This window comes from Pleionea mediterranea (genome assembly GCF_003148745.1).
In the GTDB taxonomy this organism is placed as follows: domain Bacteria; phylum Pseudomonadota; class Gammaproteobacteria; order Enterobacterales; family Kangiellaceae; genus Pleionea; species Pleionea mediterranea.
Genome location: NZ_QGGU01000004.1, coordinates 250,588 through 308,258, shown reverse-complemented (window position 1 = coordinate 308,258; position 57,671 = coordinate 250,588). Strand labels below are relative to the sequence as shown.

The following is a 57,671-nucleotide window of genomic DNA, read 5'->3' as shown; positions in this document are numbered from 1 at the left end:
ACTTGAGTCACTGCAGCAAGAGCTCGATGAAGGGATTGTTGACGCCATTCAATTTGGTTACCTATTTCTTAATTTACAACTCAATAAAACCGAGCAGGCGAAACAGGCGTTTGTGAAAGTGGAGCGATTTGTTGAACAGTACCAGATGAAACACCTTGAGTACCTAGTTGATATTGCCGCAAGTCGTATAGCCGCTCAAGAGAACAATCATCAACTTGCGGTTGAACGACTGGAACAGGCATTAGTTAAATATCAGGCACTTTCTGGTGACGCTGTGACCTCTGCATCCGAAGGCTATATCCATGAGCTACTCATTAAGAATCTCATTGCGCTTAAGCAATACGACAAAGCCAAAAAAGTGGCGAATAACATTTTAAAGCAATGGCCAAAACATCCGAACACTCATTTGCAATTGTCTCAAATTTATAACGAAGAAAATAACAAACAGGCTTCGTTAAAACATCTTTCTATTGCCCAGTCGATTTGGAAAAATGCCGATGAGTTTTGTGACTGGTGCGTTAAAACGAAGAGCGTTGTGAACCTAAAGTAATTATCCGCCAGGGCTGTTAACAAAAACTTTAACAAAACCTGTAAAAGTTTATTTTCCAGCCCTGATCAACCCACCCAATCCTTTTTGCTCCAGTAACTCAAATAAGTAATGATGTATATCCCGCGCTTTCTCCAGGGTTAACGCATGGGACACGGCGTCTTTTGCTTCGGATAATGCAAAACTGCGAATTACTTTTTTTATTTTGGGCAAGCTTCTGGCGTTCATGCTTAATCCATTAAACTCAAGGCCTAACAAGAGTATCGCGGCCATGGGATCGCCGGCCATTTCACCGCAAATATTGACTTCCAGTTGGCATTCATTGGCAATCCGCCGAATATCATTCAATGCAGCCAAAATTGCCGGATGATAGTTACTGAATAAAGATGACACCCGCGTATTGTTGCGATCAACCGCTAGCAGGTATTGCGTTAAATCGTTACTGCCCACCGAAATAAAATCAACCCGTTTTGCAATATGGGGCAATAAATAGATCGCCGAGGGAACCTCTAAAATAATACCTATCGGTGGCATCTTGTTAATCGGCTTGGACGATTCCGATAATTCACTGTTCACTTCATAAAAAGCTTGTTCTAATAGACGAATGCTTTCATCCACTTCTTCCACGCTGGAAATCATTGGTAAGGCTATTTTAAAGCAATCGATATTGGCCGATGCTTTAAATATGGCTCGCGCCTGAATTAAAAATATATCCGGATGATCCAGCGTTACCCGAATACCGCGCCAGCCAAGAAAAGGATTGTCTTCGTGTATCGGAAAATAAGGCAATTGCTTATCGCCACCAATATCCAGCGTGCGAAATGTCACAGACTTGCCGTGAAATGCCTGCAACGCCGAGCGATAAATTTTTACCTGTTCGTCTTCACCAGGAAATTGCTCACGCAATAAAAAAGGAATTTCCGTTCGATACAATCCCACACCATCGGCACCCACATGAACACTTTTTTCAAAGTCAGCCATTAACCCTGTATTCACTAACAGTGGCATCATAAAACCATCGGTGGTTATCGCCGGTTCATTGACGTACTTTTCAAGCTCTCGAGTCAGTTGCTGCTCTTCTTCGATAAGATGAAGATACTGCACTTTAAGCGGTTCCGACGGCGACAAGTACAAACTGCCTTTGTACCCATCAATGATCAGCGTTTGCCCCTGAAATAAATGGATCGGCATTCCATCAAAGCCACAAACCGCCGGAATACCCAGTGCCTTTGCCAGTATGGCAGCATGGGAGCTTGGCGATCCGCGCATTGAGACTAATCCAAGTATTTTTTCTGTCGGTAATTCAGCTAATAAAGCAGGTGTAATATCATCCGCAACAATAATCGCACGGCGGGTCATTTTGGGACGTGTGGCGTGTTCGTTTTCCAGCAGTTGTAGCACCCGCCTTGCCAGATCAATCACATCACTGGCACGCTCCTGAAAATAATGATCGTCCATGGCTTCAAATTGCTTAACATGTTGCTCGGTCACTTGTCGTAAAGCACCCGGTGCCCACTGACCCTCTTCAATCACCTGGATCACTTCTGCCAATAAGCCATTGTGATCGAGTATCGACAGATAAGCATCAAACAAACCCAGTTCTTCTTCGCTGAGCGAGTTTTCCATACGCCGCTTCATCGCCAACACTTCATTCTGTGCCAATCGAAAAGCGCGCTTTATTCGCTTTAACTCGGCAGAAATGCTGTTAGCTATTTTATCAGGAACGGCAAATATATCCGCTGGTGGGTAAAATACGATGGCTTCACCTACAGCCAGACCACTGGCGGCAGGAAAACCTTGCAGTTTGCGTGGGCTCTGCTGCTCAACGGCTCTTGGATGAATGCGATCACGCTTTTCAGACTGCGCAATTAATCGGCCCAGCTGCGCCGAAAGCGTCATTAAAAAGTTAACTTCGTCATCGGAAAATTTACGCGGCTTAAGCTGCTGCACCACCAGCACACCGAGTACCTGACGCTGCTCAAGTATCGGCACCCCTAAAAACGAATGAAAAGCGTCTTCTTTGGCTGCGGGAGAAAAGTGAAAGTTGGGGTGTTCGGGTGCATTGTCGAGATTAATCGGCTCTTCACGTTGCGCAACCAGTCCGACAATGCCTTCCTGAAACCCTAAAGATAGATTGCCGACTGCCTGAGGATTGAGCCCCTGGGTGGCTTTAAGAATAAAACATTGCTCGGAATAGTCAGCAAGATACACCGAACAGACTTGAGTACTGAGCGCCTGACAAACCCGACGAACAATCACATTCAGTGCTTGTTCGGCAGAGTCTGCCCGGTTCACTTCTTGCGTAATGTGACTTAAGCGCTCCTGCATATTCCTCCATTACGACTTTGTAATCACTGTCTAGATCAAACTCGATCGTCTACATCAAACTCACAGTCCACAACCAACTCGACCGCACCCATTCCATTCGACCGCCCACAACTATGGTGATAGGGAACAGGGAGAGGATAGGTTCAGTTATGTTTGCGCTGCTGATGCCTCCGTCTGGCTCGCTTTTGACGCTGATGACGCTGCTGATCATGCATCACCGGCAACAGTTCCAATAACGCCTGCCGATACACATCGCGCTTAAACGCAACCACTTGTCTTAACGGATACCAGTAACCCACCCACATAAAATCATCAAACTCGGGATGATTGGTGGTGGCAAAATCAAGTCGACTTTCGTCGGACATTAATTTCAACAGATACCATTTCTGTTTCTGACCAATACACAGTGGAACACTGTCGTGTCGGATATAACGACTGGGTAAACGATATCGCAACCAGTTTTTGGTTGATCCCAGAACCTTTACATCTTGTCTGGACAGCCCGATCTCTTCGTAGAGTTCTCGAAACATGGTTTCGTCGGGTGTCTCCCCTTCATTCACCCCACCTTGAGGGAATTGCCAGGAATTCTGGCCAGCACGCCGTGTCCAAAGTAATTGACCAGATTCATTACAGACGATTATGCCTACGTTGGCACGAAATCCTTCTGAATCAATCACTTATAATTACCAATTAAATTCTTCTTAAAATCATTCAACCACAAGTTAGCCGTTTCGGCAAACAAAAAATTATAAGGAATGTGCGCTTCAAGTGATTTAAAATGGCCCGCTCTTATTAAGCCACAACCGTTAACTCCGATAATATGCCATTAGCCATTTTTGATCTCGACCATACAATTCTGGAAGGCGACTGCGATCAACTGTGGGGCGATTTTCTGTCGCAACAACGGCTTGTGGATGCCCAACATTATCAGGCAGAAAAAAACCGCTTCTACCAGGACTATCTGGACGGTCAGCTGGATATGTCACAATTTTTGAGGTTTTGCGCTAATACGCTGGCGCAATTTTCCCCGGAACAACTTATACAACTGGCAAAGCAGTTTGAGCGCGAATATTTAAAACCGAATCTGCGCCCGGCTGCCATAGACTGCATCAAGCAACATCAGGCTCGTGGTGATACGCTACTGGTGATCACGGCGACCAATCATTTTTTAGCCTCGACAGCGATTCAGTCTCTGGGTATTCCTCATCTTATCGCCAGTGAGCTTGAGTGCATTGATGGCCGGTTTACCGGTCGTACCCTTGGCACACCGTCGTACCGCGATGGAAAAATCCTTCGTCTTGAGCATTGGTTAGAGCAAATGGATCGGCAACAAGATCTTCAACACGCTCCACCCATAAAGTCAGACGCGCCCGAACAATATCCTTTTGACTTATCTGTAGCCTGTTTTTATTCTGACTCTCACAATGATTTGCCACTATTGCAGCGAGTTGGCAAACCAATAGTAGTTACGCCAGACAACACCTTAAAAAACACCGCCATTAAAAATGGCTGGCCAATTCTCGACTGGAGCATGGATAACTTGAGTATGGACAACTGGAGCATGAATTAATGGAGCATGATTTAATGAAAACCGTGACATTAACAGGCTCTCACGTGGCTTTGGAGCCACTACTGATAGAGCATAAAGACGCCTTGCTTAAAGCCGCCAGCGATGGTGAACTTTGGCAACTCTGGTTTACCGGCGTGCCTTCTGCTCAAACGATTGATGACTACCTGCAAACAGCACTCGAGCAACAGCGTAATAATACCGCTTTGCCGTTTGTGGTACGCCATCTTGCCAGCAATAGCATTATCGGTTGCACCCGATTTTGCAATGCCAGCGAACAAAACAGGCGCATAGAAATTGGCTATACCTGGTACGCAAAATCTTATCAGCGCTCAGCTGTAAATACCGAGTGCAAACTGTTGCTGTTACGCCACGCCTTTGAGCAACTCAATCGCATTGCCGTTGAATTTAGAACCCACTGGATGAATCATGCTTCTCGAAATGCCATTGCACGGCTGGGCGCAAAACAGGACGCCATCCTGCGAAAATTTATTGTAGCCAAAGACGGCAGCACCGCCGATAAAGTGGTATTTTCAATCCTCGATGAGGAATGGCCTATGGTAAAACAACATTTGCAGTTTAAACTGACGCAATCTTCATCCCCGTCGCCCTCAACACGCTAAACAAACAACAATCGGTAGCTAAACATTCGGAATGAGTTTTATAAATCCGCCAACCAGTATTGATGAGTTAATGACGCGGGCAAGGCAGTTGTCGGGTCGAACACTGGGCGATCTGGCAAACCAACACGCTGCCAATATGCCCGATAACCTGCTTATTGAAAAAGGCTGGATTGGTCAGTTTATTGAGCAATTACTTGGCGCAACCGCAGGCTCACTTCCTGAGCCTGATTTTCCACAGCTAGGCGTGGAGCTAAAAACCATTCCCATTGATGAAACAGGTAAACCATTAGAGTCCACCTATGTCAGCGTGGTTCATCTTATGAATACTCACCGTGAACAATGGCACAACAGTCTGGTTCGCAAAAAACTGGCAAAGGTATTGTGGTTTCCAATAGTGTCACTTAAAGGCGTAGCCATACAACAGCGCATGGTAGCCACGCCGGTTCTCTGGTCACCCTCTCCTGAGCAAGAAGCCGTTTTACGTTGCGACTGGGAAGACGCCATGGAAAAAGTGATGCTCGGCCAACTGGGCCAGTTAAACTCAAGATTTGGCGAAGCATTACAAATAAGACCGAAAGCCGCCAATGCATCGGTGCTGACAGAAGCCATCGGGCCCGATGGGGATATCATTAAAACCTTGCCCCGAGGCTTTTATTTACGCTCTAACTTTACCAGGTCAATATTAGAGTCTCTTTGCTATTAGACTGTGTTTATCCAAGCGGAATAAACAGCGCTAACAGAATAATTTGCTTGAATTATTAGTGATTTAATACCACTATCAAGTCAAGTCTTTGTCCCGGTATCTAATCATGTTGAAATTCTGGCTATTGGTATTTTTATCATTAAGTACTCCTTTACTGCTCAGCGAAGAATATTCCGAGCTGAGTGTTCAGTATTTTAAAACTGAAATCCAAAAGCTGGAAAAAGTAACGGTTGATGATTTAAAAGCCTCCCGGTTACACGCACATTATAAAAAGTTGCTTACTTTAAGTGGTGAAATTAAACAGTGTGCAGAAGACTCATCGCAAACTAATTCAGTAAAAAATAAAGCTGAAACAAAAGACAGCGAAACAGGCAGCAGTAACGACAAAACCGGCAATAATAATGACAGCGCAACCCAGCAGCTCTGTAAACAGTTAAAAGCCTCATTAAACCGGTTAAAAAAAGACGCAATACAACAGTTAAATAAAGATTCGTTTTTCCGTTATAAAACTCGCCAGCGCGGTCTTTTAAATGAGCATTCGGATATTGCAGCCGCTAAAAGCGATGTTTCCCTATCGCTGCAACCTGCCATTACGCCATCAGTTTATCAAGCCGTTAACAGTTTGGCGTTTTATTTAAGCATTGCCCTGTTTATGGTTTTCTGGTTTGTATTAAAGCAAGTCAATGCCTCAAGCAATGGACAAAAAGATTTTTCGGAGAATCGAGCAGTCAAACAAAAACAAATCACCTACGCACTGATTTTGTTGTTTGGCTTTATCAGTTTTATCACCCACTGGTTAATGGATAGTAGCGATGTAAACAGTCAGACCGGGTACTGGCAGGGGTTTATTATTACATCGATGTTGTTTCTGGGGTTTGAAAATCGGTTTTCCTGGAAAAGTTTTACACGCCTGATAGTCAGCTATGCCTTCGCCGCCACCAGCTTAATTTATTTATTGAATTTTGAAGTGACTGGCGAACTGCCACAGCCGTTAATTATGGATACCCTGTTTATTATTGCCTGGCTGGTGGTTTTATTAACCCTTACCGCAAACTTAAGCACTAAAGTATGGCTTGGTTTTGTTACTGGAGCCGTTTTAATTTTAACCATCGACAGTATAGGCTTTCATCAACTGGCTCACCAAATATTATTAACGGCGGTGACCATTAATATTATCTGGTTGATTGGCCGACTGATCAAAAAATCCGTACCGTTATTTGTTGAGCAACTCAGTGAGTTTTTACAACAGCTTCGGCAAAAGTTATTAAATGATAATAGCCGCGAGCCACTGCCGGGTTTTCCCTGGGTAAAATGGGGTCTCATAGGTGCAGGCATTTTATTTGTACTGATTTTAATGATCCCTTATCTGGGATTGCCTTTGCATGTGTCCGATCAAATTATTAACGGCATCACTCATGGCTTTGATATTGGCAGTATTTCCTTATCACTGCTGGCAATTGTTTATGGCATCAGCATTTTTGGATTGCTGCTGGTGTTATCAAAGTTTTTACAGATAAAAATTGAAAGCCGGGCGCATAAGTCACTGCAACCCACCAAAGGCAGCAGTGAAGCATTGGCGGCCATTTTTTGGTATTCGGCAGTCGTTACATCGGGACTCATTGGCTTATCCATTGCCGGATTCAGTGTGCAAAATCTGGCACTGATTGCTGGCGCGTTCTCTATTGGCATTGGTTTTGGTTTGCAAAACATCGTCAGCAACTTTGTCTCCGGACTCATTCTATTAATAGAACGCCCCATCAAGCGCGGAGACTGGATTGTTATCGGCAATACCGAAGGGTTTGTTAAAAACGTTAATATTCGCGCTACCGAAATACAAACGTTTGATCGCGCGGATATAATTGTACCCAACTCTGACTTGCTGACGAATCAGGTAACAAACTGGATGTTAAACGACAGTATAGGCCGAATAAAATTAATGGTTGGCGTGGCCTATGGCAGTGACTCCGATAAAGTTGAAAACGTTTTATCGGATATTACTAAACAACACCCTGATTTGATCACCGATGATCCACAGTATCCATGTCAAATTTTGTTCTGGGAGTTTGGTGAGAGCAGTTTAAACTTTGAAATACGCGCATTCTTAAAAGACATCGCCACCATTAATCGGGTGCGCAGTGAATTAAACTTCCAGATTGACGCGGCTTTCCGTCAACATAATATTGAAATTCCATTCCCACAACGTGATTTGCATATACGAAGTGATGCCACACGGAGCCAAAATAATGACAGAGATTAATCCGCCACAATTTGTTCAGCTAAAAGATTCTTCATGGCAAACAGTCGATGGATTCGATGCGCTCGATAAGGATGCACCACAGTGGTTAACTCTGGACTACAAAGATGAAACCTCTGTTGAGCAGGTATTAAGTCAGGTTGATTTGTCACACACACATAAGCAATCACTGCTCGACCCGGACGTTAGACCAAGACTCTGGATAACACGTGAAAATCAAGTTTTGTTATTCATTCGTGGTATTAACCTTAATCCGGACTCCGAACCAGAAGACATGGTCAGTGTGCGAATATATTTTGATGGCACTAAGCTTATTTGCTTCCGCAGTCGTCGCCTGCAAAGTATCACCGAAGTTCGATCGTCAATTACCAGTTCAAACGCTGAAAGCTGCGACATACAAGAACTGTTTATAAAGTTACTGCAAAGTATTTTATTAAAAATAGAATCACAAGTTACCAAACTTGCCAATCGACTGGATGAAATTGAAGATAATATTGATGAAGGGAAAACCATCGACATTGAGTTTATCGAAGAGTCTAGACGAAGCGCAGCCAAGCTATGGCGTTATCTATCACCTCAGCAGGAGGTGCTAAGAAAACTGATGAATATCAAACTGTCATGGCTTGATCAAGAAACTCAGTTCCAACTTCAGGAACTGGATGATGATATGACCCACGAAGTTGAAGAACTGGCACTGGTAAAAGAACGTTGCCAGCTGGTGGAAAACCACGAATCCAATAAACTGTCTCAGCGAGTGAATAAAAATCTTTATTTGATTTCACTGATAACCGCTGTATTTATTCCTGTTTCATTTTTAACCGGCTTACTGGGAATTAATGTTGGCGGTATGCCCGGTGTTGAAAGCAATACCGCGTTTACTATTGTTTGTGTCATTCTGTTGATCATCGCCGCCATAGAAATTATTTATTTAAAATGGAAAAAATGGTTTTAAGCAGGCTTAGCTAGAGCGTGTTTATCTTTCGTTCTAATTAGAGACTGGAAAATCCAATGCAAAATCAGAGTTTAGCCAATCGCCTGTTACACAATGAGTCCACGCCCGCAATTTTGTTGATCGTTTTTGCGCTACTGGCCATGTTACTCAAAAACTCGGTTTATGCAGAACAGTACTCTAACTTTCTGCTATTAGAAGTTGAAGTTCGTGCCGATGCTTTTTCACTGAAAAAACCATTATTGTTATGGGTGAATGATGGCCTGATGGCTATTTTTTTCTTCCTTATCGGTTTGGAATTAAAGCGTGAACTGTTAATAGGTCAACTAAGCCAGCCAAAAAATATTGTGCTGCCCATTATAGGTGCCGCTGGGGGTATTATTGTTCCAGCAGCGGTTTATCTTTTGTTTAATTACCAAAATCAACTGTCGGCTCATGGCTGGGCCATACCCACTGCAACAGACATTGCTTTCTCGCTGGGCATTCTCGCCCTGCTTGGCACCCGTGCCCCCAGTTCATTAAAGTTATTTTTACTGACATTGGCGATTGTCGATGATCTTGTCGGCATTCTGGTGATCGCTGTTTTCTACACCTCAAAGCTGTCGTTATTATCTCTGGCCTTAGCCAGCATCGGATTAATTGGAATGTTTGTGCTTAACCGACTAAAAGTAAAACGCATAGCGCCTTATGTTTTGTTTGGTATTTTGGTGTGGATCTGTTTTTTAAAGTCAGGCGTTCACGCAACACTCGCCGGTGTTATTAACGCGTTATTTATTCCTCTGGTGCGATCAAAAGATGAAGACTTTGGAGCCATCTCTAATCATCGACTAACCAGTAATCTGCACCCTTATGTGTACTTTTTAGTCCTTCCAGTATTTGCTTTTGTAAATGCCGGTGTGGTGCTTGAAAATCTATCACTGGCTAACTTAAGTGCCGATATACCCATTGGAATATTCCTGGGGTTATTTGTGGGCAAACCTTTGGGAGTACTTTTGTTTTGCGGAATGGCTATTCTACTGGGATTAAGTCAACTACCCAAACACAGCAACTGGATGCAATTTTCTGGCGTGGCATTCCTGTGTGGTATCGGCTTTACCATGAGTTTATTTATAGCCTCTCTGGCATTTTCAGAAGGTGGCGCAGGAGAAGCTCGAATAGACCGACTGGCAATTTTGCTCGGCTCTGGCTGCTCGGCTATTGTTGGTGTCCTGTTATTATGGCTTGCTTCACCGTCCGAAAAAACCGAAAACAAGACTGAGACATAATTGCTTTTAACTCATTTAACTCATTTGACTCACTCAACGAACAAGACTTGAAACCAGAATATCTAAATTGCCGGATGAGTATTATTTCATCCGGCCTCTACAATTATCGTCGTTCTGCAGTCGATTCTTTTGCAGAATCTTCTTGTGACGAGCTGCTTTGTAATGATCGAATATAAAGTTGTTCGAACTCTTGTCTAAACCCACTAATGTTATAACGCTTTTGGATCGCATTTAACTCCTGCTGATACCCCTGCAGATCATACTTTTCCTCTAACGCATCCAGTTCAACGTGTATGGGTGTTGTGCCTGTATTGCCACCACCTAAATCGGGTGAAACAATTTGCGGCTCGTGCAGCACCGTGGTTTTTAAGTAGCAGTTTACCTGAGAAACAAATGAGTCACCCGCTGACTGGTGCATACTCTTTTTATCCTGCAGTCGGCTGTTACAAATACCCATGGTACTTCCACTCACGACAGAACCATGCATGCCACTGTGTCCGGTGTAGCCCGATCCATTATAGGTTACTCCTCCTATATAAAGATCATAAGGATTGCCCCAGTCAGGCGTATCAATGGCCAGTGCCGAACCGGCGTATACAGAAAAAACAGACATTACTAAGGATCGTTTAACACTATTCATACATCACTCCAATATTTCTGATAAAAACAAAGCGTCTGGACTTAATGACCATCGCTCAAGCCATTTCAGTATTTATCAGAGCACTGGAGAGTACGAGAAAATTGCCGGGCAAACTCAGCTTGAATGGGTAAAACTGGGTAAAATAAGCGGATAATTGATTGAATTATTTATGTTTTTAATAATAAGAGATGGCTTGAGTAACAATCAATGTTAGAAGACCCCATTTATTTCACCCAAGCCGTTTCAATATCAAAATGTTGATCAATGACAAAAATAATGCGCGTTAAACTTGCCAAAATTGGTATTAATATCCGACTCAGAGATCAGCTTTCCCATCACGTATCCGTCTTTAACCACACTTGACCAGCTCGAGATAGCATCTGAATTCGACACCGATTGTCCGGTTAAAATACAATGCGTCATAGATTTAGGAATAGCGACTTTACAACCTGTTTTCCATGAAATGGAATCTTCGTCATATTTTTTATAGCCACTGTCAGCTACCGCAACACCGTTAACACTGCATACGGGGCCTTTATTAAAACTCAGTGATAATGAGATTTCTGCACTGTCTTTTGCTGCCTGAGCAGGAAAACTAATGCTCATAACCAAACCAACGATTAATCCCCAAAACCTTCCTGAAAAGCGCTTCTTAATGTTCATGAATTACCCTCACTTGTAAATTCAGCAATACATTCAGCTGTCGTTTCTTACCTACCGACATAGGGACTTAAATTAAATCAGTGGATTAAAAAAGTGCCCATTGCGTTGCCCTATTGACGATCACTTATTAAACCTAGCACAGGATCTCGCAGTCCGCCTGATTTCTCCATCAATTGGTGGCGGCTTCCTCGGTTATATTCGCGGTAGGAACAACTTGAATAATATGAGGTTCCACAATAGAGTAGTCCGAATTACTTAAACAAGGGTTCAAAATCATGCGAATAGCCCATTCATTAATAACTATCATTACCTTGCTGTGTGTAAACAGCTTAATAAGTGGTTGCCAATCCACTTACTATGGCGCCCTTGAAAAAGTCGGTATTCATAAGCGCGATGTAATGATCAGTCGGGTCGAAAAAACACGCGACAGCCAACAACAGGCAAAGCAGCAGTTTCAGTCGGCACTGGCACAATTTAAATCGGTTATGGCGTTTGATGGTGGTGATCTCAATGACTATTACCAACAGCTCAATGATGAATATCTGGCAAGCAAAGCCGCTGCCGAAGAAGTATCCGATCGCATAGAAGCCGTGGAAAGTGTTTCCGAAGCGTTATTCGATGAGTGGCAACAGGAACTTGGCCAATACACCAGTCAGTCACTGCGACAGAAAAGCGCCGCACAATTGCAACAAACCCGACAACAATATCGGCAACTTATGCGCAGTATGAAACGGGCAGAAAAATCCATTTACCCGGTACTGAATGTTTTTAAGGATCAAACCTTATTTTTAAAACACAACTTAAATGCTCAGGCGATTGCATCATTAAAAGGCGAGTTAAGCAGTATTGAATTAAGTGTTGATCGACTCATCACGCAAATGAATCGTTCCATCGATAGCGCAAATGCGTTTATTGCAAAAATGGCAACGCCTTAAGAGCGCGCTTTATGTTCTTTAAGCATTCGTTATGGATTCTTTAAGAATTATTTAATAACACCATAATAATCACTTAAAAAGCACGCCAACGGATACTATTGTTACTGAAGTCAGGGTAACTAAAGTCATGTAACTGAAACCAGTGTAATCTTGACGTGCTTTTAATATTTATTAATCAACAGCTCTTAGTGACTTCACTAATTTACTTGCCACATTTTCCAATTACGCGCTGGTAAAGCAAATGTGTAACTGCCCGAAGTGATATAGATTTCGTTATTACCCGAGTTAACATCACGATAATGTCGATACCACTTAAACCGGCTGTGCGTACTGACATTAAAATACTGAGTACTACCGCATTTATTAATACCCACTATTCCATCTTCCGCCCGTCGAAATAATATGGCGCAATTATTGGAAGCCAGAACCTCCATAAACTTACCATTCATCGCGTTATGAAAACCGATCATTTTTTTGATGCTGCTTTTTGTGAAATAATCGTACCAGCGATTACCATCCCGCGAACCACTTTCACCGTGGTCGCTGTAAATCATGGGCGTACCACCGTCTTTTCCCAAAATATACGCATTAGCCAATAATTCATCGGTTGAATTCATAATGTTGTATCGGAATCCATCGTTATTGGGAATATCATGGGTTACGGTAAAGGTCACCGCTTTATTAGCCGGTAACGCCTGACCATAGGCTTGAGGATTTACCAGCGACGACAATCCTCCGCTATACCCAAATGCCTGACGAATGGTTTGAAATAATGGAAAGTCGTAAGCACTGTGTCCGGTGGCATCCAGGTAAGGCTTCAAAAAACGATCGTATTCCACTTCACCCGCACCGCCATTGGTGATCACTTCACCAAACACATGCATATTGTTTTTAATGCTACTGGTAAATATTTGATTAATATGCCAGTTCGTCATATGTTTGGCCGCATCAACCCGAAAGCCTTTCACGCCCATATTCTTTAACGACTGTAAATAATTACGTTGTTGCTGAATAACCCAGTTATTCGGATCGATATCCGGCAAACCTTTATCACCATTTCCGCCGCATAAACGGTTCCATTGCACATCCCCTACGTTGGTATAATCGGAAATGCATTTAGGCGGTTGATGAAAGTCATAACTAGAAAATAAGCCATTAGATAAATTGCCAAACAGTTTTTGATTGTTCCAGTAACCGGCATTACTTTGATAATTATTTAACGCACTACTACCGGGAAAATTTTGGCTATTGTTGCGTTCGTTAGCCATGTGATTCAGCACAATATCGGCGTACACATCAATATTATATTGCCGTAACGTTGCAATCATGGCGGCAAAGGATTGTTTATTGCCTTTGCAATGATCAATCACGCGTATATCTTGAGGCTGATAGCGTTGCCACCAGGCACAGCCACTTTTGGCGGATTTTAGCGGTGGCACAACTAATACTTTTTTATAACCGGCATTGTTAATTTCTGCAGCTCTTTGTTTAACTTCATTATAGTGCCAGTTAAATGCATGCAAAATAACATCCGCCTTAACGGACGACGACAGTAATAGATTAAACGAAACAATAAGAGCTATTGCTCGATACAGATAAGATAACTTAATGGACATAGCGATCACCTGATTAGAATATTATTGGATCACTGAACGGTACGACTCACTCCAACAGTGGACTTATGGCATTGAGGTTATTATTTTTTTAAGCCTCACAAAAACGCCAACTGTTAAAACAGATCTTGAAGATTTGTGTTGAACAACACCTTACCGAGAATACATACGTATGAATACAGATTGCATACGTATGCAATTAAGAAATGGTGATATTACCATCGCGAGGAGGGATAAAAATAAGCGCGATGTTACTTAGTTTTTATTTAAAATGGTGCTCTACTAAATATTTGTTTGTATCTAACACCTGCATAATTTGACCAACCATCGTAGTTATCAACTCACGGATTGGAAAGGAATTTTTCAAAACGAATAAACCTTTCATCTTTTATTGAGTTAAACGACTGCAAGCTTCCAAACCAATAACAAGGCACAATATACTCCCCATTATCGTTCGCATGGATAACATAAAGCCTATTTAAGACAAGTAATGGTGGCCCTAGCTCTTTAGAAAAAATAACTTTCTTTTCTGTGCTCCATGTACCCCTAATCATTTTTATAGGATCAAATTTACCCCACTGATTTATAATATTTCCATAGACGTCTCGCTCATAGCCTTTCATAGTAAGCTTTCCTACGAATCCTATCGGAATACCATATCTTTTATAACTATTTAGGTCGCCGTGCCACGAGCATGCAAATGACATGTTAAAGAAAAGAGCGTTCACGATGATGGTAAAAACAATCTTCATTTTAATAATAATACTTACATAATTTGATCAATACCATAGCACCAAAATGTCTAGGACACCCACAACATTTATGATTTACTTAGACTGATGCTCTAAGAAATACTTGATTATATTTAACGCCGTTGTTAAGCAGTAGCCTTGGCAGAACGAAGCGGCGAGAAGACTGTCCGGTGGAGGGCTGCTAGACCCGGTACGTACTGCAACAATTTGTTAAATGTGCTCACTCCATTTCCCATTGCTCGAGGTCTGCTACCGGATTGGGCAACCTACCCTCTAACCACTTTGCACACGTTCCCGGCTTGAACTCAGGATCGTGACACTCTATAACCCAAGATAGAAACTCCGCTGGACCGCCATTCATGTATGGTGGTGGCGACACAGGATGAAAGGACGTTGGCAGACGTTCATTCACAGACAAATAGTTAAGTACATGCCCAATCTCTTGCACGGTTTGCCACGCCAACTGATGGTCGATGTCAATTGTGAACTTAACCCACCACCGGCCATCATCTGCCCCGTGACCGATAGTGCCCTCAATTGCTGGAACCTGCTGAAGGTACTCGGTCAGTTTTGTAAAAGCTCGATCATCCATAGATACACTTAACGCCCAGCTAACCGCGCAAATAAATATTTGATGGCGGTTTTTTTCGTGTCTTTGCAAAAAATGTGACAGGAAATATTTGTCTGGTTAGCCGTTTGTTATGCCTCATTATTGAACGCCCTATTAATCTTAGGTTGTAAAAACCAAACGCCTATGGGAGCGAACCAAAATAGAAAAAACGGACCGCTGTACTCAAAGAAACTTACTGATTCACCCTTCTGGTGAGTCATAAATTGTTTTGCAGTAAACCATAACCCATAAAACATACCGAACATAGAAGCTAGATGAAGTGGGACAAACCAAGCTGGCATAGTAACTTGACCATCTACGCTTTGCTCAGTTGGTGGAAAACCAACAAATAGCAACAGCAAACAATAAAAAATGGTTACACCGTAGCCTAACCTGTATATAGCCATATTTTTCCTTAAAGTTTCAGGTAGCCTCTGATTTGCTTCAGCGCCTACTGAATACATCCAGCCCACTAACACAAGCATCCAAATGAATGTAGTAACACCGTAGGCGACTTCATAATTTGAACTAATAGGAAAAAGAAACATTGGCGCTAACATTGGTAAAAAGACAAGAATAAATAATTGCCAAGCCTTCATTTTTAAGAATATTTTCACAGAACTCTCCTTAGGGCATAACGCCTTGCTCATTTGCGCAGCGGTTGTAGTGGATTTTTGTGCAATCCTGAGCGCAGCGAATGCACAAAAAGGAGCGTAGACCGCTGCGCAAATGGAGCAACTTGTTAGATGATTGCTGCCCAAAAAGTAAATTGCTCTCAATCATCCCAGTTATTTTCTTCGTAATACGCCTCTATAGTATCGGGCGACATTTCCATTAAAGGCTCCCCAGTATCGTAGCCCTGTGAGAATAAAAAGAACTCACGCGATGGTGATTCAAACTGCAATATGGCGCAACCTAAATCCATAAAATAAAGCGAGCCACCCTGAGCTTGACCATAATCTCCACTCTGATACGCAAGGTTAAGAGCTGCAGTAAGTCGATCCATTTTAAGTATTTCGTCACCAGAAATAATAAGGCTGTCTGCGTCATCTGGATATATTGAAAAAGCACTCAATTTTCCATCTTCAAAAATGCAGTCGCCAACACCGGAAATATTCTCTAGTAGCGATTCCACTTCAGCCTTTTCCATGCCAAATTTCAACATCCCAAGGCCAACAAAGGGTTCAAATATCATATTAATTTCAATTTCATTTCACGCTATATCTCTTATCGCACTATCTATCGATTCGCGACACCAATCGCTAGTTAGAGGTAACTTTGTTAGATGCCGTAAATGAGAAAAGCAAAACCAAGTGCACTAAAAATACACACCAATCGAACTGTCCAAATAGGCAGTTTCTCTCCCAAATAATTAACAATACTTTCTAATTTTCTATCACTCAGTATTACTATGGCTAGTACAGCAGCTATAGATAAATAACCAACAAAGCTAAAGACTAACGGATATTTCGCAGTGTTGGCTGACAAAATAAGTGAAACTCCCAACATAACTCTAACAGCTACATCGCTATATCTTGCTACCTTTGAAGTTACGAGATATGGCATACTCTCTACTAGTTTTTTCGGAAAAAGCACACAAAACATACTTAACAAAACCATCCCGAAAGCAATCAAAACTATGGTAATTTGCCACATAGTGTAGTTCAACTCAATTAACCTCTAACAGTTGATTCTGACGCAACATGCAATATATACCAGCGCGTCTGTTTTCTATCTCGATTCAATGAAGAATGTATCAAATATTATTAATAATCAATCGTTTGTCGAAATGTGATTTCTGGCTCTATCTCGGAGAGCTAGGCAAACCGCCGCTATTTTTTTATATAAACCGTTTTTTTACGTCGATTAACTTACTGTATCAATCATTCATTCTGCTTATTTAACTCTTTACTCAAACTGCGCATTTCTTTTCGCAAATGCATAATTTCATGGTAAAGAATTTCTCGCTCGCTGTGCGCTTCCGATAGTGCTTCTTTATCGGTTTTACCTTGCGCTATTTCATGCCGTGTTTGCATGGCATTAACCACAACCGCAATAAATAAATTAAGCATGGTAAAGGTTGCCACCAATATAAATGGAATAAAGAACAACCAAGCCATGGGCTGCTTTTCCATTACCGGCCGAACAATACCCATCGACCAGCTTTCCAGCGTCATAATTTGGAACAGGGTATAAAATGTTTTACCCAGTGTGCCAAACCATTCCGGGAAATTTTCGCTGAACAAGGTAGTCGCCATAACCGCCGATATATAAAAAATAAGACTTAACAAAGCAACGATTGCGCCCATACCGGGTAATGACTGAATCAGTGCAGTGACCACCGAACGCATACTGGGCGCAACCGACACCAATCGCAGCACACGTAACACTCTGAGCGCCCGCAAAATAGCAAAGGGACCGCTCGATGGGATCAGTGAGATGGTAACAATTATAAAATCAAACAAACTCCAGGGATCTTTAAAAAAGGCCAACCGATAAGTAAACAGCCTTAAAATAATTTCCACCACAAAAATACCCAGAATAATGCTATCCAGCGTATGCAACAAATTGCCATAAGCCGCCATAATGTCGGCATTGGTTTCCATACCCAGTAAAACGGCATTGATGACAATAATGCCGATGATTGTATTTTGAAACAGTGGGGTTTCTATCCACTTTTTAATGGACGCACGCATTACAGGGTTACCTTTCCAGACGAATAATTATCAATATAAATTTTTAGATTTATCAGCACAGGCGACCTTGCTTATCCAACCGGAATAAGTAAATGGCCAATCCTAATGCTCGCATAAACATAAAGCAGTAAAACGCTAACCAGAGACCATGATTGCCGATTAATTTTACCGAAAACATCGCAGGAATAAATACAAAAATCACAGCAAATAACATGCTGTTACGCATTTCTGTCATGCGGGTGATGCCAATAAACACTCCGTCGAGCCAATAGCTCCATACCGCCACCAGAGGAATGAACACAAGGTAGGGCAAATACTCTTTAGCCACCTGCCGCACTTCTTCAATGTTGGTCATGCCATTGATGATCATGTCACCCAATAACCAGTAAATCAGCGTGAACAATAAACTGCATATCAGAGACCAAAATCCTGAAATGGCAATTGCCGACATAAATTCCTGCCGTCTGGCTTTGCCGAGCGCTTTGCCCGCAAGTGCCTCAACCGCATTGGCAAAACCATCGAGGCCATGAGCCATTAACATAACAAAGTTCATCAAAACCGCATTTGATGCCAAAATCAAATCGCCAAGACTGGCGCCCACCGAAGTTTGAATGTAAAACACCGACTCAAGCGCCAGGGTGCGAATAAAAATGTCCCGGTTTAATTTAAGTAACCGGGTGATGGCGTTCCGCTGAATTAACTGAACAAAAGAATAACTGGCCGGTATTTTTTTGAGCCTAAAATAAACCGCAAAAATGCCCACCAACAAGCCACAATAATCGGCCACCAGACTGGCCCATGCGGCGCCTGCAACGCCCATATCCCAATACACAACAAACAGGATATCCAGCGCAATATTGATAATGTTGGACACCAGCAAGATCATCAGCGGCGCTTTGGCGTTATGCATACCAAGCAACCAGCCAACAAACACATATCGAAGCAACAGCGCAGGCATTGCCCAAATACGAATATCAAAATACACCGTTGCAAACTCGGTAACCTCGGGGCTTGCCCCCATAAAGGCAATGGCGACTTGCCACAACAAGGACTGCGACAAGAGAACAATAATGGCGATCATCAAGGCAAGCAGAACAGCATTAAACAACGACTGCCGCATTGCAAAACCATCTTCGGAACCAAACGCCTGAGCCGTTAACCCTGTGGTGCTCATTCTTAAAAAGCCCATGGCCCACATGATCATGGTAATGATCAAACTGCCAATGGCGGTTGCGCCTAAAAAGTGAGGGTGCTCCAGGTGACCAATCACAGCCGTATCCACCAGCCCTGTAATAGGCACAGTTAGATTGGACAGAATCATGGGGATGGCCAGTGCAAAGGTATTGCGATGCACAGAACGGTCTTGCAAATAGCGGATCAAAGCTTAGCTCTTCTTTTGGTTAGTAGGACTCAATGCTGTTAGTGCGACGGAGCGAGTTTGAGTTAACAGGAATGCGCCATAATACCATGCGCTAATGCAGCCCACTAACCGCGATATACCCGACATGGTGATGACAAGGGCAATCTGTGCTTATTGTGATTTTGCCAATCACTGCACAACTTTTAACAACAAGTCTTATGATGATCGATCATGGTCTACACTTAAGTTGACGTTTTATTCGCCGATATCTATAACAGGCAGATGCAACTTAACCAGCGTTTGCTCGCAAATAAAAGGAATTTAACGTGAATTTTTCCACTATTATTGGCGTAATCGCAGGCCTGTGTGTGGTTGGCTTTGTGATATGGCTAACCGCCCTGGACTCACTGGCCTACTTAAATGTGCCCGGTCTAATAATTGTTATCGGCGGTACTTTGGCCGCCACACTGGTCAGCTATCCGGCTCGCGAATTTCTTCGCATGTTTAAATTAATGGGCATCGTACTTTACGATAATCAACTGGACGCCAAACGTCAGGTCGATGAAATTGAGCAACTGGCCCGCAAATGGTTTCGCGATGACTTGCGCGGTGTTGAGCGCGATTTGGATTCCATTGAAAATACCTTTCTAAAAACCGGTGTTCAACTCGTTATCGATAAGACGCCTCTGCAAGATATTATTGATCTGTTGCATTGGCGCATCACACGGTTACGCGCACAAGAACAGGCCGAAGCGCAAATGTTTGTTTCCATGGCCGGATTTGCCCCCGCATTTGGTATGCTGGGTACGCTTATCGGATTAATTAATATGTTAACCATTATGGATAATAAAAACTTTTCCGAAATTGGCTTTCATCTGGCCATTGCACTGGTCACCACGTTTTACGGATTACTTTTTTCCAATCTGTTATTTAAACCCATTGCCACCAAGCTGGAGCGCCGCACCGAACGTCGGGTAATGCTTATGACCATGGTGATGGAAGGCATCAGTTTAATGAGCCAACGACGTACCCCATCCTTCATTCGCGCAACTTTAGAATCCTTTATCGCACAGCACGAAGATGAACTGCACGATCCGGTTAATCTGGAAGAATTAAGTGAGCCGTCATTGCGATCACAACGTCTGGTACGAAACGCTGAGCGCGAATTGCAAACCAAAATAGAGCCGCAAGATGGTTAGCCCGGTAAAGCACAGCAATAAATTGCTGCCCGTCGAGCAATTATTAACAACAAACGCGCAACAAAAAGAAGAGTCGTGGCTGTTGCCTTATCTCGACGTTTTTGTATTACTCACCATGATGTTTATTGTATTGTTATCCATGTCGAGTATCGACCTGTTAAGCTCCCAGTCAAAAGTGAATCAACAACAGGAAACCATCTCCCAGTTACAGCAAGAAATTGAACCGCTGCGACAACTGGAAATGGAAGGCCGAAGTTCTTTAGTGCTGCAACACTGGCAAGAAAGAATTCATCAGGTTCTGGACAGTCTGAAATTACGCGACGACATTGCGCTCTCTCTGGAAGATGAATACATCGCATTACAAATAGAAGATCGTATGTTGTTTGATTCCGGTGAGGCGAGTTTAAAATCCGAAGGTCGACAGGTACTGAATAATTTATTGCCGCTGTTTGAAATGGCCGCAGGAACCATATTGGTAGAAGGCCACACCGATAATATTCCAATCGAAACCAGTCAGTTTCCCTCCAACTGGGAACTGGGCGCCGCTCGTGCCAGCAGTGTGGTTAAATTTCTGGTCAGCCAGGGAATGGATCAACAACGACTGCGCGCCATCAGTTACGCCGATACACAACCCCGCGCCAGCAATGACACCGCCAGTGGTCGCCAACAAAATCGACGCGTGGCCATGCTACTGAGAATGCCTGATACGGAATAGATTTATAACAATCACTTCAATACTCTATATTAAAACCACGACTAAAATTCGACGCCTCCTGATATATATTCCTCATATACCGATAAATACTCACTATCCGTTTTTACATATAGTAATTCATCCCTACTACATGCATAGCTTTCAAGCAACTCACCCGTTGAGGATATTGGTTCAATTACAATTTCTCTACCTGAAACACTTTTTATATATCCCATAAGCAGCTCATTATGAAACTCCAAAGATATAATTTTGTCACTCTTAAAACTTTTTAATAGTGAATTAAATGTAGAAGAGTACGTCTCATTGAGTTGCGGTGTTTTTTTATTTCTAGCAAAAAACAGCTTTGAGTAAAAGCTGTTTGAATTACTCTCAACAATACTTTCAACCACTTTATATTCAATAAAAGCTTGCCCATCAAAGTGAAAGTCAACTGTTACTGAAATTACAAAGTAATCTTCAAAGCATGCTAAAACAACCCCTGATACCTCAGTATTATCTTGTAATTCGATGCACAAATTTTCTTTTAACAAGCTTGCTTTTATTCGTTGTGCTGTATTCATAATCTCCAAGCCTTTAAGTTAATAATGCCTTCTAGCATCACCTTTCTCACCACCCTGATCCTTCTTCACTCTCCGTTCACCCTTTTGATGTTTATTCTTATTACTTGATGACTTATTTTTTTTATGAAAATTCTTCTTATTAAAATCTTTGTCTTTCTTATTTTTCTGGTTGTCATCATTATTGTTATTTGGCGGTTCTCCGCCTGGTGTCGATGTAACATCAGGTGGTACCATTGTATCTGTATCAGGATCATAAACCCAACCAGATTCACTGTTCGACTCAGTAAAAACCAAATCCAGACCAAAATCAGCAACAGATGCTGCAAGTAAAACAGCAGCAATTGCATCAGCTGGGCCTAATGCAGGAGTATCAACTTGTGAGATAGCACCAGCAGTTACTGCTCTAGCACCAAGTTTAGCCGCTGCACGTGGAGTATTCGGATTTGTCAAAATTTTGAACGAAAAGTTTCTTGCGATTGCAGCTTTTCCATCTGGATCAATGAAGTTATACGGATTGTTATTTGCGTACACATATCGATTAAACGAATGTATATCGCGATAACGTATAGGATCAGTCGACATAAATCGTCCAGCATTAGGATGATACCAGCGTGCTTGCATATAAGTTAAACCAAGCGACTTATCCTCCTTATGCCCGGTATACCCTATATTATTGTCAACATCTTGATTTGTGAGCTGTTTACCAAATGGTTGATAATCTTCACGCCACTTCACATTACCAGCTTCATCAGTTGCCATAACTGGCGAGCCTAAATGATCAGTATGGATGAAGGTGATGGTTTTCTTTTCTGCAAAACCATTTAAGTGTATAGCAATTGCAAGCACTGAGAAAAATAACTGAAAAAACTTAGATAGCTTCATTTCCTTATTCCATTAAAAATAGCTATTATTGAAAAAACTGATTGTACACGAAGTTATTTAAGAAATATTCTTAATCTACTGAACTATTAAAAGACGAGATACATCAGACATAAATTTCAAATAACAAAAAATTTGTAAACCAACTACTCAATTTCTCGTTATCACATACAAGCATCTGAAAAATTCACCACTGCCGTTTTATTTCAGATGATAACGGGTGGTGGAAGCTCTCCTCGCTCAGATGTTTATTAGGTAGTCCTTTGCTCACCAATCGCATTGACTCGAGAATGAACGTTCAAAGACGTGCTTTCAAAAATGTACTGTTATAAACACACTGTTATAAACGTACGGTCGAAGTACTGGTTTTGAAACGTCCTCGAAAAATCCCCAAACCGATTGCGTGAGCTTTTTTATTCGATGTTATAAACGATAAAAATATTATGATGGAGTGGTTTACGCTTTCGCTTTATTAAATTGTTTTAAAATGCGTACTCTTGCTTTTTGATAGTTTTCGTCGGACAACCAACCTTGTTCATTCAATTGTCGGTGCCACTTATTTTCTTCAGCAAAATATTTTGAAGAAACCGGCAGTTTATTGGATTCAATTCGCGACTCCAACTGACTGATAAATGCCTTTAGTGATCGACGACATTGACAGCGATGATTCAATTTAATGAGAGCTGCTTTGCCTGATCGCGACAAGAAAAAAGACGATTCACGAAAAGAAAAGTAATGCACAAGAAATAACAGCCCGCTTAACCCGGCAGTACTGAGTGCGAGCCAATAGTCTTTTAGCACCACACCCAATGTGACAGCAGCAACAGCGGTTAACAGCGCAGCTGTGAAGGTTAGCCAGGCCGTACTGCGTTGTTTTTTAGCCGCAGGCTCCAGTAAACCGATATGAAAGGCGATCTGTGAAACAGTTTTACTTTGCTTATCCTGCTTCTGAATTTGCAGGTAACATTGATTGAATAACTGAAAGTAGTAGGTATATGCAGAAAATTTTGGTTTTAACTGATAATCGAAATCAATTTGGCGTTGCGCTTCTGGTGGTAGTATCAGGGCGCTGGTTTCAACCGCATCGCTCTGCAAAACAATATGTTCATTGACTGCATTCATTACTCAGGCCCTCTTACTCCAACTCACTTCAGTAGAACAACTACCTGTACGTCCAGCGGCTAATTTATCCTCTAGTATATTAGCCATTAAACGTTAGTATCTCTGTGACCGGCTTCAACAATTGTGTGTTTTTCGAACAATTTATCGCTGCCCGCGCCACAGGCAATGATAGAGCGCATCATGGTTTCTACTGAAGCATCGGGAATATACTCCACCAGCTCTGGCGGTAAATGATAGATATTACCCGATGTGGGATTGGGCCCTGTGGGCATAAAAATGGTGATGGTGCCGTCTTTGTGTTTAGCGGTCGCAATGGCTGTTACGGTGGTTGGGCAATGCTCACCAAACAACTTCACCTTGACCACTTCGCCACGGGAGAACGGTGACGACTCGGGATCGCCCATAAACTGCCCGACAATTTCTTTGATTAACCGATACCCCGGCGCAAGCTTGGCCAGGTAACCATCAAATCGTGCGTGCAGCCAGCGGCCAACGCCAGTAGAAACAAGGGTGCCTACCATAAAGCACGCCAAAATGATTAGTATCACCACCAATACATCCGCCAACAGTTCCGGCAATAAAAAGCGTGTCGACATATAGTTGGTAATGGGCTGAATTAAATCGGTAACAAAATAGAAGGTCCAACGAAAAATCAGCACCAGAATAACCAGAGGTAGCAATACCAGCAGCCCACCGAGTAACGACTTTCGAACAAATGTTTTTAAGTTTTTCATTATGCTTATTATTACCTGCTTACTATTTCAAACGGTTTACTGTTTAAACAGTTTATTAACAACACTGCTTAATACAGTCATTCGATAGTTGAATATATTACCCGAATGGTTCTGATCAAAATAAAAGTATGACGGATGTTTGTCCTTATCTAATTGTTCTTTCTTACAACCCTTCTATAGGTCTATCTAATCCGCTTCTTTATCAATCACCAGATCCACCATCCATTCATCCGCCATTGATTCAAGATGATTTTTCACATCCTGAAAGGTGGTGCCTTCGGGCAGTGAAATACTCAAAGTTGCCTTAAACAATTCACCGCCCGACATGGGCGCCGACTCAACGTTACTGGAAAACTGCTCGACATTGCCATTTAACGCATTAATGGCACCGGCTACTTCATAAACAATACCCGGTTTGTCATTACCCACCAATTGAATACTCATTTGTTCGCTGCGTGTTTGCGGTTCAACCGCTTCACAGGTGACCGTTAAACCATTGTGGCTTAACTGAGACAATGCTTTGATGGCGGAATCTGTATTTTCACTGTCAAATTCGGCCAACACCAAACCGGAGAACTTGCCGCCAAGATGCGACAATCGACTTTCCAGCCAGTTTCCATTCTGTTGTTTTATCGTATCCGAGACGAGTTTCACCAAACCCGGACGATCGTGCCCAAGAACTGTTACCAGTAGCTTCATTTTCATAGCCTGCTCCCTTTAATGGTTGTTACAATACTAACACGAGTTAATTTATCGAGCCTGTGTATGAGCTTAGCCAAACTTCAGCTAAAAAAGAACGAAGAAAAACGTATTAAAAGCGGTCACCTTTGGGTTTACAGTAATGAAGTGGACACCAACGCCACGCCTCTCAAGTCTTTTTCTGTCGGTCAGCAAGTACTGATTGAGTCAGCACAGGGAAAACCACTGGGGGTCGGGTACATAAACCCAAATAACCTCTTATGCGCCCGACTGGTAAACCGCGACTACAAACGGGGGTTGGATAAATCCTTGTTTGTGCATCGTTTCAAAATAGCCCAGTCGCTGCGGGAACGCGTTTTTGACAAACCCTTCTATCGACTGGTGTACGGAGAAAGCGATGGCTTACCGGGACTGATTGTTGATCGCTTTGCCAATCATCTGGTCGTGCAAATCACTACCGCAGGCATGGAAGCGTTAAAAACAGACATCATTGAAGCCTTAATCAAAGTCTGTAAGCCGGAGTCCATTTTATTACGCAATGACAGCAACGCCCGCAAAGCCGAGTCGCTGAGCAATGTTATAGAACAAGCTCATGGTGTAACGCCCGACAGTCTGCAAATAGAAGAAAATGATACTCAGTTTGTTATCCACCCACATACTGGTCAGAAAACGGGCTGGTTCTACGATCACCGTGTGAGCCGTCAACAAATTGCAAAGTATGCCAAAGGTCAACGAGTTCTGGATGTGTTCAGTTATATTGGTGCCTTTGGTATTCAAATGGCCAAACACGGTGCCAGTGAATTGTGGTCGATAGATATTTCGGCCAAGGCATTGGATGAACTGGATCAAAACGCTGCTCTAAATGGCATTCAAGACATAACCACCTGTGTTGAAGGTGATGCTTATACCGCCATGACAGAATTAAAACAGCAAGGCGAAAAATTTGATGTGGTGATTGTTGATCCACCTGCATTCATTAAAAAGAAAAAAGATCATAAAGCAGGATTAAATGCTTATAGAAAAGTAAACGAAGCGGCTATCCGATTGTTAAACCGCGATGGCATCTTGTTATCCGCCTCATGTTCCATGCATTTAAAATCCAATGAACTGCAAGGCTGCATACGGGGCGCAGGACGTCATCTGGATAAAACGGTACAGATAATCGAACAATGTCATCAGGGGCAGGATCATCCCATTCATCCGGCTATTGATGAAACACGTTATATAAAGGGATTTATTTCTCGGGTGCTATCGGCCTGATCAATCTTGTCAGTATATTAGTACTATTTAACAGACGTAAACTCACATTTTCCAAGGTCAATCCGATACTTGGTGCTGACAACAGGCGCCAAGTATGTCTTTGATTTCGTTTTCACTAAAGGGTTTATTCACTTGCGCATCCATGCCTGACTGTTCTATTTTTTCAAAATGCTCTTCGTAAACATGGGCTGTCACGGCAACAATCGGGGTTCGTGATAGTGAATTTGTTTTTTCAAAATTGCGGATCTGTTGTGTAGCCTCGTAACCATCCATTACCGGCATTTCACAGTCCATTAATATCACATCAATGGACTGATGATGCTGTTGATAATACTCAAACGCTAACTTACCATTATTTTGATGCGAAATTTGATGCCCCATTTTCTTTAACATATTTTTCAGCACTAATAAGTTTACCGGATTATCTTCCGCCACCAGCACACGCAAAGAACCAATAGTTGGACTTTTCTCAGTATGTTTTTTTGACAGTGACTGAATAGGCGCAAACGGTAATGAGACAAAAAAGCAACTGCCAACGCCAACTTCTGATTCAACGCCAATGGTTCCGCCTAAATTTTTCACCAACATGGATGTTATATGCAGCCCCAGTCCTGTGCCTGTTTTTAGCTCATCTTTTCCCGTAACCACTTGTTCAAAGGGTTCAAATATTTTTGATAAATGTGATGTTTCAATGCCTCGTCCCGTGTCAAATACCGAGAGCAATAAGTTGTTTTTATCAACATCGATATTAAGAGTGATTTTTCCTTGCTCTGTAAATTTCAGACTATTGCCTAATAAATTAGTTAAAATTTGTTTTACCCGATGCTGATCAATCTTAATATATTCCGGTAACTGTTCACTTTTAATGTACTCTGTTTTAATGCCCTTCTCTTCTATTTGCAATTTAAAAAACTGCCAAACTTCAGAAATCATAAGTTCCAGTTCGACTTCTTCAGCGCTAACTTTAATCGACTTATTGTTTAACCTGGAAATTTCGAGCAAATCATTAACCACACTTACCAAAGCCTGACCACTGTTATACAGTACGTCATTGAGTTTTTTGCCTTCTTCATCTTTAACATGATCACGAAGCATATTACTGATGCCTAAAATACCATTCAGTGGCGTTCGCATTTCATGACTCACACGAGCAAGCAGTTCAGACTTGGCTTTATTTTGCGCCTCTGCCAACTGTTGTTTACTGCGCTGAATGCCTATTCGTAGTGATAACAACCAGGCAAAAAATAAAAATTGAATCACCAGCGATAACTTTAACATTGGAAACGTATCGGCCAGTGAAAATGGATAAAAATTTAGCGCACCTAATGCGATATAGATCAGCCAAAGAACCCAAACACTCCAGCCAATAAAAAAGTATCTTGAAAACACCGTTTTTTTATACAAAGCCAGATACCCACTTAATATAAAAATATACAAACTGCTTATAACTGTCATTAGCAATGCACCGGTTATCCATGTAGCCGGATCAACAAACATGCGCATGATGATCCAGGCTATCCCAATACCAGTTACAGAATGGTTAAGCCATTTTCCATATTTAATATTTCGGCTCACTCGCAAAAAGTACGACATAAACCAGACACTGCTCAGTACCATAAACATTATGGTGAGCTGTGACAGTGGGAAGATATAATCTGAAACACCGTCGAATATTAAAAACGTGTAACCTTCGATGAATAGAAACAGAGACAAGGTAGACAAAATAAACAAAGAATAATAAAAGTAGGTTAAATCACGACCGCCAAGAAAAAACAGTGCGTGGTAAATCACTAGTGCAATAAGTAATCCAAAAAACAACATGTCAAAACCAAACTTCCGCATGTTATCAGCCGCCATTTCATCATAAGGCGCAACGCTGGATTTAACATCAAAAAATCCTTTATGTCGGGTACGAATATAAATATCAACCGACTCACTGCCTTCGAATTGAAGTTCAAAGTTTAAATTTGGCCCCCAAAGTTTACGGCCTTGTGAGACAGGATAATCAGCCCCCAGTAACCGATTAAACTTACGACCATCGGAATATTCCAACCAGACATCCATTAATCGCAATCCATTACTGGAAAACTGAAATAACCATCGTGACAATTCTGTGCGGTTGTTTAGTGTTAACTTAAACCAATGCTCCTGACGGATCACACCAAGCGAAGTTTTATCGCCAGAAAGTGTTTGCCAATTTAAAGTGGAGTCCTGCTTAATTTGTTCAAGAGACTTGGACGAATCGGCGCTTGTCCAATTAAAATTTGAGCCCACACTGTAGTGCTCTGTCTGTGACAGTGTAAGCTCGCTGGCAATCGACCATTGGAAGAGACAAACTGTGAATAGCAGAAAAAGTAGGCGCACGCGTTTTCAGTGAATTTTTCTATTTATCATGGGTTTAATACTAGACTAAAACCAGCCACGTCGCTGAGAAGATGAGTGGTAAAATGAACACTGGCAGCATTCGTATTAATTATGCGTAATACCACAGCAGTAAAGACTGCGATGAATCAAGCTTTTAGAAAATGCAATCGGCGCGGAAAATCGCGCCATAATAGAATATTTAGGGTTGCTCGTTGCTTTTCATTAAGACCTGATTAGCCGTCGCAATCGCGTCTTTCAATAAGGCTTTATTTTGAATGGCGGGATCAGCCAGTTGCACTTCCAGCTGAGTTTTATCCGCCAGAATTCGGCTTTTGACCAGCAGCTGCAGCTCATCCACTTTGTTCAGCTCAATTAATGTTTGATATTGAATTTGATGACTGATGTTTTCGGCCATCTTTAATGTCTTCTGTTGAATATGTTGTTTTTGTGCGGTTTCCTGCCCGGCCTGATGTCCCCAAAAATAACTGGCCGTTGCAGCCGCAATTGCAAAAAATGCGTAAATTACCTTGTCCATTACAACCCCTTTTATATTGTTTTAATGATAAAGATTTGTATGACTATTATTTGATCATTGACCTTCGGCTTTCAATTGTCGGCCAAGCAGCTCATAAGCCTGTTCTTCTGGATCGGCTCCTTCATGAACAATTCGATATATGGCTTGCGAAATCGGCATTTCTACCTGATGCTTACTCGCCAGCAAGGTTGCCTGATGGGCATTTTTAGCGCCTTCCACAACTTGACCAATGTCGCGGATCGCCTGCTCCACCGCTGCGCCTTTTCCTAACGCTAATCCAAAACGACGATTACGAGATTGATCATCGGTGCAAGTAAGCACAAGATCGCCCAAGCCCGCCAATCCCTGAAAAGTTTCGCTTTTGCCGCCCAGAGTTAAACCCAGCCTTTGAATTTCGGCGAGACCGCGTGTAATCAAAGCAGTTCTGGCATTGGCGCCAAACCCCATACCATCGGCAATACCGGCACCAACGGCAATCACATTTTTCAATGCGCCACCAATTTGCACACCAATCATGTCACAGCTGGTATAAACCCGGAATGTATTGTTAATCAATCGCTCGGCCATATCACTGGCGAACTCAGGGTCATTGGAAGCCAGAGTAATGGCTGTCGGCATACCCGTGGCCAATTCTTTTGCAAAGGTGGGACCAGACAGAACCGCTAATGGGATTTGCTCTCCGTACTCTTCACGAGCAATTTCATGCAGGAATCGACCGCTACCAGGCTCCAGTCCCTTGCACGCCCAAATGATGCGAACGTCACTTTGAACAAGCGGTTTGATGGCTTTTAAAGTTTCAGAAAAAGCACCACTGGGAGTCACCACCAAAATATCTTTAACGCCGTCAACGGCTGTCGCCAAATTGTCGGTGATTTGCAGGGTAGAGGGAAATTGTACGTCAGGAAGGTATTTAGCATTGCAACCCTGACTTTGCATCAAGGTTGCTTGCTCAGTATCGCGACACCATAAGCGAGTTGGATTGCCATTGCCAGCCAGTAAACTGGCCAGCGCGGTACCAAATGAACCAGCACCCAGTACCGCTATCGGCGTAAACTGCTCAGGCGCAGAGGACACGTCGATTACTCTGCCGCAGGCTGACCTTCAGGGGCCGCATTTTGTTGCTGTGCCTGTTGCTCCATTTGAGCGCGGAACAATGCATCAAAATTAACCGGTGCTAAATAAACAGGAGGGAAACCGCCTTTGCTTACCAGGCTTGAAATCACTTCACGAGCATAAGGATAAAGGGTTTCTGGGCAGAAAGTGCTTAACAGATGACGCAATTGTGCATCGTTTAAGCCGCGCACACCAAACAAACCTGCTTGCTGAACTTCAACTAAAAAGCCTGTGGTTTCACCAGAAGCAGCAGTAATGGTCATGGTTAATACCACTTCATACATATCGTCTGTAATTTTGCGAGACTTGCTGTTCATCTCCATTTTTACTTCAGGTTTGAAGTTAGCGTCCTGAAAAACCTCAGGTACGTTAGGCGCTTCAAAAGAAACATCTTTGGTATATATACGCTGTATACCAACTTGAACACCTTCTGGAGTTTCAGTGGTTGCACCGGCACCTTCTGGCTTTACATCTACTTGCTCAGTCATATCTTTCTCACTTAATTTAGTTTTTAATCATTTAGTTTTAATTTTTTGATCTTGTGCTGACGACAAACTCTGTCGTTAGCTTTTTATCCAGCCTTCTTAACTGGAAAACACCCTGTCTGGGCGCGATTGATCATATTTTTGCTTAATTTCGCACAACCGGTAGGTTTTCACCCACCCACGACTGATAACCACCCGATAATTTAAATACTTGTTCAAACCCGGCTTTCTTCAACTTGGTACCTGCAGCACCAGCCTGAATGCCATTTGCGCAAACCAGAATAATGGGATTGTTTTTGTGTTTTTCAAGCTCTTTATGGCTATCATCGAGCTTTGATTGCGGAATATTTTTTGCGCCAGCAATATGCCCTTTATTAAAATCAGCAACGGGTCGCATATCGATCACCTGCGCCTCTTCTTTATTGATTTTATAAGTCACCTCTTGCGGCACAAGCGACTTTACGCCTGTTTTCATATGCTTAAGCTGCACAACCAGCAACACAATGGCAATAACCACCCAGGCAGCCGTTAACAAGGGATGATTGGTCAAAAATTCGACTACTTGTTCCATATTTTTCCTACATCAGGATAATTGACGTTTATATTCGGGCAGGCATTATGCGCAAAAATTGAAATGGGTGCAAAAAAGGATGCAAGTTGTTGGTTTTTAAGCGGTAAAAAATAGCAAAGCCCGTACTAGCAACGGGCTTATGCTGGTTTTCTTGACATATTAAGAAAAAGACCACTCCAACAAGTTAAGTATTGAAAGCAGCGCCCTGTCAGAGTCATTACGTCATGGCTTTAACTTTAAGCGTGGCACCATTAACACCAATCACCTCAACCTTTGTTCCCACAGAGCAATCATCCCCTTCTATTCGCCAGTAGGTATCGTCGAGACGAATTTTTCCAACGCCATTTTCCAGAGGTTCTGTGAGCACCGCTTTTCGTCCCACCAAAGACGCCGAACGCTGATTCAAGGTTGCGTATTCTTCTTCGTCCTCATCAAAGCCTCGCGATTTTGATACATGACGCCAGGAGAAAAAACTCACCAGCGATAAAACGCCAAACAATAAAAACTGCCACTGCCAGGTAATATCCGGTGCGATCCACTGCACAATACTGACAACAATGGCGGACAGCCCCATCCACATAAATAAAGTACTCGGCGCAAGCATTTCCAGAATCAATAAAACAAACCCCAGACTGAGCCAGTGCCAATACTCAATGTGCAAAAACCACTCGGTCATCATCGACTCCTTAAACTAGCTTTTTTGAAATGCATTTTTGGCAAGTTCGGCAATACCACCAATTGAGCCAATAAGAGAACTGGCTTCCATCGGCATAAACACCAGTTTTTCATTCGGTGAACGGGCAAACTCAGCCATTGCCTCAACGTATTTTTGCGCCACAAAATAATTGATGGCGTTTAAATCACCCTTTGCAATCGCCTGTGACACCATATGGGTCGCTTTGGCTTCCGCTTCGGCGGCTCGCTCACGGGCTTCCGCTTCAAGAAATGCTGCTTGTCGATCACCTTCGGCGCGACGTATTTCAGCTTCTTTTTGACCTTCTGCCCGAAGAATAGAGGACTGTTTTTCACCTTCGGCTTCTAAAATGTGCGCCCGCTTAATTCGCTCCGCTTTCATTTGTTGGGCCATGGCATCAACCAGATCACGCGGTGGTAAAATATCTTTAATTTCAATTCGAGTGACTTTTACACCCCAGGGATTGGTAGCTTCATCAACAATGGTTAAGATTCTGGCATTGATCTGATCCCGTTTCGATAACATGGCATCCAGATCCATACTACCCAATACGGTTCGTATATTGGTCATCACCAGGTTTTGCATCGCACGAGTTAAATCGTTGACTTCGTAACTGGCTTTTGCCGAATTAATCACCTGATAAAAACACACCGCATCAATGGTAACGGTGGCGTTATCCTGTGAAATAATGGACTGCTCAGGAATATCCAGTACTTGCTCCATCACATTGACTTTAGCACCCACGGTTTCAATAAGCGGGGTTATCCAATGCAAACCGGGTGACAGGCTGCGCTTAAACTTACCAAAACGCTCAATGTTGTACTGAAACCCCTGTTTTACCTGCTTGACGCCCATAAAGAGCAATACAATCAAGAACCCCAGAATAACTAAAATGGCGACTTCCATTGGCACTTCCTCAATAAAATGATACTTCACGAATAATATTTGATGTTTTGTAATCTACCCTAGTCCAGCAATGGCTATCTTTATTACCAGCTGGGCAATTGATTGTGTTGAAATTTTCCACAGCGATAAAACGCGATCATGAAAATTTTACACTTAGTTGCAGTCGCTCCCTGTACGAATTACATCATTTTTTGACGTTTTTACGAAACAGACAATCCATAAAGTTCCGAGTGTTTCTTAAATCCTCGAGATATCTCACGTTTAATTTTACATAGTGCAAACCTGTGCACACTTTTATTCTTTAACAGGGTGACTGAAAGACGTTATTTCAAACAAACAGGAAAGTTGGCATACGTGTTGTATCGATGAAAGTGTCATTAACGTAAACCAATGAAAAGAATTTACATTATTTATTTTTACACTCAGTACTTTTCATAAACATATTTTTTATTTCTAACCCTGTGTTTTATTTCTAACCCTGAGTAAGGAGAGATGCATTATGACAAACGCAAACAAATATTTAGACACTAATTCATTAAAAAATAGGCCATTGCAAAATAAGCCATTACAAAAAATGTCTCGAAGTAAATCTTTTGTAAAACCATTTTTACTTGCCGCTCCGGTAATCGGTCTGATTATGAGCTTGCCCACCCATGCGCGTTCCAGTGATGATAAGGGCATATATTTTGGCGGTAATTACAGTCAGGTAAAAACCAAAGACGCTGATGAATTTAATGATGATAACGACGCCTATGGTTTACACATTGGTGCGCAATTAAATCCCTTTATTAGTATTGAAGGCGGTTACCTTGATTTTGGTTCCTACGGCAGTGACGCCAGCCGTGCCGATACAGACGGTTATACACTAGCATTTAAAGCCGGCTTACCACTCACTGACCGTTTTGATATTTACGCTCAAGCCGGTCATCTTTGGTGGGAAACCGATTATCAGGTATTGGGCTTTGATGGCTCAATTGATGGTGACGAACCCTTTTATGGCATTGGCGCCGCCTTCGGTTTAACAGAAAACCTGCATTTAAGACTTGAGTACAATCGTTACCAAGTTGAATTTGCTCAAAATGAAAACGGTCCTATTACAGGTTCGGATCGTGACGCCGATCTGGATCAGGCTAGCGTAGGATTATCCATGTATTTTTAATTTGATTAACCACTATTTACAATCAAAAATTCAAGAAAGTTCTTGAAATAAAAAAGCCCTGTTTAACAGGGCTTTTTAAATGCATAAACGGTCAGTTATTTTTGACGACGTCTAAACCAGAGCATCAACAGTAAGAAGTAACCAAAATGTAAACTACCAGCTTCCATTCCAATTAACACTGCCAAGGCTAGACCATAAAGGGCATTTTGACTGCTGTCGTCGCTTTCGCTGACAGCATCACACTCTGGCTCGGAAGATAAATTAAGCTGCCAACTGTTGAGCATTCCTTCATCTTCTGCGGCGCCGTCCACAACAGTCAAAGTCCAGTCGCCATTTAAATCTTCACCATCAAAAGCTGATAAACTTTCTGCAGGCATAAAATCAGTGGGGAAGTTGCCGATTAAATCTTCACTGCCGTTGTCACCATCCAGCACCGTTAAGTTTACGCGGGTACCTTCTGGCGAGGTTAATGTAAGCGTTAAATCGCCTACATGAGTGTGATTGATATTAACATCAATACTAAAATTATCATCCACCTGCGTACCAGCACCGCTTACCGTTATGACTGAGGAAACACCATCAGTATCATTATCTGGAATAGGAAAACTGGCCTCGCTGCCTGTACTCACTAACTCCCTACGACCTGTAAATATTTTAAAATTGATTTGATCTGATTTTGTCGATGCGGTTGTTATATCCAGCTCATAATCAACATCCATATTGACATTGAAAGACGCCCCACAAGTTAATGTTTCTGGAACACTTAACTCAAAACTTTCGGTGTTTGAACGTGTCGACTGAGGCTCTATCTCTGGATAATTAACATCTGCCTGAGTTACAACCACACCGTTGGTTGACGATGATAAACTGGCCGTCACATTCGTAGCACTGGCTGGGTTACCATTGAATAGAGGCACCTTAAAGGCAACCATTTCACCAGGATCAGCAGAACCATTTGCACCAGCCTGTTCAAACACAAGCTCCCTTTTTTCTAATGGCTTCTCACACTCTGACTCGGAAGATAAATTAAGCTGCCAACTGTTGAGCATTCCTTCATCTTCAGCGGCGCCGTCCACAACAGTCAAAGTCCAGTCGCCATTTAAATCTTCACCATCAAAAACAGATAGACTTTCTGCAGGGGTAAAATCAGCGGGAAAGTTACCGATTAAATCTTCACTGCCGTTGTCACCATCCAGCACCGTTAAGTTTACGCGGGTACCTTCTGGAGAAATCAATGTGACGGTTAAGTCCCCAACATAGCCATGATTAATATTAACATCGACACTAAAATTATCATCAACCTGCATGCCAGCACCTTCAACGGTAATTACCGAAGACACACCATCCGCGTCATTATCCGGAATGGCAAAGCTGGCTTCACTGCCGGTACTAACCAACTCCCGGCGACCAGTAAAGACTTCAAAATTTAACTGCTCAGATTTATCCGATGGCGTTGTTGTCTGTAATTGATATTCAACGTCCATGCTGACATTAAAAGTCGAGCCGCAAGTAAGGGTTGCAGGAACCGTCAACTCAAAATTTTCAGTATTTGAACGTGTTGCATAGGCCTCAATATCCGGATAGGAAACGTCGCCTTGAACAACAACGGCACCATTGGTTGAAGAGGATAAGCTGGCAGCCACATTGGTGGCACTGACCGGATTATCATTTAACAAAGGCACTTTAAAAGCCACGGTTTCGCCGGGATCGGCCGCGCCATTTGCACCGGCCTGCTCAAACACTAAATCCTTTCTTTCCATTGGTTGCTCAGAAACAATATTCATTTGAGTAAACCATTTAAAAAACACCGACGCGTGTGGGCCGTCGGGGAACAAAGCAACCGCGGCCTGCAAGGTTGATTGTGCCATTTCTGGCATACGCACCCCTGCGCCAAGACCAAAGTGCGACTCCAGAACAATCGTATCCACTTCTTCACGGGTCTGCCCCATATTAATCAGTTCAACCAGTGACTGAAATAAAGGGGTCGACCAGAGCTCATCACTCAATTCCCCATTTACCAGCTCGTGTGGTCCATAAGTTTCAGAAGGATCGTATTGATAATCCACCTGATCAAGAACACGGCCATCCCAAAACTCATTATGGCCATCCCAGGTATAAACCCACTCAGGACGAAGCGATTGACCATTAGGCGTCGAGTAACTGTAAGAGCCGGCCCAATAGTCACCAAAGCCTTCACCTATGGCACCTGTGTCACCATATTGCCAGTTAGGGTTAATATCGAATTGAATGGCATGGCCATACTCATGCAAAATAACATCTGCATCTTCGTTATCGGGCACACCACCGTGGCCAAAAGATAGTCTATTGTTGCCGGGAAAATACGCAGAGTTATCGATACCGTTTTGCCCATCACTGTCCACTTCAATTGAGGTGTTTTGAATGGCTGTTTCACCGGTAAAACCTAATGATTGTATGTATCGCTGACTTTGATCGATATGGAAATAAGACATCACATCATAAAAAGGCGCTTCGCCACGCTTACTGGTCCAGTTACCATCATTGGTAGTGCTGGGTCGTGTTTCTGGTGCTTCAAAATCTATGATTTGAACATATGGACCTACCAGCGAATACACGCCCTGATCCAAGGTTACATCCCTCAAGGTTTGGGTAAAGTATGCCTGATCGAATGTCGAATCAGCAGCACGGTGAGAAAGGTTCTCATCATTTAAGGTTGTGCGTGGATCAGGATCAAATACTAGCCCGGTGGCATCGACCAAATTAGCGTAAGCGGATGGTTGATTATCGGATTGTTGTTTTAGTGTCTGCTGTTTTAACTCGCTTAAAGCCTGCTCCAATGTGATGCTGTTGTTCTTGCGCTCAAATGGCTCTAACTTATTATCTCGGGCAAGCTGATAAATTTTTGTTGGCTTTTTCGGCACATCCAGTCGATTGGTTTCCAGCACTTTGCCACTACTGGCATCAATAATTTGCTGCCAACTTCCACCGGGGGCCGTTAGATCAAACGAATTAACATAACTTAATATCAACGAGCCTCTTGTTTTAATATAAACAAGCTCCGTTGTTGGCTTAGCTAGCAACTTGCCAGTGGGCTGAAAAAATGACCAGCTGCGTTCAAGTGCCTGCATGGGTGTTAAGTTTTTTGTCGCTACAGACGCTTCAGCATTGGCAACGGCTTGATCAGAAAATGAGTGAGTAAAACGGTACACCTTGCTAATATCGCCAGTGTTTTTGTTCACAGAAATGGTTAAACCGCCGTTCCATACAGGAATACCATTAACTTCCTGTTTAAAATGATAGTGGGTACCCAAAAGGCTGTGTTTAACCGTGCCGAGCTTTAACCATGCAGCAGAATTCAATCCCAGTAATTGTTGCTGTTGCTGGACAAACGCCAACAACTGTTGTTCATCGGCTTGTTTAAATCCTGAATACTGACCGGGCGCCATCACCAGAACTTTGTTATCAGTCGCAGCCTTAGTCGTTTCAACCTTATTTGTTGCAACCACTGGCTTGAATGACTTAGACGCGACTGACTGCGAGGCTATCGCAGCGAATGATGCAATACCAACAGCGGTAAAAATATTAACCTTTTTCCGATTCATAACCTGCACTTTATTTTGCTTTTATATGCCTGCATCATAATATTAGTTGCTTGGTAAACGCAAAGTTCGAGTGGTTAATGCGCAATATTCACACAGTCAAAGATCGGGGAATTGAATAATGTCAGGGTTGGATGTTTTAGGGATTAAGATTGCTGTGACTTAATTTGAAAAAACCACCATTAAACCTGTCAAAACAATAAAACCGGGGCTTGGAGCTAATTAATAGCCTTTTGATTCGATTGCCAATACTCACTCACAGTAACCAATTGATAGTGCTGTGCGATAAAGGGCAACTCACGTTCTAGCAGCTCAATGGTGCTGCGATAAGGATGTCCTATCACTACAACCTGGCCTTTTTTATCGGCAATAGACAGTGCACGCATTAGCTGTTGCTCGGACGTTATCGAGTCCGATACGGGATCCAGAAACACATCACGACCCAGTGATGGTACACCCTGCTGCAAAGCCTGATCGATCGCCACCGATGAGGCAATAGTTCTTGAGTCAACAAAAAACAGATTTCGTCTGGCGGCATAATCCATCACCCAACGCATATGATCGGCGGATTGTGTCATCAGGCTGCCCATATGATTATTAAAGCCAACCACATGTGGGATTTGCTCAAGATTGGCCTGAAATAACTGCTCCGCCTGTTCTTTTGAATGCTGATGGGTTAATGCGCCTTTTCCTAACAGATCTGGCCGTGTGGTGGCCTCCATGGGAAAGTGCAGCATGATATCGTGGCCTTTTTGATAGCCTTGCTGCGCAAGTTTTTTGGCAAACGGTGTATTCGGTAAAAACGCCAGATTGATCTTTGCCGGTAAATCGACAATGCGCTTGGCCAGTCGGTAGTTATCCCCCAGATCATCAATAATCAATATCACTTTCGGTTTTAGCGATTGACGGATCAGTGATTCGGTATTGGCTAACAGCTCTGAGCCCTTTATAAACGTACTGGTATCCTGTTGTGGGTATGTATCAAACTGGATCGCGTGATCTTCTGGAAACTCAGGGATGATGATGTCTAAATCGGCGGCCAGACTTGCCTTGGCTAAGCAAAAGCAAGCCAACAGAGAAAACTGTTTTAGCATTATTTTTCGTTGTTAATTAATTTGCCTAGAGCTTACGCTGCGTTTGCTCGGCAAGCAAGGTTAAGGCTCTCTGCACCACAGGATCCTGCGGTGTTAAATCAATTGCGGTGTGGTTACTGTTGGGTGTTTCCTGATTGCTTAAAGTGTCTTTGTTTAACGAGTCATTATTTAACGACTGACTATTTAAAGGTTCATCATTTAACGGCTCATCACTTAAATTAATATCCGGCATAATACCAACCCCATGAATGGACCGGCCTTTTGGTGTGAAATAACGAGAGGTGGTCAATTTGATGGCCGAGTTTTGTTGGATCGGCAAAATAGACTGCACCACACCTTTACCAAAAGATTTGTGACCAAGCACCACGGCCCGTTTGTGATCCTGCAAAGCCCCGGCAACAATTTCAGACGCCGAAGCAGAACCTTCATTAATCAAAACAATCATCGGAATTTGCTCCAGCACATCGCCCGGATTGGCAAAATAGCGCTGCATACTGTCATCCGCCCGCCCGGCGGTTGACACGATAACACCATCATCCAGCGCCAGATCGGCAATGTCCACCGCAGCGCGTAATACACCGCCCGGATTATCACGCAGATCCAGAATCAAACCATTAAACGCTTTACCGGATGTTTGCTCCAGCAACAGTTTTTCTAACTCATAACCACTGTCGCGCTGAAACATGGATAACTCTATGTGCCAGTATCCGTCGTTCAACTGATGCAATTTAACGCTTTTCATTTCCAGTGTTTCTCGCACCAGATCAAAGTCGATGGGTTTGCCGACACCTTGCGCCAATATTTTCAGCCGAATACTTTCTCCGGCTTTTCCGCGCATGGAATCGATGGCTTTTTCGGTACCCACTTCGGCGACATTGTTTGAGTTAATGGCAATGATCACATCATTGGCTTTAATGCCTGCCCGCTCTGCTGGGGAGTTTTCCAGTGTGTTTACCACCTTAATCTGAGCATTATCGGCCACCACTTCCACCCCAAGTCCATCATAAACCCCATCGGATGATGCCTGTAAATCTTGCAAATCCTCTTCGCTTAGATAACCGGAGTAAGGATCGAGTGACTTCAACATGCCGTTGATGGCGCCTTCAATCAATGACTTATCATCAACCTGATCAACATAAGACTGTTTTATTTGCCAGTAGGTTTCGGCAAAGGCTTTTAACTGTTCAAGTGGAATCGACGATGGCTCAAGGTGCGTATTGGCCTCGGTTGATTGTTCAGCTTGCTGAACGTTTTTAGAAGGGTTCCCTTTTTCAGGGTGGATCTGTTTTTTAGGGTGAGACTCTTTTTCGGGGTGACCCGCTTTTTCGGTATCCTTCTCACTGGCAGATGCCGTTAAAAACCCAACACTTAAAATCGAAACCGCTAACCATCGCAGACTGGAGCAAACCATTTAACTGACCTCTACGTTTACATCGCTCTAATTTCACTATAGTTCAAACTACAGGTGCTTGCCTTTAATTTTATTAGAACGTTTTGAAGGTAATAAGAGGTTTGGTTTTAATAAGATAATATCCATAAGGTATGAGTTGATCTCACAGAATATGAAATAAAAAGAACACTATTTAACTGAACAGCCGATATTTTAATTATATAAATCCCAAAAACAGATTAACATCTACTTTTATTTCATGGCCTTTGTTTCGCCTTTCTGGGCGACCTTCTTTTTCTGGCAGCTAATTGCTCCTGCATTAACTGCATTCACTACATCCATGTAGCTTAGCCAAAAAGAAGGCACAAATTCGTCGGGAACGAATTTGAACAGCGTTAGCTGGCCTGAAAGGTGGAGGGCAGGATGCCCGGAATAAAAGGCCCTACGCTCCAACAATTAAGCCCTACGGGTTCCTCAAAATCACTCATACCTATCAACACACCGTTATTGACAGCCTTCCATGGCTGACAATAACTTCCACTGGCGTCCATGCCAGTGGATGTGTGCGGTATGAATGATTTTGAGCTTAATTGAGTCACTCTAAAACAAAAAACAATTATGGCAAAGCTATACTATATTGTTTGTCTAAAGCTCTTTTAATTGGCAAGGAAAGATGAAGCCTAATTTTTTACTGATTATATTAAAAATAATCGAAAACTACGGTTATCCGCGGATCCACTGCATGGGATTTCGAGCTTTGCCCTGATGCCGTATTTCAAAATAGAGTCCCGGCGTTTTTTGGCCACCACTTTGGCCGACGCTTGCTATCATTTCTCCGGCTTCAACCCAGTCGCCCACGTCTTTAAACAAGGATTGATTGTTGCCATACAAACTCATATAGCCTTTGCCATGATCAACAATCACCAACAAACCGAAACCGCGGAACCAGTCACTGAATACCACTCGACCGTGAAATACCGCAGCCACATCTTTGCCTTCCTGGGCAGCAATACGAATACCGTTACTGCGTATCCCGCGATTAATCGGCTCGCCGTAATTAAGTGCTAACCGGCCACTGAGCGGCCAGGTTAATTTTCCTTTGTATTTCGCCAATCCTTCGAGATTTTGTTGCTGAAAAATCTGTTCCAGTGCCTTTTGCATCTGATGCAATAACGATTCAAGTTCTTCTTCATTTTCTCGTAAATGGCTGAGCTTTTTATCTTGTGACGCAATGCTGGCTGCCAGTTGCTTCACTTCTTTTTTGCGTTGTTCTTTTAATGACAACAGGCGTTTTTGCTCTTTAACCTGAGCCTGTTCCAAAAGTGCCAGCTCTTTGATATTGGCCTGAATATCTTTTTGCACCTGTGTTAACTGAACCAGTGTTTCACCCAGTTCCTTAATGCTTTTGGTGCGTGCTTTATTCAAGTAATCGTAATAGCTGAACATACGACCCAGTTTTTCCGGTTGCTCCTGATTCAACAATAATTTCAGGTACTCCTGACGACCACTGGAATAAGCGCTGCGTATTTGATGCGCCAGTATATCCTGATGCTTGCTTTTATTGCGTTCGAGTTGCAGTTCCTGCTTTTTATTGTTTTTTAGGGTTTGTTTTTCGCGGACGATCTGCGAACGGGTGGCCCGTAAAATTTTTGCTGCTGAGTTAATTTTCTTTTCGGTGCTTCTTAGGGTACGTGTAACGCTGGAATATTGTTTGCGCTTATTATCCAGCCGCTGCTGCAACTGTTTAATTTGTTGTTTAACCTGTTGCAGCTGTTGTTCGGTTTGTTCTTTTTCGGCAGCCAGTAGCACAGATACCTGACACACGCACAAGGTCAGTACCGAGGTCAGCAATGCTCGTATTGTAAAGCGCATTCTGGATCGCACTGTCAAACCGGCCACCAAAAGATCTACTTCAACGCCATAATTGGACGCCCAGTCATTTCTGACGGAATTTCAAGCCCCATGATCGACAGCAATGTCGGCGCAACGTCGGCCAGTACACCATCGTTCACCACAACCTCGGCGTCTCGACCGTAATAAATAAAGGGAACCGGACCGCTGGTGTGGGCCGTGTGCGCCTGACCGGTTTCATCATCGGCCATTTTTTCTGCGTTACCATGATCCGCCGTGATCAGTATTTCGCCGCTTACCTTATCTAACGCAGCAATAATGCGACCCAAACAAGTATCAATCGCTTCGATGGCTTTTACGGTTGCGTCAAATTTTCCGGTATGACCCACCATATCGGGGTTGGCAAAATTGCCAATGATAACGTCAAAGGATTGCGACTCAATCGCCGAGACTAATTCATCCGCCATCAAGGGCGCATTCATTTCAGGTTGCAAGTCATAGGTCGCTACCTGTGGCGAAGGGATTAATTTGCGCTCTTCTCCCTGAAACGGTTGCTCCACACCGCCATTAAAAAAGAAGGTCACGTGCGCGTACTTTTCTGTTTCTGCGATGCGTAACTGAGTTTTATTCAGTTGTTGCAAATAATCTCCCAGAACATTTTTATGCTTCAGAGGCTCAAAGGCCGCAGGCACATCAATATCGGCCGCGTATTGGGTCAGCGTTACCATTGCCGATAGAGCTGGTGTAACGTTTCGTTCAAAGCCATCAAAGTCAGATTCAGAAAATGTCCGGGTCAGTTGCCGTGCCCGATCGGCGCGATAATTCATAAAAATCAACGCGTCATTATCAGCCAGGGTTACTTTTTCACCCACGGTAGTGGCTTTAACAAATTCATCGTTTTCATCGCGCTCATAAGCCGCAGCCAACGCTTGCTCGGCAGTATCGAAATGATATTCGGCAGCAGCCTGAGTGATCAGGTTGTACCCCTGCTCAATACGATCCCAACGTTTATCGCGATCCATGGCGTAGTATCGGCCAATAATGGAAGCAATTTGGCCGGCGCCAATTGACTTTGCTTGTTGCTCAAACGCCTGAATCGCTTGTTTCGCACTGCGCGGTGGCATATCACGACCGTCGAGAAACGCGTGCAGGTATATTTTGTCTGCGCCGCGCTGTTTCGCCAGTTTTACCATGGCAAAAATGTGATCCTGATGACTGTGCACACCACCGGGCGATAATAACCCCATCAGATGAACCGCTGCGTTTTTCGCAACCGCTTTATCCACCGCTTCACACAGAGCGGCATTGTCATAAAATGTATTGTCATCCACCGACTTGGTAATGCGGGTGTAATCCTGATAAACCACACGCCCGGCACCCAGATTCAAATGCCCCACTTCCGAATTGCCCATCTGCCCACTGGGCAAACCAACATCGAGTCCCGATCCGGAAATCAGAGTGTGCGGCGATTGCTGCCACAGGCGATCAAAATTAGGTGTGTTTGCCGCCATAATGGCGTTGTTTTCGGGATCGGTGCTGTGCCCCCAACCATCAAGAATCAATAAAACCATGGGTTTGATCGGTGCCGTCATAATTACCTGTGTACCTTAACTGACAAAAAGTGAATGATGTTTGCGCGATTATACATCAGTTCGCCAAGACTTCATCGGGCAGATCGGCGAATAGATAAGAATCGGTTATTAAAACATCAGTTTTGCGGGTGATTGCTCCCAATCATTAAATATCCCGACAATTCGCTCATTATTCGGCGCTTATGTTTTGAGACAATCTCAATGATCAGTTATGCTCAAGTGTTACTCACTCAATCCTTTTAATAACAACACAGCATGCATTCAAGGCTCGGATCACCGAATATATTATCGACACTCTCCAGTGGTTGGTTAGCCGTGTACTTTATCGGCTGCGCCGCTTTGGCGATGCTGCGTTGGCAAAGCACAATTTTTACTGAGGCCTATAATCGTCTTACCGGGTTATTAAATACCCCGTCTGCCGAGCCCTTTTTGTATTATGATCCGCTGCTTATGGTGTCGATCTTACTTGTTGCGCCTCTGTTTTATTTTGCCTTTCGGGCACGTTTCAGTAATAGTCTGCTGATTTTTTTGCTTTGTCAGTTAGCTCTGTGGGGCGCTTTCTGGTGGAGTCTGCATCAATTTGCCATGATCACTCCGGCACTGGAAATAAGCAGTTTTATAACGCTTGCCTTAATGCTTGGCATTGTCGAAAGACTGCACCAGTCACCCCTAAAACCTTTATTGCATTCACGCCAGCAATGGGGCGTGGCTGCCGCCAAACATTTTCAGGAAATTAATCAACTGTCCGACGCCTGGAATATTTTAAAACAGCTCGAGCGTAATCACGATGTGCTGGAACTGAATTACCTGCTGGCAGAAACCTGCGAACGTAAGCGCGAATACGAACTGGCCATATCCATTTATCGATGGCTGGAGCTGCAAAAGCGTGGCTTTAAAGATTGTAAAATGAAAATCGAGCGGTTAACCCATATGCATCAAACCAATCCCAATATGAGTGGCACCATCATTATGGATCAAACCATGTTGATGCCTGGGGAAGGATTGCAGCCGCCAACACTGGGGCGTTATCGCATCGACAGTGTTCTGGGTAAAGGCGCCATGGGTGTGGTGTACCGCGGTGTTGATCCGGCAATTAATCGTGAAGTGGCCATTAAAACCTTGGCGTTATCGAAAGAATTTGAAGATCAGGATCAACAAGTGGCTCGCGAACGTTTTTTCCGTGAAGCCGAAACCGCCGGTAAATTAAATCACCCGAACATTGTTACCATTTACGATGTGGGCGAAGAGCAGGATCTGGCCTTTATCGCCATGGATTTGCTTACAGGTGTCCCCCTGGATCAACACAACAAGCCCGATACACTATTGCCCGTTTCGCTGGTGTATCAATTGATGCTGCAAATTGCCGCCGGTTTGGGATACGCACATCAGAAAAACGTGGTTCACCGTGATATAAAACCGGGCAACATTATTTATGATGACGACAAGCAAACCGTTATCATTACCGACTTTGGTATTGCGCATTTAACCGATCAAAGCAAAACACGAACCGGGGCAATATTGGGCAGTCCATTTTATATGTCACCGGAACAGGTGCAGGGTAAAAAAATTGATCAGCGCAGTGATATTTTCAGTCTTGGGGTTACCTTTTACCAACTGCTGACCGGCCACTTACCCTTTAAGGGTGAGTCGCTGGCAACGGTTGCTCTAAATATAACCACCAAGAAACATGAACCGGTTCGCAAAATCAGAGCTGACTTACCGGCCAGTGCGAGTAGAATAGTCAATAAGGCTTTGCACAAAGAGATGAGCAAGCGTTATCAGACGGTTAACGAATTACGCGAAGCGCTGCTCAGTGCATTAAAGCGCGACTTTAAAGTAAATCCTTTTCAATAAGGGGATGATATAACGGCATGAAACCATTTACATGGAAAGTAACCGGCGTATCGGATCAAGGGAAAAAGCGCCCAAAGAATGAAGACGCCATTGGCTGGCACATAGACGCCGAGCGAGGTTGGCTATGCGCGGTAATCGCCGATGGCATGGGTGGTCATGCTGCTGGTGAAGTGGCAAGTAATTTAGCGCGCACACAGTTTCTCGATTTGGTCGAAAATCTGTTTACGCACCCAAACGATTCGGCCCCTGGTGAACACACCATGCGCCGCGCTTTAAGCGATTATGTTGTTCGGGTCGATCAACAGATAAAAGCGCACGCCCGGGAGCATCCGGAAGATGAAGGCCTAGGCACGACCATGGTGGCCGTTATTATTTACGACAACCAATGTTGGATTGTAAACATTGGTGACTCACGCTGTTACCGATTACGGGAACAAGAATTTAAGCAACTCACTCGTGACGATACTTTGGTGCAAAGCTGGCTCGACAATGGCCAAATTACCTACGATAAAGTTGAACAATCGCCTTACAAAAATGTTCTAACACAGGCGTTAGGATCAAAAGAAACACTGAACCCTCAAATACTGGCCATAGAGGTTAGCGAGGGAGATAAGTTTTTATTATGCAGTGACGGTTTAAGCAACTGTATGTCGGATGCCTTTATCAGCGATACACTGCAACAGAATAAAATTGAAGAATCAACCAGGCAGTTATTGGATGAAGCCTTAACTGCCGGCGCCCCCGATAATGTATCCATTATTGTGGTGGCGGAACACTAACAATAGCGGAGCAATCAATGGCGCATTTAGGCTTAATAATTGATGATGTAGTGGTCAATAAATTCGATCTCGAAGGTGGCGTACTCACCATAGGGCGATCCCCTGATAACGATGTACAAATAGAAGACCACGCCGTTAGCAGCTACCACGCACAAATAATACGAGAAGAAGATCCTTATCTTGAAGGACAGGTACAATATTTATTAGAAGATTTAAAAAGTACCAACGCTACAAAAATTAATGGATTAAAAGTCGATAAACAAAAACTCATTAATGGTGATTTAATTGAAATTGGTTACAGCAAATTTCGATTTATCGATAAGCATCAGGTAAACCTGGATCGAACCGCCGTTATTTTGCCAGAGTGAGTTTAACTCTATTCTTTCAATTTAATTCGTAATATTTGGTGCGCAAAATGCGCACCCTACCTTTCTACTTACCAGCACCACCGCTAAAATTTTGTAAGAATCATCGTAGGGTTTGCACGTTTTTCGTGCGAACCATCGTAACCCTGAAAATCTTACAGGCAACGAATTTGTTACTTCTGATTAAAAGACATACTTGAGAAATAAAAAAGGAGAGTGATTTACTTTGTCCCTCAGGTAGCAACCCACACCCTGCCTATAGAACCTTTTGACTTTATATCAAAGCCACATACAAAGATTGACCTTCCTTTAACCATAGACTGTAAATGTTATTACGCTTTACCAATGTTAATATATGGTCGATAAACAACCTCTGCAAATATTAAGCTATACAACAAAGGCAATAATGCTGTCCCTATCATTAATTGATTATCCCAATTATTAGAAAACGATATAACCAACAGACCAATAATAAATAACAAAAAAGCTGAACAATATAGAATCACAGGTATATTTTCAGAAGCCTTCCTGTTTTCTAGTGCAATATTTTTTGAAAAAGGAGCTAAAAATGCTTTAGCAGTATCTTTAAAACCGTATGAGATACTTGAAAATAATACACTGAATAGAATTATGCTTACCAGGCTTGTAAGATCAATCAAATACATTAAGTCTATATTGGAAAGGTAAAAAAACACTGCCACAAGAGCAAGGATAATTAGACCATAAATAAACTTCATATTTTTTCCTTTATTTTAGTATGAACCTTTTAACCAATGTCTCACCTGGCCAATTGTCAATCCATTCACTTCATATAAGTAAGCTTTCATATTTAAAATGTACTGCCTAAATGCTGGCTCTGTAGTTTCAAGCAAGTGCTTTTCCATAATCTTCTCAATTAATGTAAAAAGATCAGGATCAATAAAAACCTCTCTATCATATTTTTTTGTACGCATTAACTTTTTAACTTTAGGTAAAAACATTTCAAAGAACTTTGTATAATCCTCACTTGTTTCAGTATCCATTAAGACAAAGTTCCAATAGGAATATGACTTTTTAAAAGCCACCTCCAATTTAGTATCTTCTGAATACTCTCTTAACTCATATAATAATGGCTGCTCACCAATAAAGTACTTCTCATTTGGAGTTCCTATTGACTTTTCGATAACATAATCCCATCCACCAGGACAAGGCCAAAAGTCGCACTTTCCATCTTCCTCTGCAGAAAAAGTAGAGAATGTTAATTGTACTAAAATAATTCCTATTAAATATTTTTTTAACTTTAAAAACATCGCATGTCCCTTTTCATACTTAATCAAAGAAAGGTAGTACTGAAATCCCACATAGTCAAAACCAAGATACCTCGTTCCGAGATTCAAAGGATGATTTATATGCTCAACTATATAAATAGGTCTCTATCTATTTCTCTTTTGAATAATAAGTTCCAAACAATAAATCACCAATCGGGTAGGTAATATTAAAATTGTAGCCACTCATTAATTCGGGTACATGGTGATAATAATGCAACTTACGCAGCTTTCTCATTAAAGGTATCTTCCAAAGCCACGATTGATGACTCACATGGTAGGCGGTGTGTAATAACTCATAATTAATAAAATACGCGAAGGCGGTGATCATAAAAAGCAGTGCGGTATTAGTGGTTAACAGAAAGTTGATTAGCAAAGTAACCGGCAAAGCAAATACAACAAAAAAACCTACAATCAAGGCCGGAGGAAACAGCACCACACAAAAATCCTTGCTGTTTTTAAATGCCATGGCTTTATGGTTAAAAAAGCGATGATGTTGGCAAGCATGGCGCTGATAAATAATATTAATCCATTTAACCGGACGATGCATGGGGTACCGGTGTGCGACATACTCCACTAAATTGGCATAGAGAAAGGTAACCGGAATGGTAAGCCACTCCCATGGGGTAACATCGTTCAGCGACAGACTGCAGTAAATTATAATGCCAAGGGCGACCGACAGGGTGAATCCAATATGCAGCCAGCCATTATAATTTGGCGAACGATTTTCTTTACGGTACTGCTCTCTGTAGGCTTGAGTTTTATCAGGAATTGCATGGGGGTTATCCACAGTATGATCCATTGAGTTATCCATAGTAATATCCATTGTGGTTCATGTGTTGTATTCACTGAGTAAATTGCCGATACTGAAAAGCATAACAAGATTACACAATAGGCTATTGCCCTTTTATGCCAATATACTTGATAAACGATGCCAACAAGCCGTCATACTAAAAACTTAAAGTCTCAATCCTTAAGTAACGACTTACCGTCAATACAAGCGAGCCAGCATACTAAACAGGTGACCGTAGCCGTTAGCTACTTTAAAGCCCTGCTGGACTTTTGTGTTGAAGAATATTCGTTATCCCGATCTTATTTGTTATCTCAAAGCGGATTATCTGAAACCGATCTAAACGATCCTCAACAGCGAATCGCAGCCGAACGCTATAATCACTTAATGATCACAACAGCCGAACAAAGTGACGATTCACTACTTGGGCAGAATTTTGGCGCACAACTTGGTACGTCGGCCTTTAATATCCTCGGTTATCTGGCTATGTCGGCTGCAACGCTGGGAGAAGCGGCTCTGGCACTTCAAAAATACGAAGAGTTAGTCAGTAACATTGGCAGCACCACCATTAAACATAATGGCGCAACCTCACAAATGTGTTGGCAACCGAATCAACATAACGATCCATTAAATCATCATATCGTGAAATTAAGTCATCATATTGTAGAAGCGGTATTTTCAGGCTGGATCAGTTTTGGTCGAAAAATAATTGGCTTTGCTGCACCCATTAACCGAATCTATTTTTGTCACTCGAAACCTGAGTCTACACAGGATAATCAAAGCCGCATATTTGATTGCCCTGTTCTTTATAATCAAGCAATCAATGCCATTGAAATTGACAAAAAGTGGCTATCATTACCGCTGACTCAGTCGCAACAAGCGGTTTACCAGGCATTGCTTGTTGAAGCCCAAAAAGCCATAGAAAAGATCGGCCAGGCATCAAACTCATTTACCCATCAAATACAAAGTCTGATAATCAATAACTTATATCAGGGTTCATTATCGCTGGATAACATTGCCTCACAACTCAATGTATCCCGTCGCACATTACAGCGTCAGCTTAAACAGCAACAGGTTAATTTTCGTGACCTGGTTGAACAGGCAAAAAAAGAGTTGGCTATTAAGTTAGTGATTGAAGATTCGTTGCCACTTACCTCCATTGCCGGAATACTTGGTTTCTCAGAACAAAGTGGTTTTACACGAGCTTTTAAGCGTTGGACAGGGTATTCACCAAAGGAGTATCGAGAAGTTAATTAGCGTTTTAACAAGTTAGAGTAAACTTTTATCTTGCTCAAACTAATTGGTGCGCAAAATGCGCACCCTTTTTACATACACCGAATTAAAATTCTCAAGCTATTTACAAATTAGATTTCCGAGTAAAATGTTATGAATTTAGTTTTAAACATTAATATAAAAAATAGAAATGGTGCCAAAAGACATGATAGTACAGTTATATTCAAACTAACATTATAAAACAAGCATAAAAACACTACTAAACTAACTCCCACAACTTGAAATATTTCTGCAATCACACTTTTTTTAATAAATGATATTTTATTTTGAAATCTACCGAGAATAACAAAGTTTAAAACTTTAAAAAAAGCTATGTTTTTATCAACTCTGTAATCTTCATCTTTCTGATAAGATACTTTAAAGTCAAATAGATGAAACATAAGCAATATAAATATTTGCACCATTAATAGCCACATTGATTTTTCACTCGAATGATGCCAGTACATAACTGTTAGAAGTAATAAAAAAGGGTTTACAAATACTGATTTTAGATAAATGTTATTCATATATTGAGTCCTAATTAATAATTATCCTTAGCTTTCTACTCACTCTTTTGTTTATCCGACTTAAACTGTTTGATATAGCGCAATGTGAAAAAGTTTATGGTTGATAACAGTGCTGCAATTTCATAGCGGTGGAAAGCAACGGCGACGCCAATAAGCCCCGTATTCCATATGCTGGCGGCTGTAGCAGTACCGGTTACCGAGTCCTTATTTTTTAAAATAGCCCCACCGCCAATAAATCCTATGCCGGTAATAATACCTTGAAATACTTTCGCTTCGGCTTCGGTTGAATCGAGTACCGATATGCCAACTAAGGCATAACCACAAGCGGCCAATGAAACCAAGGGGAAGGTACGCAGACCGGCCCCATGATGCGACTGGTCGCGATCAAACGCCATAGGTAATGCAAACAAATACGCGATACCAAGTTGTACTAAATTTGAAGATACTTCAATCCAGTCAAACCAAGCAAAAAATTCCATAAGCTTTCTCTTTATTTAATAGTGTTAGTGGATTACCCAAAAGCTTGCTGTTTCTCTGTCTGTTCCGATAAATACTCAGAAACCTGCTGATAGCTCCCCGAAAATACCATGCGCTTTTTCTTTTTTGATAACTGATAAGTGTAGATGGGATCATAGTAATCTGCGAGCAGTGACACTATCCAGTCTCTGTGCATCGAATAATCTTGCGTTTGTTGTTGGTGTAATAGTGCTTTCTGTTGCATAGTTACTAAACGATCACGATTGCTTTTACCGAGGCGTTTACTTAGTACGGTTACCGATTTAACTAAATAATTAGAAAAAGCTTCAAAGCCGTCATCGGTTTGTTCTTGATTAGCCAATTGATTAGTTGGTTGATTTTCTTTAACGGCAGCGTCCTCTGCAAACGCTTTGCTCATATCCACTACGTATTCCTGAAAAATACGTTCGACTCTGGTGCCCAATGGTTCATTGACCAAGATAATATCACACTGTTTCATCGCTTTTTGTAATGGCAGCGGTAAAAAATTTCGCCCTATCAATCGGCTTTCATCTTCCAGAATAACCGGATCGCAATTGCGCCGTTTTATAAACTCAACCGCAAGTCGATTTTCAAAATTAATTTGACTCGGTTGCGGCGTTACTTTTTTGCCAAAGCTGGAACCACGATGATTGGCAATGCCTTCAAGATCAATGGCATTGTTAAAGGGTTTTATTAATGGTGTTTTGCCGCAGCCCGTCATACCACTGATCACAAGCAGCTTATCTGGTGATATTGCATCAAACTCATTTAAAAGATGCTGTCGAAGTGCCTGGTAACCGCCTTCAATAACCGGAACCGTTATTCCACACTCCGCCAACCACTCGGCAGTTATTCTGGAACGCAAACCACCCCGATAACAATAGAGATAAGCATTTTTATTACGTGCCAAAAATTGCTGCCAGTTTTCCAGCCGCGATAACTTTGTCGCGCCATTGACCAGTGAATGGCCCAGCTCAATCGCTTGCTCTCGTCCCTGTTGCTTATAACAGGTGCCAACTTTTTCTCGTTCTTTGTCGGTTAATAGCGGCAAATTACAACTTTCCGGTACGGCACCTTTAATAAATTCTATCGGCGCACGAACATCAATCGATGGCACTGAATCGATCAACAGTTGATCAAATTGTTCCGGTAATATTCTTGGCAATCGACTACCTGTTCGCATTTAGTTTGATGCCTGAATCAAGTGATCGGATGCCGCAATCATTTCACCAATGGGGTAAATTGCTTGCTGATGTTGTTTGGCGATCTGGGTAAATTCATCAACATCATCCGAATGCACCGATACCAATAAACCACCACTGGTTTGTGGATCACACAACAAGGTTTTAAAACTTTCATCGTCCAATTTGATATGTTCACCATAACTTTGCCAATTTCTTAACACGCCTCCGGGCACACAACCTTTATCAATATAGCCCTGCACGTTATTTAACATTGGCAGTTTTGACATGGATACCTTTGCGGATAACCCTGCTCCCTGACACATCTCTATTAAATGCCCGGCCAAACCAAAACCGGTAACATCGGTCATGGCGTGTACGCCTGCAAGCTCACTGAATGCAGAACCTATAGTATTTAGTTGGCACATGGCTTCGATGACCTGTTGCTCATCGTCCTGTTGCAGTTTTTTCTGTTTTTGCGCGGTGGTTAAAATACCCACGCCTAATGGCTTGGTTAAAAAAAGCTTATCGCCTACTTTGGCCTGATGATTAGTTTTGATGTGATCGGTGGCCACCTGTCCGGTCACTGCCAATCCAAATATTGGTTCTGGTGCGTCTATGCTATGACCGCCCGCCAGTACAATACCCGCATCGCGACAAGCTTGGCGACCACCTTCTATCACCTTTGCTGCTACCTGAGGCGACAACTTATTGACCGGCCAACCCAATATGGCAATCGCCATTATCGGCTTAGCTCCCATTGCGTACACATCACTGAGCGCATTGGTGGCCGCAATACGACCAAAATGAAAAGGATCGTCGACAATCGGCATAAAGAAATCGGTTGTGCTGACGACCGATAATTCATCGGTAAGCCGATAAACCGCAGCGTCATCGCTGGTGTCGTTGCCCACCAATAAATTGGCATCAACAAATGGTGGTTGTTCCGTATGCAATATTTGCTTAAGAACGGCCGGGGATATTTTGCAACCACAGCCAGCACCGTGGCTGTATTCGGTTAGTTTTATAGTCATAATTAAAGGCATCAGTCATTAATGTCATCAGCCCCCAATAAAACACGACTTGGTAAACCGCTGCAAGTGAATTAAGGCGCTATTCTCGTATCAAACCGCATATCAAGCCGAGTATTTAACAGCTTATCTAAACTAAGGTGGGTGGTGACGCCAACCACTGTTTCGCAATATCCTTATCAAAGAAAATTCGCACCCGTATCACCGGATCCTGAATACAAAACTTTAAAAATCGCGAGTTATCAATCGCAAGTGCCGAACCGAGTAAAAGTGCAATGCGCCCTTTAAACAGACGCACATTGTCTTCCATAAACTCAGCAATTTTATAGATATCCAGCTCATTCAAACCACATTCTGAATCCACCAGATCGAACAGAAAGTCATCCAGACAATCCTTATCCAGTTGACCGAGAATATCATTAAGCGCGGCTATGGTTTGCTCAAAATCAAACATTCCGGTCATATCTAACTTAACAAAGTCCGACTCTTTAATGATATTGAACTTTGACATCTCAATCGTCTCCACGGCGTTTTGGCCTATTGGATAATTATAGTTGATATAAGGGATATGTGTTCATTCTGGATTTGTATTTAAGGTGCTCAGCTTGAAAGGGATTCAATTCTAAAATAAAAAAAGGTGCGCAAAATGCGCACCCTACGGAAAGGCTGCCTTGTTTATTTAACTGTCTTATTTATTAAAAAAAGTTATGACTCGTCTTTATCAAGTTGTGCTTTTAAATTATTACTCACGGTTTCTGGTGAGGTGGTGTGGCGCGCCAACAACCGATAGGCAACCGGTACAATAAACAAGGTAAAGAAGGTTGCGGCGAATACGCCGGATAACACAACAATACCTATCATTTGGCGTGTTTCTGATCCGGCACCACTGGAGAGAACCAAGGGCACGGCACCGGCGATGGTTGTTAATCCTGTCATAACAATGGGACGAAAACGTGTTTCAGCAGCCATGGTCAGCGCTTTTGAAAATTCGTAACCTTTATCGCGAAGTTGATTGGCAAACTCGACAATTAAAATGCCATTTTTCGCCGCCAGCCCGACTAATATGATCAAACCAATTTGCGAATAAATATTCAGCGTACTGCCGGATAAATACAATCCGAGTAATCCGCCGCCCATTGCTAAAGGCACGGTTAATATAATCACCAATGGATGAATGTAACTTTCAAACTGTGCTGCTAATACTAAAAAGACCACGGCAACACCGAGTAAAAAGACAAACATCACCGAACTGCCAGAACTGACAAAGTCACGGCTTTGTCCTTTGTAATCGATGATCGCCTGTTCCGGTAAATGTTGCTTCACTAATCCTTCAAGATAAGTTAATGCTTCACCCAGTGTGTAACCGTCAGCCAGGTTAGCCTCTAAAGTTATGGCGCGTACACGATTGTAACGACTTAAACTTTCGGCAGCCGCGTAGGTTTTTGTTTCCACCAGATTAGACAATGGAATCAACTGACCGCTGCGTTGTGAACGCACATAAATATTTTTCACTTCGCTTACCGAGCGCTGAGTATCGCGCTCCCCTTCCACAATCACATCGTACTCTTCGCCACGATCAAGAAAAGTCGTGACGTTGCGCCCGCCCATCATGGTTTGTAACGTTCGGCCTACCGATTCAATGGTGACGCCCAAGTCGGCCGCTCGATTGTAATCCACTTTAAAATCAATTTGCGGGCGTGTTTCTTTGTAGCTGCTGTCGAGTCCTACCAGACCCGGATTATCTTTTTCCACTTGCTGCATTATAATATCGCGCCAGTTTGCCAACTCTTCATAAGTGGCACCGCCAATCACAAATTGCACCGGTTTTCCGGTGCCGCCACCAAGTCCGCTGCGCATTAATGGAAATGCCCGCACACCGGGCAAATCAGCTAAACCTTGTCGCACTTCATTCATAATGGTGGTTGCAGGTCTTCGCGAACCCCAGTCATCCAGCAGCACAATAACCAGACCGCCATTGAAGTTTTCGATATTACCAAAGCCTCGTGGCGCTCGAACCAGCAGCCGTCGCACTTCGCCCGATTCAACGTACTTCATTAAACGCTGCTCGATCTCGGTCATATATTCTTCAAGGTATTGATAGCTGGAACCTTCCGGCGCGCTGACACTGATAAAAAACGCACCGCGATCTTCCTGCGGGGTAAACTCCTGAGCGATCCTTGGGTACAACCAACTGGTTGCGCCAACCAATAACGCAAACACAATAAACATCGCCGGTGTTCGCTTTAAACAAACTTGCAGCGCTCGCATATAACCACGGCGCAAGCCTCGTTCAAACACATCCACAGCGCGCACAACGAAGTTGTGATTGTCGTCTTTTTGCTTTAACACTTTTGACGCCAACATGGGAGATAGAGTCAACGCTATTAACGAGGAGAAAGCCACGGCGGTTGCAATGGTTAACGCAAACTCGGTAAACAGTCGGCCAATGTCGCCTTCCAGAAAAGTAATGGGCACAAACACGGAAATTAAAACCAGCGTTGTGGCAACTACCGCAAAACCAACTTGCCGTGCACCACGATAGGCGCCCACTAATGGGGTTTCACCTTTGTCGTGGATCCGGCGCACCACATTTTCCAATACAACAATGGCATCATCCACCACCAGCCCTATCGCCAGAACCAGTGCCAGCAGCGTTAATAAATTAATCGAAAAACCGAGCGCATAAACCACTATAAAGGTAGCAATAATGGAAACCGGAACAGTCACCGCCGGGATCAACATGGCGCGAGCACTGCCCAGGAATAAATAAATCACTGCGATGACACAGGCAATGGCAATAAATAAGGTGATGTAGACTTCCTGTATCGCGGATTCAATAAAAATGGATGAGTCGTAACTTTGTTCAATGCTCATGCCTTCAGGCAAGGTTTTATTAATGCGTTCGGTCAGTTTTTTTACGGCTCTGGCGACATCAATGGTATTGGCGGTGGATTGTTTAACCACACCAATGCCCACCATGGGCACTTCGTTACCGCGAAAGAACAACCGGTTTTCGCGCAGGCCCAACTCAACCCTCGCCACATCGCCCATCCGTACCAGATAACCACTGTCTCCTTCGGCGATCACCAAGGCAGCAAAATCTTCCGGCTTTTTAAAATTACGTTCCACACGGGCTTTAAAGATGCGCTCTTCCGATTCCAGACTGCCTGCGGGCAGTTCAACATTTTCGCGGCGCAGCGCTTGCTCCACATCATCGACGGTAATGCCACGGGCAGCCATTTCCTGGCGATCCAACCAGATGCGCATGGCGTAACGTAATCCGCCGCCTACCCTTACCCGGGCGACACCATCGAGTGTCGAGTATTGATCCACCAGATAACGATTGGCGTAATCAGTTAACTCGGGCACACTCATGCGATCGCTTGCCAGATTTTGCCAAACAATCACATCGTCATTGCTATCAACTTTTTGCACTTCCGGCGGTTCGGCCTCTTCCGGTAAATTATCCTGAATGCCCGAAATGCGATCACGAATATCGTTAGCGGCCGAATCCACATCACGGCCCACCGAAAACTCAATGGTGACATTCGACTCGCCATCTTGTGACGATGACTCAATAAATTCTATGCCTTCAACACCGGCAATACGCTCTTCAATTAACTGAGTGATGCGCGTTTCAACAATATTCGCCGGTGCACCCGGATAATTCACTTCCACGGTCACAATGGGCGGATCAATATCCGGGTATTCGCGCAGTGGTAATCGATCAAACGACACCAGACCAAAGGCAATCAACAATAATGAAATTACCGAGGCAAAAACCGGACGCTTAACCGAAATATCCGACAGCAACATAAACTAACGCGCTCCCTGAGTTGAATCATTTTGTTTGCCCGACTGCAGCAACTGCTTGAGTGATTCATTATTTTTTTCTTCGGCTCGTATGGTGACCGTCTGATTATTTGATAGTTTTAACGTGCCATGCGTAACCACTTTATTGTGTTCCGCTAATCCGTCAATCACTTCCACCTCACCCGGTCGCCGGGTGCCTATTACCACCTCACGTTTTTTTACGGTTAAAGGCTGACGGTCTTTTGCTACACC

The 57,671-nt window shown here is 42.9% G+C and carries 55 protein-coding genes (2 of these 55 only partly in view); 16 read left to right on the top strand and 39 right to left on the bottom strand.

Annotated elements, in window-relative coordinates; genetic code table 11:
- A protein-coding gene (locus C8D97_RS06950) for a tetratricopeptide repeat protein (protein ID WP_109763028.1) crosses the window boundary here: on the top strand, positions 1-550 show its end. It extends 1,811 nt beyond the left edge of the window; only the last 550 of its 2,361 coding nucleotides appear in the window; its start codon lies beyond the left edge, outside the window; its stop codon occupies positions 548-550.
- Between the two features lie 48 nt (positions 551-598).
- On the opposite strand, the gene ptsP is transcribed toward C8D97_RS06950, so the two are convergent.
- Positions 599-2,875: a phosphoenolpyruvate--protein phosphotransferase gene (gene ptsP / locus C8D97_RS06945; RefSeq protein ID WP_109763027.1), complete on the bottom strand. Its 2,277-nt coding sequence runs from the start codon at positions 2,873-2,875 to the stop codon at positions 599-601.
- A gap of 143 nt (positions 2,876-3,018) precedes the next feature.
- Positions 3,019-3,552, bottom strand: coding sequence for an RNA pyrophosphohydrolase (gene rppH / locus C8D97_RS06940; RefSeq protein ID WP_109763026.1), 534 nt, complete (start codon positions 3,550-3,552; stop codon positions 3,019-3,021).
- Between the two features lie 143 nt (positions 3,553-3,695).
- Here rppH and C8D97_RS06935 point away from each other — a divergent pair, with 143 nt between their 5' ends.
- The 6 genes from C8D97_RS06935 (at position 3,696) to nhaA (ending at position 10,236) form a co-directional block, all read left to right on the top strand.
- Positions 3,696-4,445: an HAD family hydrolase gene (locus C8D97_RS06935; protein WP_109763025.1), complete on the top strand. Its 750-nt coding sequence runs from the start codon at positions 3,696-3,698 to the stop codon at positions 4,443-4,445.
- Positions 4,445-5,065 carry a GNAT family N-acetyltransferase gene (locus C8D97_RS06930; RefSeq protein WP_109763024.1) on the top strand — a complete coding sequence of 207 codons (621 nt, stop codon included), beginning with the start codon at positions 4,445-4,447 and terminating at the stop codon, positions 5,063-5,065. The genes C8D97_RS06935 and C8D97_RS06930 overlap by 1 nt, the downstream gene beginning before the upstream one ends.
- A gap of 31 nt (positions 5,066-5,096) precedes the next feature.
- On the top strand, positions 5,097-5,768 hold the full coding sequence (gene mutH / locus C8D97_RS06925; RefSeq protein ID WP_109763023.1) for a DNA mismatch repair endonuclease MutH: 672 nt from the start codon (positions 5,097-5,099) through the stop codon (positions 5,766-5,768).
- Between the two features lie 106 nt (positions 5,769-5,874).
- Positions 5,875-8,025 (top strand): mechanosensitive ion channel family protein, encoded by a 2,151-nt coding sequence (locus C8D97_RS06920; protein WP_109763022.1) that lies wholly within the window; start codon positions 5,875-5,877, stop codon positions 8,023-8,025.
- Positions 8,012-8,974 (top strand): CorA family divalent cation transporter, encoded by a 963-nt coding sequence (locus tag C8D97_RS06915; RefSeq protein ID WP_170115170.1) that lies wholly within the window; start codon positions 8,012-8,014, stop codon positions 8,972-8,974. The genes C8D97_RS06920 and C8D97_RS06915 overlap by 14 nt, the downstream gene beginning before the upstream one ends.
- A 56-nt stretch (positions 8,975-9,030) precedes the next feature.
- Entirely contained in the window at positions 9,031-10,236 is a 1,206-nt protein-coding gene (gene nhaA, locus C8D97_RS06910) for a Na+/H+ antiporter NhaA (protein ID WP_109763020.1), read from the top strand.
- Between the two features lie 103 nt (positions 10,237-10,339).
- Here the strand turns inward: nhaA and C8D97_RS06905 are convergent, their stop codons facing one another.
- Both C8D97_RS06905 and C8D97_RS06900 read right to left on the bottom strand, forming a co-directional pair.
- A complete protein-coding gene (locus C8D97_RS06905; protein WP_109763019.1) occupies positions 10,340-10,876 on the bottom strand; it encodes a hypothetical protein in 537 nt (178 codons plus the stop codon).
- A gap of 261 nt (positions 10,877-11,137) precedes the next feature.
- Positions 11,138-11,539: a hypothetical protein gene (locus C8D97_RS06900; RefSeq protein ID WP_146196100.1), complete on the bottom strand. Its 402-nt coding sequence runs from the start codon at positions 11,537-11,539 to the stop codon at positions 11,138-11,140.
- A 275-nt stretch (positions 11,540-11,814) separates the two neighbouring features.
- Between C8D97_RS06900 and C8D97_RS06895 the strand changes: the two genes are divergently transcribed.
- Positions 11,815-12,474, top strand: coding sequence for a DUF2959 domain-containing protein (locus C8D97_RS06895; protein ID WP_109763017.1), 660 nt, complete (start codon positions 11,815-11,817; stop codon positions 12,472-12,474).
- 197 nt (positions 12,475-12,671) lie between these two features.
- Here the strand turns inward: C8D97_RS06895 and C8D97_RS06890 are convergent, their stop codons facing one another.
- From C8D97_RS06890 to C8D97_RS06855, 8 genes are all read right to left on the bottom strand, one after another.
- Complete coding sequence (locus tag C8D97_RS06890) at positions 12,672-14,090, bottom strand: alpha-amylase family protein (RefSeq protein ID WP_109763016.1); 1,419 nt, start codon at positions 14,088-14,090, stop codon at positions 12,672-12,674.
- A 338-nt stretch (positions 14,091-14,428) separates the two neighbouring features.
- Positions 14,429-14,710 carry a hypothetical protein gene (locus tag C8D97_RS06885; RefSeq protein WP_146196099.1) on the bottom strand — a complete coding sequence of 94 codons (282 nt, stop codon included), beginning with the start codon at positions 14,708-14,710 and terminating at the stop codon, positions 14,429-14,431.
- 349 nt (positions 14,711-15,059) lie between these two features.
- Complete coding sequence (locus C8D97_RS06880; RefSeq protein ID WP_109763014.1) at positions 15,060-15,431, bottom strand: hypothetical protein; 372 nt, start codon at positions 15,429-15,431, stop codon at positions 15,060-15,062.
- Between the two features lie 107 nt (positions 15,432-15,538).
- Positions 15,539-16,066, bottom strand: coding sequence for a hypothetical protein (locus tag C8D97_RS06875; protein ID WP_109763013.1), 528 nt, complete (start codon positions 16,064-16,066; stop codon positions 15,539-15,541).
- A 158-nt stretch (positions 16,067-16,224) separates the two neighbouring features.
- A complete protein-coding gene (locus tag C8D97_RS06870; protein WP_210204877.1) occupies positions 16,225-16,644 on the bottom strand; it encodes a hypothetical protein in 420 nt (139 codons plus the stop codon).
- Between the two features lie 86 nt (positions 16,645-16,730).
- Positions 16,731-17,105 (bottom strand): hypothetical protein, encoded by a 375-nt coding sequence (locus C8D97_RS06865; RefSeq protein WP_109763011.1) that lies wholly within the window; start codon positions 17,103-17,105, stop codon positions 16,731-16,733.
- Between the two features lie 227 nt (positions 17,106-17,332).
- A complete protein-coding gene (locus tag C8D97_RS06860) occupies positions 17,333-18,145 on the bottom strand; it encodes an ion transporter (protein ID WP_109763010.1) in 813 nt (270 codons plus the stop codon).
- Positions 18,146-18,197: 52 nt separating this feature from the next.
- A complete protein-coding gene (locus C8D97_RS06855; protein ID WP_146196098.1) occupies positions 18,198-19,499 on the bottom strand; it encodes an MATE family efflux transporter in 1,302 nt (433 codons plus the stop codon).
- Positions 19,500-19,831: 332 nt separating this feature from the next.
- On the opposite strand from C8D97_RS06855, the gene C8D97_RS06850 reads away from it, so the two are divergent.
- On the top strand, positions 19,832-20,704 hold the full coding sequence (locus C8D97_RS06850; protein WP_109763008.1) for a motility protein A: 873 nt from the start codon (positions 19,832-19,834) through the stop codon (positions 20,702-20,704).
- Positions 20,697-21,419 carry an OmpA/MotB family protein gene (locus C8D97_RS06845; protein ID WP_109763007.1) on the top strand — a complete coding sequence of 241 codons (723 nt, stop codon included), beginning with the start codon at positions 20,697-20,699 and terminating at the stop codon, positions 21,417-21,419. Before C8D97_RS06850 ends, C8D97_RS06845 begins: the two co-directional genes overlap by 8 nt.
- A 41-nt stretch (positions 21,420-21,460) precedes the next feature.
- Here C8D97_RS06845 and C8D97_RS06840 read toward each other — a convergent pair whose 3' ends face one another.
- From C8D97_RS06840 to C8D97_RS06820, 5 genes are all read right to left on the bottom strand, one after another.
- Positions 21,461-21,979 carry a hypothetical protein gene (locus C8D97_RS06840; RefSeq protein WP_109763006.1) on the bottom strand — a complete coding sequence of 173 codons (519 nt, stop codon included), beginning with the start codon at positions 21,977-21,979 and terminating at the stop codon, positions 21,461-21,463.
- An 18-nt stretch (positions 21,980-21,997) separates the two neighbouring features.
- The gene (locus C8D97_RS06835; protein WP_109763005.1) at positions 21,998-22,861 is read right to left on the bottom strand and encodes an RHS repeat domain-containing protein; all 864 of its coding nucleotides are present in this window, start codon (positions 22,859-22,861) and stop codon (positions 21,998-22,000) included.
- A gap of 453 nt (positions 22,862-23,314) precedes the next feature.
- Positions 23,315-23,980, bottom strand: a complete 666-nt coding sequence (locus C8D97_RS06830; protein WP_109763004.1) for a hypothetical protein — start codon at positions 23,978-23,980, stop codon at positions 23,315-23,317.
- A gap of 86 nt (positions 23,981-24,066) precedes the next feature.
- Positions 24,067-24,714 carry a DUF502 domain-containing protein gene (locus C8D97_RS06825; protein WP_109763003.1) on the bottom strand — a complete coding sequence of 216 codons (648 nt, stop codon included), beginning with the start codon at positions 24,712-24,714 and terminating at the stop codon, positions 24,067-24,069.
- Positions 24,715-24,900: 186 nt separating this feature from the next.
- Positions 24,901-25,419 (bottom strand): glycine cleavage system transcriptional repressor, encoded by a 519-nt coding sequence (locus C8D97_RS06820; RefSeq protein WP_109763002.1) that lies wholly within the window; start codon positions 25,417-25,419, stop codon positions 24,901-24,903.
- A gap of 60 nt (positions 25,420-25,479) precedes the next feature.
- On the opposite strand from C8D97_RS06820, the gene C8D97_RS06815 reads away from it, so the two are divergent.
- Positions 25,480-26,673 carry a class I SAM-dependent rRNA methyltransferase gene (locus tag C8D97_RS06815; protein ID WP_109763001.1) on the top strand — a complete coding sequence of 398 codons (1,194 nt, stop codon included), beginning with the start codon at positions 25,480-25,482 and terminating at the stop codon, positions 26,671-26,673.
- 57 nt (positions 26,674-26,730) lie between these two features.
- Here the strand turns inward: C8D97_RS06815 and C8D97_RS06810 are convergent, their stop codons facing one another.
- The 7 genes from C8D97_RS06810 to C8D97_RS06780 form a co-directional block, all read right to left on the bottom strand.
- Positions 26,731-28,947, bottom strand: coding sequence for a hybrid sensor histidine kinase/response regulator (locus C8D97_RS06810; RefSeq protein ID WP_170115169.1), 2,217 nt, complete (start codon positions 28,945-28,947; stop codon positions 26,731-26,733).
- 289 nt (positions 28,948-29,236) lie between these two features.
- Entirely contained in the window at positions 29,237-29,572 is a 336-nt protein-coding gene (locus tag C8D97_RS06805) for a hypothetical protein (RefSeq protein WP_109762999.1), read from the bottom strand.
- A 54-nt stretch (positions 29,573-29,626) separates the two neighbouring features.
- Positions 29,627-30,646 (bottom strand): NAD(P)H-dependent glycerol-3-phosphate dehydrogenase, encoded by a 1,020-nt coding sequence (gene gpsA, locus C8D97_RS06800; protein WP_109762998.1) that lies wholly within the window; start codon positions 30,644-30,646, stop codon positions 29,627-29,629.
- A gap of 5 nt (positions 30,647-30,651) precedes the next feature.
- Complete coding sequence (gene secB / locus C8D97_RS06795; RefSeq protein ID WP_109762997.1) at positions 30,652-31,173, bottom strand: protein-export chaperone SecB; 522 nt, start codon at positions 31,171-31,173, stop codon at positions 30,652-30,654.
- 142 nt (positions 31,174-31,315) lie between these two features.
- A complete protein-coding gene (locus C8D97_RS06790) occupies positions 31,316-31,741 on the bottom strand; it encodes a rhodanese-like domain-containing protein (protein WP_109762996.1) in 426 nt (141 codons plus the stop codon).
- Between the two features lie 217 nt (positions 31,742-31,958).
- Entirely contained in the window at positions 31,959-32,417 is a 459-nt protein-coding gene (locus C8D97_RS06785; RefSeq protein ID WP_109762995.1) for an NfeD family protein, read from the bottom strand.
- A gap of 15 nt (positions 32,418-32,432) precedes the next feature.
- Positions 32,433-33,341 (bottom strand): SPFH domain-containing protein, encoded by a 909-nt coding sequence (locus tag C8D97_RS06780; protein ID WP_109762994.1) that lies wholly within the window; start codon positions 33,339-33,341, stop codon positions 32,433-32,435.
- A gap of 499 nt (positions 33,342-33,840) precedes the next feature.
- On the opposite strand from C8D97_RS06780, the gene C8D97_RS06775 reads away from it, so the two are divergent.
- Positions 33,841-34,500 carry an outer membrane beta-barrel protein gene (locus C8D97_RS06775; RefSeq protein WP_109762993.1) on the top strand — a complete coding sequence of 220 codons (660 nt, stop codon included), beginning with the start codon at positions 33,841-33,843 and terminating at the stop codon, positions 34,498-34,500.
- A 95-nt stretch (positions 34,501-34,595) separates the two neighbouring features.
- Here C8D97_RS06775 and C8D97_RS06770 read toward each other — a convergent pair whose 3' ends face one another.
- From C8D97_RS06770 to gpmI, 6 genes are all read right to left on the bottom strand, one after another.
- Positions 34,596-38,081 carry a proprotein convertase P-domain-containing protein gene (locus C8D97_RS06770; RefSeq protein WP_109762992.1) on the bottom strand — a complete coding sequence of 1,162 codons (3,486 nt, stop codon included), beginning with the start codon at positions 38,079-38,081 and terminating at the stop codon, positions 34,596-34,598.
- A 215-nt stretch (positions 38,082-38,296) separates the two neighbouring features.
- Positions 38,297-39,172 carry a divergent polysaccharide deacetylase family protein gene (locus C8D97_RS06765; protein ID WP_109762991.1) on the bottom strand — a complete coding sequence of 292 codons (876 nt, stop codon included), beginning with the start codon at positions 39,170-39,172 and terminating at the stop codon, positions 38,297-38,299.
- Between the two features lie 25 nt (positions 39,173-39,197).
- Positions 39,198-40,583: a S41 family peptidase gene (locus C8D97_RS06760; protein WP_109762990.1), complete on the bottom strand. Its 1,386-nt coding sequence runs from the start codon at positions 40,581-40,583 to the stop codon at positions 39,198-39,200.
- A 374-nt stretch (positions 40,584-40,957) separates the two neighbouring features.
- Positions 40,958-41,161 carry a hypothetical protein gene (locus C8D97_RS18015; protein ID WP_146196097.1) on the bottom strand — a complete coding sequence of 68 codons (204 nt, stop codon included), beginning with the start codon at positions 41,159-41,161 and terminating at the stop codon, positions 40,958-40,960.
- Positions 41,162-41,285: 124 nt separating this feature from the next.
- Positions 41,286-42,434, bottom strand: coding sequence for a murein hydrolase activator EnvC family protein (locus C8D97_RS06750; RefSeq protein WP_109762988.1), 1,149 nt, complete (start codon positions 42,432-42,434; stop codon positions 41,286-41,288).
- Between the two features lie 35 nt (positions 42,435-42,469).
- Positions 42,470-44,005: a 2,3-bisphosphoglycerate-independent phosphoglycerate mutase gene (gene gpmI / locus C8D97_RS06745; protein WP_109762987.1), complete on the bottom strand. Its 1,536-nt coding sequence runs from the start codon at positions 44,003-44,005 to the stop codon at positions 42,470-42,472.
- A 255-nt stretch (positions 44,006-44,260) separates the two neighbouring features.
- Here gpmI and C8D97_RS06740 point away from each other — a divergent pair, with 255 nt between their 5' ends.
- The 3 genes from C8D97_RS06740 to C8D97_RS06730 are packed head-to-tail and all read left to right on the top strand — an operon-like array spanning position 44,261 to position 47,006.
- Positions 44,261-45,859, top strand: coding sequence for a serine/threonine-protein kinase (locus C8D97_RS06740; RefSeq protein WP_109762986.1), 1,599 nt, complete (start codon positions 44,261-44,263; stop codon positions 45,857-45,859).
- A 17-nt stretch (positions 45,860-45,876) separates the two neighbouring features.
- Positions 45,877-46,638, top strand: coding sequence for a Stp1/IreP family PP2C-type Ser/Thr phosphatase (locus C8D97_RS06735; RefSeq protein ID WP_109762985.1), 762 nt, complete (start codon positions 45,877-45,879; stop codon positions 46,636-46,638).
- 17 nt (positions 46,639-46,655) lie between these two features.
- The gene (locus C8D97_RS06730) at positions 46,656-47,006 is read left to right on the top strand and encodes an FHA domain-containing protein (protein ID WP_109762984.1); all 351 of its coding nucleotides are present in this window, start codon (positions 46,656-46,658) and stop codon (positions 47,004-47,006) included.
- Positions 47,007-47,335: 329 nt separating this feature from the next.
- On the opposite strand, the gene C8D97_RS06725 is transcribed toward C8D97_RS06730, so the two are convergent.
- From C8D97_RS06725 to C8D97_RS06715, 3 genes are all read right to left on the bottom strand, one after another.
- The gene (locus tag C8D97_RS06725) at positions 47,336-47,740 is read right to left on the bottom strand and encodes a hypothetical protein (RefSeq protein ID WP_109762983.1); all 405 of its coding nucleotides are present in this window, start codon (positions 47,738-47,740) and stop codon (positions 47,336-47,338) included.
- Positions 47,741-47,755: 15 nt separating this feature from the next.
- Positions 47,756-48,292, bottom strand: a complete 537-nt coding sequence (locus tag C8D97_RS06720) for a hypothetical protein (protein WP_146196096.1) — start codon at positions 48,290-48,292, stop codon at positions 47,756-47,758.
- A gap of 127 nt (positions 48,293-48,419) precedes the next feature.
- A complete protein-coding gene (locus C8D97_RS06715) occupies positions 48,420-49,121 on the bottom strand; it encodes a sterol desaturase family protein (protein WP_170115168.1) in 702 nt (233 codons plus the stop codon).
- 117 nt (positions 49,122-49,238) lie between these two features.
- On the opposite strand from C8D97_RS06715, the gene C8D97_RS06710 reads away from it, so the two are divergent.
- A complete protein-coding gene (locus C8D97_RS06710) occupies positions 49,239-50,354 on the top strand; it encodes an AraC family transcriptional regulator (protein WP_109762980.1) in 1,116 nt (371 codons plus the stop codon).
- Positions 50,355-50,931: 577 nt separating this feature from the next.
- Here C8D97_RS06710 and C8D97_RS06700 read toward each other — a convergent pair.
- From C8D97_RS06700 to C8D97_RS06675, 6 genes are all read right to left on the bottom strand, one after another.
- Positions 50,932-51,375, bottom strand: coding sequence for an MgtC/SapB family protein (locus C8D97_RS06700; RefSeq protein ID WP_109762978.1), 444 nt, complete (start codon positions 51,373-51,375; stop codon positions 50,932-50,934).
- Between the two features lie 32 nt (positions 51,376-51,407).
- Complete coding sequence (mnmH, locus tag C8D97_RS06695) at positions 51,408-52,577, bottom strand: tRNA 2-selenouridine(34) synthase MnmH (RefSeq protein ID WP_109762977.1); 1,170 nt, start codon at positions 52,575-52,577, stop codon at positions 51,408-51,410.
- Positions 52,578-53,609, bottom strand: a complete 1,032-nt coding sequence (selD, locus tag C8D97_RS06690; protein WP_109763083.1) for a selenide, water dikinase SelD — start codon at positions 53,607-53,609, stop codon at positions 52,578-52,580.
- Between the two features lie 127 nt (positions 53,610-53,736).
- Positions 53,737-54,117 carry a hypothetical protein gene (locus tag C8D97_RS06685; protein WP_109762976.1) on the bottom strand — a complete coding sequence of 127 codons (381 nt, stop codon included), beginning with the start codon at positions 54,115-54,117 and terminating at the stop codon, positions 53,737-53,739.
- A 194-nt stretch (positions 54,118-54,311) separates the two neighbouring features.
- Complete coding sequence (locus C8D97_RS06680) at positions 54,312-57,422, bottom strand: efflux RND transporter permease subunit (RefSeq protein WP_109762975.1); 3,111 nt, start codon at positions 57,420-57,422, stop codon at positions 54,312-54,314.
- A gap of 3 nt (positions 57,423-57,425) precedes the next feature.
- Positions 57,426-57,671, bottom strand: partial view of an efflux RND transporter periplasmic adaptor subunit gene (locus C8D97_RS06675; protein WP_109762974.1) — the final stretch only. It continues 897 nt past the right edge of the window; only the last 246 of its 1,143 coding nucleotides appear in the window; the start codon falls outside the window, past its right edge; it ends in the stop codon at positions 57,426-57,428.

Bases quoted from the DNA above. Each gene is read 5' to 3' on its own strand.
- C8D97_RS06785 (WP_109762995.1), bottom strand. From the start codon at position 32,417: ATGACCGAGTGGTTTTTGCACATTGAGTATTGGCACTGGCTCAGTCTG.
- C8D97_RS06890 (WP_109763016.1), bottom strand. From the start codon at position 14,090: ATGTCCATTAAGTTATCTTATCTGTATCGAGCAATAGCTCTTATTGTT.
- C8D97_RS06720 (WP_146196096.1), bottom strand. From the start codon at position 48,292: ATGTTTTTAAAGTTAAAAAAATATTTAATAGGAATTATTTTAGTACAA.
- C8D97_RS06680 (WP_109762975.1), bottom strand. From the start codon at position 57,422: ATGTTGCTGTCGGATATTTCGGTTAAGCGTCCGGTTTTTGCCTCGGTA.
- C8D97_RS06920 (WP_109763022.1), top strand. From the start codon at position 5,875: ATGTTGAAATTCTGGCTATTGGTATTTTTATCATTAAGTACTCCTTTA.
- C8D97_RS06815 (WP_109763001.1), top strand. From the start codon at position 25,480: ATGAGCTTAGCCAAACTTCAGCTAAAAAAGAACGAAGAAAAACGTATT.
- C8D97_RS06880 (WP_109763014.1), bottom strand. From the start codon at position 15,431: ATGGATGATCGAGCTTTTACAAAACTGACCGAGTACCTTCAGCAGGTT.
- C8D97_RS06700 (WP_109762978.1), bottom strand. From the start codon at position 51,375: ATGGAATTTTTTGCTTGGTTTGACTGGATTGAAGTATCTTCAAATTTA.
- C8D97_RS06805 (WP_109762999.1), bottom strand. From the start codon at position 29,572: ATGGACAAGGTAATTTACGCATTTTTTGCAATTGCGGCTGCAACGGCC.
- C8D97_RS06845 (WP_109763007.1), top strand. From the start codon at position 20,697: ATGGTTAGCCCGGTAAAGCACAGCAATAAATTGCTGCCCGTCGAGCAA.
- C8D97_RS06730 (WP_109762984.1), top strand. From the start codon at position 46,656: ATGGCGCATTTAGGCTTAATAATTGATGATGTAGTGGTCAATAAATTC.
- mutH (WP_109763023.1), top strand. From the start codon at position 5,097: ATGAGTTTTATAAATCCGCCAACCAGTATTGATGAGTTAATGACGCGG.
- C8D97_RS06905 (WP_109763019.1), bottom strand. From the start codon at position 10,876: ATGAATAGTGTTAAACGATCCTTAGTAATGTCTGTTTTTTCTGTATAC.
- gpmI (WP_109762987.1), bottom strand. From the start codon at position 44,005: ATGACGGCACCGATCAAACCCATGGTTTTATTGATTCTTGATGGTTGG.
- C8D97_RS06765 (WP_109762991.1), bottom strand. From the start codon at position 39,172: ATGCTAAAACAGTTTTCTCTGTTGGCTTGCTTTTGCTTAGCCAAGGCA.
- nhaA (WP_109763020.1), top strand. From the start codon at position 9,031: ATGCAAAATCAGAGTTTAGCCAATCGCCTGTTACACAATGAGTCCACG.
- C8D97_RS06865 (WP_109763011.1), bottom strand. From the start codon at position 17,105: ATGTGGCAAATTACCATAGTTTTGATTGCTTTCGGGATGGTTTTGTTA.
- C8D97_RS06760 (WP_109762990.1), bottom strand. From the start codon at position 40,583: ATGGTTTGCTCCAGTCTGCGATGGTTAGCGGTTTCGATTTTAAGTGTT.
- C8D97_RS06775 (WP_109762993.1), top strand. From the start codon at position 33,841: ATGACAAACGCAAACAAATATTTAGACACTAATTCATTAAAAAATAGG.
- C8D97_RS06935 (WP_109763025.1), top strand. From the start codon at position 3,696: ATGCCATTAGCCATTTTTGATCTCGACCATACAATTCTGGAAGGCGAC.
- C8D97_RS06770 (WP_109762992.1), bottom strand. From the start codon at position 38,081: ATGAATCGGAAAAAGGTTAATATTTTTACCGCTGTTGGTATTGCATCA.
- C8D97_RS06900 (WP_146196100.1), bottom strand. From the start codon at position 11,539: ATGAACATTAAGAAGCGCTTTTCAGGAAGGTTTTGGGGATTAATCGTT.
- C8D97_RS06820 (WP_109763002.1), bottom strand. From the start codon at position 25,419: ATGAAAATGAAGCTACTGGTAACAGTTCTTGGGCACGATCGTCCGGGT.
- C8D97_RS06735 (WP_109762985.1), top strand. From the start codon at position 45,877: ATGAAACCATTTACATGGAAAGTAACCGGCGTATCGGATCAAGGGAAA.
- C8D97_RS06780 (WP_109762994.1), bottom strand. From the start codon at position 33,341: ATGGAAGTCGCCATTTTAGTTATTCTGGGGTTCTTGATTGTATTGCTC.
- C8D97_RS06790 (WP_109762996.1), bottom strand. From the start codon at position 31,741: ATGGAACAAGTAGTCGAATTTTTGACCAATCATCCCTTGTTAACGGCT.
- mnmH (WP_109762977.1), bottom strand. From the start codon at position 52,577: ATGCGAACAGGTAGTCGATTGCCAAGAATATTACCGGAACAATTTGAT.
- C8D97_RS06710 (WP_109762980.1), top strand. From the start codon at position 49,239: ATGCCAACAAGCCGTCATACTAAAAACTTAAAGTCTCAATCCTTAAGT.
- C8D97_RS06825 (WP_109763003.1), bottom strand. From the start codon at position 24,714: ATGAAAAACTTAAAAACATTTGTTCGAAAGTCGTTACTCGGTGGGCTG.
- C8D97_RS06715 (WP_170115168.1), bottom strand. From the start codon at position 49,121: ATGGATAACTCAATGGATCATACTGTGGATAACCCCCATGCAATTCCT.
- C8D97_RS06685 (WP_109762976.1), bottom strand. From the start codon at position 54,117: ATGTCAAAGTTCAATATCATTAAAGAGTCGGACTTTGTTAAGTTAGAT.
- C8D97_RS06750 (WP_109762988.1), bottom strand. From the start codon at position 42,434: ATGCGCTTTACAATACGAGCATTGCTGACCTCGGTACTGACCTTGTGC.
- C8D97_RS06835 (WP_109763005.1), bottom strand. From the start codon at position 22,861: ATGAAGCTATCTAAGTTTTTTCAGTTATTTTTCTCAGTGCTTGCAATT.
- C8D97_RS06860 (WP_109763010.1), bottom strand. From the start codon at position 18,145: ATGCGTGCGTCCATTAAAAAGTGGATAGAAACCCCACTGTTTCAAAAT.
- secB (WP_109762997.1), bottom strand. From the start codon at position 31,173: ATGACTGAGCAAGTAGATGTAAAGCCAGAAGGTGCCGGTGCAACCACT.
- C8D97_RS06915 (WP_170115170.1), top strand. From the start codon at position 8,012: ATGACAGAGATTAATCCGCCACAATTTGTTCAGCTAAAAGATTCTTCA.
- C8D97_RS06870 (WP_210204877.1), bottom strand. From the start codon at position 16,644: ATGATATTTGAACCCTTTGTTGGCCTTGGGATGTTGAAATTTGGCATG.
- C8D97_RS06725 (WP_109762983.1), bottom strand. From the start codon at position 47,740: ATGAAGTTTATTTATGGTCTAATTATCCTTGCTCTTGTGGCAGTGTTT.
- C8D97_RS06830 (WP_109763004.1), bottom strand. From the start codon at position 23,980: ATGAATGCAGTCAATGAACATATTGTTTTGCAGAGCGATGCGGTTGAA.
- C8D97_RS06740 (WP_109762986.1), top strand. From the start codon at position 44,261: ATGCATTCAAGGCTCGGATCACCGAATATATTATCGACACTCTCCAGT.
- C8D97_RS06885 (WP_146196099.1), bottom strand. From the start codon at position 14,710: ATGAAAGGCTATGAGCGAGACGTCTATGGAAATATTATAAATCAGTGG.
- C8D97_RS06895 (WP_109763017.1), top strand. From the start codon at position 11,815: ATGCGAATAGCCCATTCATTAATAACTATCATTACCTTGCTGTGTGTA.
- C8D97_RS06930 (WP_109763024.1), top strand. From the start codon at position 4,445: ATGGAGCATGATTTAATGAAAACCGTGACATTAACAGGCTCTCACGTG.
- ptsP (WP_109763027.1), bottom strand. From the start codon at position 2,875: ATGCAGGAGCGCTTAAGTCACATTACGCAAGAAGTGAACCGGGCAGAC.
- selD (WP_109763083.1), bottom strand. From the start codon at position 53,609: ATGACTATAAAACTAACCGAATACAGCCACGGTGCTGGCTGTGGTTGC.
- C8D97_RS06840 (WP_109763006.1), bottom strand. From the start codon at position 21,979: ATGAATACAGCACAACGAATAAAAGCAAGCTTGTTAAAAGAAAATTTG.